Here is a 57,671-nt window from a genome sequence, read left to right on the forward strand (position 1 = left end):
GGTGTCGCCGAACTGGCCGGCGCGGGCCAGTTCGGCGATCAGGTCAGGAAGGCGACGAGCCAAGCGGCCGTAACGGGACTGCAACCGGTCGTCGCTGGCGCGGATGATGTCGCCCTGCAGGTTGGCCGGAGTTCTGGTAGGTCCGTCGTCGGGTAGATCCAATCGATCCAGAGCACGGCGAAGACGTGGGATGGCGGCGTGAATGACGTCAACCTCAGCCGCTGGTGGGTGTTCGCGGGCGTTCGCCGAAATGGATGCGGACGGGACGAGTTCAACGTTGGCCAGTGCTCGGGCTGCAGACACGGAAGGGCCGACGGCCGTGTCGGGGTGTCGGACGGTACGGCGCAGCAAGTCGTCCAGTTCCTCGAGGGAAATCTGCAAGACGTTGGCGAGACCGCGCCGCTGCCAGGGCTGTGGCGACTGAACGCCACGCTCCCACCGACCGATGGTGGTGCGCTCGACCTTCAACGCCACGGCCAGGGATTCCTGGGTGTAACCGGCGACCTCGCGAGCAGCGGCCAGAGGGGTCAGCACTCGTACCCCCATCGCGCATCCCTCCTCCTGATCGCCACCGCGCACAGTACCCGCCCGTTTCCGCAGCGTATGCCCCTGCGCCGGCCCCAACACTGCCCCATGGCCGCTCAATGCCCGCACGGTCAATGCGCAGGCCGGTCGAAGGTGTCTCCGCAGGACACCCCTTCGGACTACTTCACCTGCCCGTCGTGTCGATCACGCAACAGCGTTTGCCCGTCAGGCTCCGGCAGCGCCAGCTCAATCAACGGCAGGACTTCGAACCCCAGGTCGCCTCTACGGCCACGTCGCAGCGTCATCGCGCTCCTCACCGGTTGGTGCACCTGGTTCGTTATACCGCTGCCTGGATCAGGCGAGCCCGATTTCCTTCAGGAACCGGCTCACTCCTGCGTTTTTCTTGCGGTTGTACTTGGTCACGACGAAGCCCGAGTAGAAGATTCGGAGTTCCTTGCGAGCGCGGGTGATTGAGACGTAGAACCGGCGTCGATCTTCAGCAAGGTCTTCAGGTGTCTTCGACTGGTAGCTCGGCATCAGTTCCTCGTCCGCGCCGACGATGAACACGGCATCGAACTCGAGGCCCTTGCTTGACGTCGTGGTGGTCACCTCCACTCGGTCACGCGGCAGGGCGCGGGTTGCCAGCTCGCCCAGGGACAACAGTCGCATCACCACCGCCATCCGTTTTGCCTCGGGTGCGTCCGCAGCCAACGCGACCTGGCGCAACGCCTCGCCAAGGCCGACCGTGTCGAGTTCGTCGAGGAAGGTGATAGCCGGTTCATCACGTCGGTCAGCCCACCCGATCAGCATCGCGACCAGGTCGTGGTCGCGCTGATATGTCCACAATGGCCCCAGCAGGTACCGCCATCGCTTCAGTAGATCCCCGAGCCGATAGCCGCTCTGCTCACGTCCTGCCGCAGCCCACGCCGCCGCGGCCTCAGCGAACAGCGTCACCGAGGTCACGCGGTACTCGTTCACGTCGCGGAAATACACCGGGATCCCGGCTGCCCGCAGCGCCGTGGTCACCTCCACACAGATCTGCCGGGTCGGGCACAGGACCGCGATCTCGTGCAAATCCACCCCGGATGCGTGAGCCTTCCGCGCTGCGGCGATTACCTGTGCGTACTGATTGCGAGGGCCACCCGAGCAGTAGACGGCCGACACCTCACCGCCTGGACGGTCACCGACAATCGGCGGACGATCGCCCCTCATCCGGTTCGCGACCTTGATGATCTCCGCAGCGCACCGGTAGTTGCGGGTGAGCTCGACGGTCCTGACGTCGTGCCGCGCGGCGAGTTCGTTTAGCAGTTCGGGCCGCGTGCCGGTGAACGCGAACAGTGCCTGGTCCGGGTCCCCAACCGCGAACAGTTCCGAATTTGTGTAGTGGTCGAAGCACAACGCCTTCACCACCCGGTCCAGGCCGGGTGCGAGGTCTTGGTATTCGTCGACGTAGAGGTGCGGGAACTGGGCGGTCAGGGTCTGTCGCACGACATGGTGATTCTCGACAAGGTCCACTGCGGTGGCGACCAGGCCACTGAAGTCATGCAACCCGCGCTCGGCCAGTTTCACCTCGTACAGCCGCGCCGCCCTAATCACGCCATTGCCGGACTTCGCCCAGTCCTCGTCGGAGGCCATGCGCTGCCGGAGCCTGCCGATCGTGGATGGCACCAACCGGCTGTCGCCGTGCAGGAGGGCTTCCATGACCGCCTCCCGCAGCAATTTGTCGCTCTCCTCCTTGCTCGCGATCGTGATCGAGGCAAGCTCCGGGCGGCCGACCACGTGCGCAAATGGTTCCACGACCTTGCGCAACAAGAAGCTGTGCACCGTGCCGATGGCCAGGTTCGGCCGGTCCTCGACACCGAGTTCGTCGACCCGCCGCCGCAGCTCGTCGGCGGCGGCGTTGGTCAGGGTGATACACGCGGCACCCTGCGGTCTCCTGATCTTGTTCGCGAGATCGTAGGCCATCCGTGTGGTGAGCAGCTTCGTCTTCCCGCTGCCGGGCGGGGCGAGCACGACGCAGTGGCCCTCGGTCGTGAACGCCTCCCACTGGCGATCATTGTTCTTGAGGTCGTCGATCGATGCCGAAAGCTTGCTCAACGAGACACCAGGTACTGGAGGGCGTCCTCGACGTGACGCGCCGGAACGACATCGTTCAGGGAGAGTCGCTGGGCATATCGGCCCTTGCCACCCGCGTTCTTCACCATCTTCATGAACTCGTCGTGGCCGGGATCTGCACCACCCCACGACTCGATCTTGGCCACCGACTGGTCCGTGCACAGTTCCGTCAACGCGGCAAAAGACGGTTCCAGATTCTCTGGCTTGGTGGAGATGAGGTCGTACTCGAAGGTGGTGTCACCGACGAAGATGCCATGTTCACTCGGCGTGCCTGACAGGCTCAGAACAGCCAGGAGATCGGCGGCTCGTGCGACGCCGGCCGAGGTGCCCTTGGCGTCGATGTCACCATCGGTGATCACCGCCCACGGCAGTCCCAGCGCGGCACAAAAGCGCGCGTATGACGAGAAGTGAGTGCCATGGACCGCACACACCGTGATCCCCTCCTTGTCCAGATCGATTCCCAGTGCACGCGCGAGCTTGGGCATCAGCACTTGCTCCGCGAAGCCTTCGACGAGCAACACCTTCCGCGCGAATACCAGCTCGGCGCGCGTCGCGTCGAGGTAGCGCGCGATGTCATCCCACTCGACCGTGGTCAGGTCCGCTTCGCGGGCCCGCGAAGCCACCGTCTCACCGTCCACGTTGCGCAGCACCACCAAGCAGCGCGGGTCGGTGACGCTGGCGATGTGCGGAGACTGAGTCGTCACCAAGGTGGTGTGCGTACCGTCACGATCCGACAGCAACCGCCGGAACACCAGCCGCTGCAGATGCGGGTGCAAGTGCGCCTCCGGCTCCTCGATGGCCATCACCACGTGCGCGATGTCCGGATCGTTGACCATCCGGGCATCCAGGCCCAGCTCCTGCAATGCGAGGTAAAGCACGTTGAGTGTGCCGAGGCTGGCACTGCTCAGTGGCCGATTGGCGTCACCGTCCACGAACAGCTTCATCGCACGGATCAGCTTCGCCGGCTCATCAGGTGCCGCCGCGAGCCTTGTCTCAACGCCCTGAGCATCCCCGACCATCTCGACCAGGCGACTGCCGATACTGCCGCCGAGTTCCTTGATTGCATCCAGGTCGTTGAGCTTGTCGTTCACTATCTTCACCGCGGCCTTCACGTCGCGCAGGCCATCGCCGTCGGCCGCAGCGGCAGCCGCGGCGATGAGCAGTTCCCGCAGCGGCGAGCGCCGCCAGTTGCGAATGTCGGCCTCGACGTCACGTAGCGCGTGCAGGAAGACCAGGTGCAGGCTGGCCAGCGTGTCGACCCTGATTGGTTGCTCGACATTCTCTCCACCGAACACAGCACCCTTGTAGCGCGACTTGCCCCCCGTGTTCCCGCTGTCGACGGGCGCGAATCGGTAAGTGAGCCGGGCCCGGTCCTCCGAGATGAGCGCGTTGGCGTGGGCGAGAGCGGCGATGAGCCCGTGGTCGTCGAAGAAGTCCACCACCTCGATCGACGTCTCGATCACATGCTCCTTGGACATAGGGTCCCAGTCGGGCTCGCCGGTGGACAGCCCATCCCAGAAGTCCTCAGAACCCAGCTGACGGTCCGCGTAGGACAGGCGGCCGTCGAGGATCAGACGCAACGCGTGAACCAGGTTACTTTTGCCCGCCCGGTTCTCTCCCACGATCACCGTGCCTGGGAACAACTCCAACTCGATATCCGCCAGATTTCGAAAATTCTTGACCACAAAGCGGGCGATACGCATGACCTTTAGACGCTCCAACGGCTTGAAAGTTGAACGCGAAAGATACTCGATCGAGTGGCGGTGACGTCAAATCGACATGGGAGATGTCAGCAGAGTTGCGTTCTGTCACCCTCGGAGGCTTCGATGTGATCTCTACCTGCAGCGATGTCGTTAATCTCGGCATCACGCATGAATCTGCCATGTTCACCCGCACACCAAAGTGGACGCTGGACCGAGCAACTCAGAACATTATTGTCAATCTTCTGTCCACTTTCGAGCTCCGTGACAGCATGCCCTGTCGACCGTCAGCGGTTGCGCCTCGGCTCCTTACGTACTCCAGCGGATGGAGCCCGGATATTGCCAGATCGGTCGACTTCCGATATGCCTGGCCCACCAACTGGTCGAGGTGGGCCAAATCCGCCTTCCGGGACAGGTCCGGTCACGGTCACCTCCCCAATGGCGATCGGACCGCCTGGATGCAGGCCGAGCAGCCGGACGGGCCTGGTTCACTTTTCGAGGAGCGCTTTGGAAGCGCGGCCGACAAACGATCTTCATCGACCACGAAGCTCAGTCTCAACCCGCTGGAGGACGGGGCGAAAGATAGGTCATCAGGCGTTTCGCCGGATCGGCTAGCGGTTGCTCACCAAAGCCTCTGTGGCGTCGAGGCAGAGGGCCACCGGCAGACTTCCACAGGCATTCGGTCGGCCAGCAGAATGGTGTCCGTCCTAGACTTGGTCAAGGGGGTGTCATGTCCGGTATCGAGACGGCGGCCATCGCGCTCGGCACGGCGTTGACGAAACTCGCTTGCGACATGTGGCTTGGCAAGGACACCGTCGCCGGAACGGTCGGCTCGAACGTCATCGACGTGGTCACGGAGCGGTTCACCAACACACGCCATCGACGCCAGTTCCGCCGTGTGTGGGAACAGATGGCGGAGCTTGTCGCCGACCGCGTGGAGCCGCTGGCGAGCAGCGAGTTCCGCAATCTGCCAGAGTATGAGCGGCTCGCCGCGATCGACGCGGTGAGGGACACGCTCGACGTGGTCGCACTCACCGACGCGGACATCTACGCCCTGGATCTGGATGCCGGTTTCCTTAACCGGTACGTGCGTGGACAGGACCGGGACCGCGGCAGGCGGGCCGGGTTGTCGGCCGACGCCACCGCCCTCTACGACCTGGTGCTACGCGAGTCGTGCGCTTACCTGATCGAGCTCGTGCGCGCACTCCCGCGGTCCAACGTGACCGGTATGGCCGAACTGCTGCGTCGCGAGCGGCAGGTGATCGAGGACGTGCGCACGGTGCTGGAGCGGCTGCCGCAGCGACGGAGCGGGGAGGACTTCGACCACGACTACCGGCAACTGGTCGCCAACCGCCTGGACTCGATCGGGGTGTTCGGCGCGACGCTGTCCGAGCGCAGCCGCCGCTACCCGCTGTCGATCGCCTACCTGAACCTCACGGTTTCCGGTGACTTCTCCCTGCGCCGCCCGGACGGATCTTTCGAACCCGGCCCTGGTTCGAGGCGGACGAACGCGCGAGTCAACTCGGTGCTGGCGTCCACCCGGCGCCTGCTCGTCCGGGGGCAGGCAGGGCTCGGCAAGACGACCCTCCTGCAGTGGATCGCTGTCCACAGCGCACGCCGCAGTTTTTCCGATACGCTCCGCGACTGGAACGACACTATCCCCTTCTTTGTCTCCCTGCGTCGCCATTCAGACGGCCGGCTGCCCGCGCCGGAACATTTCCTCTCCGAGGCGGGACGCCATATCGCGGCGGAGATGCCACCCGGGTGGGTACACCGGCAGCTTCGAGATGGTCGGGCAGTCGTGTTGGTGGATGGGGTCGACGAGCTCCCGGAATCGCGCCGCGACGACGTTCGACAATGGCTGTCCGACCTGACAGCGACCTTTCCCGCTGCACGGTTCGTCGTCACCTCGCGTCCTGCGGCCGCTCCGACCGACTGGCTCGACCAGGACGACTTCGTCGTCGCGGAGTTGGAACCGATGTCGTTCGGCGAGGTCGACCTGTTCATCACGCGATGGCACGACGCGATGCGGGAGCTATGTCTGAGCACCGACGAGCACGCGGTCCTCAACCAACATCAGCGCAGCCTCCTAAGCGCGCTGCGAGCCAGCAGCCATCTCCGGGCACTGGCAGGCTATCCGCTCCTATGCGCGTTGCTGTGCGCGTTGCAGCACGACAGACGGGGCGAGTTGCCCGACAGCCGGCTGGAGCTGTACGAGGTTGCGTTGCACATGTTGCTCGAGCGGCGCGACAGCGAACGCGGCATACCGACGCGAACCCGGCTGAGCCGCACGAGCAGCATGTTGATCCTGCAGGAGATCGCCTACTGGCTGATGCGCAACGACTGGACCACCGCGCCGACGAACCGGGTCCGAGAGCGGATCCGCGCGAAGCTTTTTGCCATGCCCCAGATCACGACGACCGCCGAGAAGGTATACCAGGATCTGCTGGAGCGCAGCGGCCTCATCCGAGAGCCCGTTACTGGGCAGACCGACTTCGTCCACCGCTCTTTCCAGGAATATCTGGCCGCTGCGGAAGCTGTCGCTTCCGACGACATCGGCGTACTGATCGCCAATGCACATCGCGACCTGTGGACCGACGTCGTGGTGATGGCGGCGGGCCAGGCACCGACCGCCCGGCGTGTCGAACTGCTCACCGGCATTCTGGCCCGCAGCCAGGATGCCATCGAACCCGACCAGAACGCACACTTGCTGCGGTTGCTCGCGCTGGCCGGTCTGGAGATCTCGCCGGAGGTGCCGCCCGAGCTCGCCGAACAGATCAAACGTGCCGCGACGACCGTGCTGCCGCCACGAACGATGGCAGCCGCACGTTCGCTCGTTCGGGCGGGGCACCTCGCCCTCGACCTCCTCAGGGAGGTTACCCCGGTCACAGTCAAGGAGACCGCCGCGACGATCAGGGCGCTCACCGACATCGGCGACCCCGCCGGTCTGCCGCTGATCGCGAAGTTCGGCCATACCCCGAGGCGGCAGGTCTTCCGCGAACTCATGCGAGGTTGGCCGCGCTTCGATCCGCACGACTACGCGCAACATGTGCTGAGCGATATCCAGTTGCCGGGTGGCAAGCTGGACATCGACAACCCGGAGCTGACCACCGCGCTCGGACACCTTCGCACGCTGCGGTACCTCTATTGCGGCTACGAGACCAGCGACCACGGACTCGAGTTCCTCACGACGACACCGCAACTGACGGACCTGCACACACAGGACCGCTCCATCACAGACCTCCATCCCGTAGCCGATGCCAACCTCCACACACTCGCCTTCTACAGCACGGGTCTCAACGACCAGCCGCTGTCACTCGCTCCACTCCAGTCGGCGCACTCTCTCCGGACGATACGCATCTGGGCACGTCCCGTCTCAGCTGTCGGTGCGTTGGTCCGGCTCCCGCGTCTCGAACGCGTCCGGCTCGACTACCTCATGAGCATGGACGCACTCACCGAGCTGTCCATGCTCACCGACCTCTCTGAGCTCGGTATCGGTCACCTCACCGACCTCACCAACCTCGACCATCTGCACTTCCTCCGCGCGCCGAGCTCGATCGGCATCAACGCCTGCCCGATCAATGATGACCTGGCCGGACTCAGCAGATGGTCGGCGAGTCTGGCCTCACTAAGCCTTCGAGACCTACACAATCTCAACCTGCGACCGCTCACGACGCTTTCCAACCTGACCTACCTGGACGTCCAGGGATCCAGTGTCCGCAATCTGCATGCCCTCGGTGCACTCGAATGCCTGACCAGCATCGACCTGAGCTACAACCAGGCGGACCTTTTCGAACTGCACGCGATCCCGTCGCTCCGGCACATCACCATCACCGGAGCTGACGACTCCGGAATCGACCTGACGCCGCTCGCCGGAATCACAGACGTCACGATCTCAACTCTGCCGGGGGTCGCCATCCACGGCGACACGCTGCTCGGGCCGGGGAGCAAAGTCCGCCGATGACCCGACCGCTGAGGAACTACGCGGTGGCGCCACTGCCCAGCACGCACCCCACCAGGAGACTGTTTCAAGATCGGCTCTGGGGGGTCTATCTCCGCCTCCTGGGGCAGCGCCTGAGGAACCGTGATCAGGCCCATCAGATTGGGAGTTGGTACACGGCGCGGTGTTTGCCGGGTCCCTTGAAGTCGGTGACTATCGGGACTCCGTTGACGAGGTGGTCGCCGCCGACGTTGGCGAAGCCCATCGATTCCCACGCGGCTTGTGCGGCGGTGTTCTCAGGTTCGGAGGTCAGGTAGAGCCGGGCACACTTCCACGCCGCGGCCTGATCTCGGAGGTGACCAATCAGCACCAGGGCGATACCGCGTCGACGATGGTCAGGGGTGGGTCATCACGTCCTGGATGTAGATGTCGTTCGGGTCATCCTGGCTGCGGAACGCGATGACCGCCCCTGCGAGTTCGCCGTTATTGAGGACGACGGGGCAGGTCGAGGAGAAGAGGGTGGCGTAGAGCCAGTAGTCGGACGCTGTGCGGACTGTGACGTAGGGCTTGCCGAGGCCCATGAAGGTCAGGATCTGCGGGATGAGACCCACGCCCAGTGGGGTGATCTTCATGGGGCTCCTGGCGTTGTGTCGAACACGAGGTTGGACGAGGTGACCGGCGACGTCGACGGGATCGGTTGCTCGGAGACGTTGGGCCCGACGATGAGGATGTCCCAGGTTGGGTCGGCGACTCCGCGCCCCGACTGTGCCGGCATATGCGACGTCGATGGCGTCTTCGAGGTCGCGCCGAGTCGAGCGCTGCCTGAACAGTTCGCTGGCTTCCGGAGTCCTTCTTGTCTCCTGAAGGTCCGATCACGGTGTGTTGTGGGCGGCGTTGTTGGCGGTGAGCCAGCCGGTGGTGTTGCCGCAGTCGTGGTAGTCGCCGGTGATGGGGTGGATGGCGACGGGGTGGTCGCGGGCGTAGGCGTTGATGGCGTCGGTGGCTTGGTATTCGCCGTTGGGTGCGGGTCGGAGTTTGTCGAAGTAGATGACGCTGTCGGCGGGGAGCAGGGTTCGGCTGATGTTGATGTAGGCGGTGGGGTGCGGGTGGTGGTGGGGTTTTTCGATGATTTCGGCGAGTAGTGGGTGGGTGTCGGTGGTGGTTCGGGGGGTGAGTACGCCGTAGTGGTGGGCGTCGGTGCCGGGCACGGTGGCGGCGGCGATGGCCGCGGGGGTGCCGGTGTGGTCTCGGGTGGTGACCAGGTCGGCGAGGTCGGAGCCGCCGTCGTGGCGGAGGAGGAGGTCGTCGCCGGCCAGGAGGAGGAAGTCGTCGGTGCCGATGAAGTCCGCAGCGAGGATGGCGGGTAGGGCGGTGCCGTAGCGGTCGTCGCGTGGTTGTTCGATGAAGGTGAAGTCGGCCTGGGTGTGCAGGTGTGCGAGGGGCTCGTACTTGTCGTGCCAGCCGCGTGCGGTGAACTGGTCGCGCAGGTCGGGGTCTTCGGTGAAGTAGTGCCGGACCTGGCGTCCGGTCTCTCCTGGCGATGTGACGATGGCGATCTGGCTGACGCCGGCGGCGAGGCAGTCCGCGACCGCGTAGTCGATGACGGGTTGGTTGAGCACGGGCAGCATGCATTTGTTGATGGTCTTGGTGATCGGGAAGAACCTGCTTCCCGCTCCCGCGACCGCGATTACGGCCTTGCTCACGCCCACCGCGCCGGCTCCTTCCGTCCACATTGTCACCGGCCCGCGAGTCTACGGCGGATCTGGACGCGGGCCCCGGTTGCGCTCGCGTCGCGCATAGTGGTTACGAGCGCGGTGAGGATCGCGGCGGGGTGTTCTCGTGTGGGCTGAGATGGCGAGCGGCGTGGCGTTCGACCGCATGGAGCATGCGGGTGTAGTCCCGTGGTGTGCCCATGTGGCCGGCCGTGTAGTGGTGCAGGGTGGCGACTCCGACCTCGGTGATGGTGTGGCCGGCGTGGTGGAGCAGAGCGAGGATCTCGGTGTCGAAGGACAGGTGGGTATCGGCCACGCTCGGCAGGACCGCACGAAGGGGTGAGGCGGCGAAGACCTTGTATCCGGCCTGGGTGTCGCTGTAAGGGGATCAGTGAGCGACCGGTGCGAAGATCAAGAGCGTCGCTACAGACCGTAACATCTGCGGCGACAGAACGATGTTGGCTATGACTCTTACTCGGCCGTCAGGACCGACGGGCCACAGAATAGGAGAAATTTCTTGCGACAATTTTGTCACTTACCAATTTTCTCGAGCACATGCCCGAGACCTTCACCATAGCGTGACCAACCACAGGTTTTATAGTGACGTCGTCGAACGGTGTAGAACCTTTGCTATCCCCTTAGAGTTCATTGTCACCCGCTGCGAGCGCGATGTCTATTCACCGCCTTTATTTTTTATAGCACATTGGAGCAAACGCTGGTCGACAAGCATGTCTTCTCCGGAAGCCGTGTTCGTCGGCACTGACCGGCGGAGGCGTCAACTTTTGTGCAGTTGTAGTCCGGTGTCACTATTGATGATGGCCGGGGCCGGGGCTCGCTCCACATGGCAGGTATGCCGTGATGGACTGAACGCCGGGAAACATAAGAGTCGAACGAGGTACTGATGGATGTCGATGCTGGACGAGCTGCTGACACGGAGACTCTGATATTCGTCAACTATCGAGGTAGGGACGCGGGGACCGCGGCCGCGTTTGTGCATACTGAGTTGTCTCGGCGGTTCGGTGCTGCTGTGGTGTTCTTGGACTATGAGTCAATTCCTCTCGGTCGCGACTTCCAGCCCGTGTTGTTATCCAGAGTGCGGAGCAGCGCGGTTCTACTAGCGATCATCGGAGACCGGTGGCTGGAGGGAGTTGTAGGACAGCGGTCGATCGATGATCCGGACGACTGGGTCCGCAACGAGATATTGGAGGCCCTGAGGCACAAGGTTCCGGTGGTACCGGTGCTGTTCGACGGTGCGACCTTGTCAGTAGACCGACTGCCGCCTGAGCTGGCCGAGCTGATCAACCTTCAGTACTTCCAGATCCGGACCAGACGCCAACGGCACGACATTTCCGGACTTGCAGACCACCTTGCGCGAGAGATCCCTCGTTTGCGTGACCTTCCGGTCCACGAATTAAGTCCGTGGGAGGCGCTCGTCGCCGTCTTACAGGACGGGATGCAGTCAGATACTGGATCCGGAGTCACGATCTCTATCGAGGTGAACGAGGCGGGCGATTTCGACCAGGTCAGCCTTCGTCGCCCTGTCGCGATGGTGGTCGACCGGCAGATTGGGCACGATCCACAGCTGTTCCATGACATGGTGCGGGCGGCTGGCCTCCGCGACAATGGTGAGGCTGATCGGACTGTGCGGAACTGGATGCGCGGGCAGCTTGCCCAAGGCCACACCGTCATTGATCGTGCTGCCATCGAGGACGCGGTGGCCAAGCTAGATCTGATGGACAGTCAACCTCGCGCAGTGCTGTCCATCGCGACGCTCAAACCCGACCTCATGGCAGAGCGGGCCGATTATGCGTTGGACTGGGTAGACCGGTTCGAAGGTGACTCGGCATATCTCAAGCGGCGCCCACGCGCTCCGTCTACGTGGGTAGAGTTCCAAGTAGACATCGAAGCGATACCAGCCAATCTACCCACGGGCCGGTCCGAGGTGCTGGTGACGGGCAGTCTTCGACAGGCGACAGCGTTCGCGGTTGGTGGCGCCCTTCGAATGGTCACCGGTCGGGACATCGCGGTCAACCAGCGGGGTGAGTTATGGTCATCGAACGCGCACTTTGATGTCCTGATGACACCGAGTCTCGCTGAGCATTGCATCGAAAAAGGGGATGAGTTGGCGGTGGCCATCTCGGTCGCCGCAGATCCGGTCTTGGACGTGCTCGCCTTCATCGGAGATGCCGGGCTGCCCGTCGACCGGCTAGTCTCCGTGTCACCTGTCACCGGAATCCGTGACAACGCAATTCCCGATGCCGGGACTGCAGCGGCGTTCGCACAAGGTTGCCGTGATGCCGTACGGATGGCGTGTCGTCGAAACACGCGGATTCACCTGTTCTTGGCTGGCCCGATGGGGCTGGCTCTGCTACTCGGGCACCGTTGGAACCGACTGCGCCCGACCGTGGTGTACGAGGACGTGCAAGGCCGCGCCGTGTACGAGAAGGCCTTCACGATCGACGCTTGAGGAGATGCATGATCACCGCGTTCGCTGAGTTGCAGCGGCTCGGGCATTTGGGTCCGGAGTGTTTGCGGCTTGTGCAGGGACTGATGTCCGAGGAGATGCGCCGGTTTCCCGCGCTCGAGCCGGCTGCCGGATGGCAGCCGGCCGACGTCGAGGACCTTGTTCAGGATTTTCTGGAGCAGCGATTCGCTGCGTTGACAACGACGTTGCTCACGACCGCGCGGAACGACGAGTCGATGGGCCGCCTTCTGCGTCGGTCGATCCGCAACTGGTTAATCGATTGTGCCCGGCAGACGGGAACGGGCCGCGTCAGGCAACTGCTGGAGCGAGTGCTCGGCGAGAGCGCCGAGTTCGAACAGGTGCCACCAGGTCAGGCGGGTGCGAGGCAATGGCGGGTCGCGAAGACGTCGTCCCAGCCGTGGTCGGGAGATCCTCGGGATCTGATCCGAGCCGCTCACGCGGTATGGGGTGTGCGAATCGGACGCTGGTCGAGCACGACGCGACGTGCGCCGATTGCTGCGCGAGATTCGCTGATCGCGGTAGCACGAGCCGTGCTCTCCGCCGCTGGTGGTTCTGTGGAAATCGCCCAGCTCACACATGTGTTCCTGGCTCGGTTCCCGGTGGCGCTGGACTGGGCGGTCGTGCCGTTGGATGCCGAAGAGAGTGCGCTCCACGCCGACATTCGGACACCGGAAGAAGAGTTGATCGCGGAGTGTGACGAGATCGACTCTGCAGGTAGCGCGGTCGAGGTATCTAGCATGCTCTCACCTCGGGAAAGAGCTCTCGTGCCGCATCTGGATGACGTGGCGGCTGCACAGAGAGTGCTCGGTTGTCGGCCGAGCAGCGCCTACCAGCAGATGAGGCGTCTCAGAGAGAAGCTGACTCAGCTGGCCGGTACCGGCGACGACAGGCACGCGGTGATTCTGGAGGTGATCCACCTGTGTACCCCTCCGAGCGAATGAAGGCGGACGATTCGTTCGATGTGTCGTCAGGTGTGAATGGCCACCAGCCCGATCTGATCGGAGGGCACCATGAGTGACCCGGACGTGCCGAAGTGGTTCCGCGACCTCACTGCCCGGAACCCAGTGACGAGATCACTCACTGAGTCCACGCTACGTGAACGTTTCGGCGATCCGAGCGAGATCGACCTTGAACGCGGGCAACTGTGGCGAGCGGGCTGGGGCGACGTCGCGGTGTTGCTCCTTCTGGTGGATCTGGGCGACGGGGAGGTGCGTGCGGCGCCTGTGACGATCGACCCACCCGCTGAGGACGAGAACAGCTTCGTACTCGAATCAGACTGCACTGGACTCCCGACATCGGTAACCGTGTGGACTGGCTTTACGCGGTTCTTTCCCCAACGGGTCCTCGACACCGTTATCGTGGCTTGGTCCGCGGACGTCACGACGTGCTTGACGAACCCTGCGTCGCTGGAACCCGGAGCGAGGCTTCCGGTTGGTATGCGCCGAGGTCGGCCGATCGATTCGGAATTCGACGACCGCAGCATGATTCGGGCCGACCTCGAAGATGACGTCGATCAACTTGGTCAGATGCCCGGCCTGCCGGCGGAGCCACCCGGGTCACCGCCGACGACTCTCGCTGCGGTGCTCGGCGATGTCGACCTGGCCAGACTGTGTGCGGCTCTGGAGCTTTCCCAACCAGCGGTGATGAAACTCCTCCGCGGTACCACCGCGCTCACCCCGGCCCAAGCTGCCGTTGTCGCCCAGGTGTCGGGGATCCCGCAAGAGCGGATTCTCGGTGCTGCCCTCAACATGCCGCGAGGTTTGGTGCAGACAGCCGAACACCCGCGATGGCGGCAAGTGTGGATCGCGCGAGCCCAACATCTCGGTACCGATGAAATCCAGGCACGGCTTGACGGGTGTCAGCAGGCTTTTGCGCTCGCGGCACGCCAGACCGGAGGCAGCCAGCCGGACTGGGACGCACGGCTCCAACGCGCCCTGTACGGCGAGACGGGTGAACCGCGATGACAGTCAGAGGACGTCACTACCAGACCAAACGCGAGCAAGCAGCCGCGATGATCCAGGTACTTGAACGCAAGGACCCCGGCACGGTCGAAAGGCTGCGCAACGACCCGCTGAGTGTGCTTCGCACGTGGCCCGGTATTCAGCTCATCCTGGCCGCCGAATCCTCGGCCGGTTCTGGATGTTCCATTGCTGGGCGGTACGACGACGAGACCGACCCACCCACCCTGGTCGTCGGGGCCGCGAGGTCGTATCGCAGACGTGGGTTCACCGCCTTGCACGAATTTGGCCACCACCTGCAACGCACGAATGTCGAACTCGGGCAAACGCTCTTCACCGGTCCGGATTCCGAAGGCTTGGAGGAGACGGCGTGCGACGAGTTCGCGTCCCACGTGCTCCTGCCGGATGACCTAGTAGCCGAGGCGATCGGCACGGCAGGACCCACCGCAAACGACGTCGTGGATCTGTACGTCACGTCCCGAGCATCACGAGAGGCGTGTTGTGTCCGAGCAGCGAACATGCTGAACGGTGCTGGTGCTGTGCTACTGCTCGACAGCGCCGGTACGGTCCTGTTCGCCGCGCCGCGTGGTCTGGTTCCCCCGGCCCGTGGCTCCGACCAGTCGAAAACGCCGCTGATCGAGGCCGCGCTGCGCCAACGAACCAGCGCTCAACGTGACGAAACGTTTGTTACCTACCGGAACGGTGACGCCAGCGAACACCTGTACGGCCAAGCAGCATGGTGCGACGACCATGACTACCTGATTGCTGTGGTGGCGTCCGACAACGTCCCGTGGATGCCTCTAGCACTTCCGAGGCCTGGCACAAGGCGCGGCCGATACGGCACCTGGTGGACCTGCGAGGCCCCGGGCTGCGGCGAATCGTTCAAGATCACGGAATCCCCGTGTGAACGCTGTGATCAGCCGCGGTGTGGACACGGCCACTGTGGATGCACCGCCCTACGCGCACAGCGGGACCAGGAATGCGCTGAATGCCACCTGACACTGCCACCACGGTGCTTCGACGGAACCAGCCCGATCTGCCGGGACTGCGCCTGACCTGGAACAACAGTACCTCTGTGGACGATCTCCGAGATGTGCCGTCAGGAGGTGGTGACAGAGGCAGCCGCCCCAACACCGCACATCATCGAAAGGCACCCACGTGGCAACGCTTCCCACATACTTCGACGACGCCCGGAAGAACATCGAGCCGGGTAACGACGTAACCAACGCGAAGGACGCGCACGCCGAGGTCTCCAAGATCCTCAAAGCGGACTCCTGGTTCAAGAACCTCGGGGTCGCCCCATACCTCATCGGCTCCTACGCCCGGAAGGTGAGCATCCGCAGGGTCAAGGACGTCGACGTCTTTGCCAGACTGCGGGATGCCAAACCGGCCCTACGCCCTGGGGAAGTCCTGGACAGGATGTACGCCGTTCTCACCGATGCCTTCGGTAGCGACCGCGTCGAACGGCAATTCCGATCGATCATGGTCAACTTCCCGACCTACGGGCTGTCCGTGGACGCCGTACCTGCCCGTCCGTGTGGCGACCACTGGGAGATCCCTAACCGCCCCGAGCACGCCAAGCGTGCGCAGTGGGTGGAGACCAACCCCATCCGCCTGGGTGAACTTACCATCGAAGCGAACAAGGATTTCCTCCTCAACGACGACGGCATCTACGTGCCGACGGTCAAGCTGATACGCCAGATCCGCAGGGTGTGGGTGGACGACCAGCCCGGGGGCCTGTACTTCGAAATCCTCACCTACTGGGCGTTCCAGCAGACCAAGCCCTCCGAGAACACCGTCGCGGAGTACCTCACCACCATCCTCGCGACCATCGCCGACCAGGTGCTCCCGAAGGCGGCGGAACACGGTCTCGACGACCCCACCATGCCGGACAAGAAGATCACCACCAAGGCCACCGATGAGCAACTCCTCGCCGCACTCGACCGGACGCGCGAGGCTGCCGCGCTCGCCCAGCAGGCACTCGACGAAGACGACGACTGCCGTGCCGCACTCGCCTGGCAGCAACTGTTCGGCACGACAACCGAGCACGAAATCGTCTTCCCCATGCCGTCCTACTGCAACGCCAACGGCAGTTGGAAGTCGGCCGGCTCCATCACCAAGGGCTCCCCGACTGTAGCCGCTGGAACCGGTCGGTACGCATGAGCCACGAGCACGAAGCAGAAGATGCCTTGCTGGAGGCCGAGGTCGCGCGATGGCGCGCTGCCCTCGGCGCCCGGCACTTCAGCGACGACGGCCGCACCCTACGCGGCAGCATCGAGTGGAACGGGCCCGCTGGCCCGGCCACCGCACTGGTTGAGGTCGAACCGGGCGAATCCTTCCCGTTCGCGCCACCGGCCGTCCGAGTGCTCGATCCCGGCACGGATGCCGAACTGACCTTCCACCTGGACGCTCCGGCAGGGGGCCGCGAGCACGGCAACCTCTGCCTCTGGGACGACGAGTACACACTCGACATAGCACCCTGGCGCGACGCCGACGCACTGATCACGCGTGTGCGCACCTGGCTGGAAGAAACTGCCATAGGGTGGCCCGACGACGACACATGCGACCTGGAACGGTATCTGTCCAAAGACGCCCGCATGATCCTCTACGACGGCGAGACCCTCAAGGCCCTCCGCGCAACCTGCGTGCGAGTCACCGGCAAAGCCACACCGATCGTGACGATCACGACAGAACAAGGCCTTCAGAGGCGTCGCCGCGGTCGCCGGGTACCGGCCCGCAAGGACCGCAAGCTGTGCTGGATCGGCGATCTCGGCCAAGTGGACCGCCCGTTCCGGAACTGGGCGGATCTCCGCACCGCACTCGGCGAGCACGGCCGTGACGTCGAACGCAAGATCCGGCTCGGCATCGTCCAGTTCCTGCTGCTCGAATACCGGCGCGGTGGAAACTCAGCCGTCCTCGCCCTCGTTGTCCGCCTCGTGCCCGGCACTACCGGGCTGAACGTCGCCGCAGCGGAGGCAGCAGACATCAGCAGAACAAGCAGGATGCTGCGCGGAGGACCAGCCGGCCTCGCCCTGGCAGAACGCTCGGTTGCGATCGTCGGCGTCGGCGCAGTGGGCTCCTACGTCGCCGACCTCCTGTTCCGGTCCGGTATCCGCAAGCTCACTGTGATCGACTTCGAACGCATGCGTCCTGGCAACATCGTCCGACACCTGACCGACGACCTGACCGTCGGCATGCACAAGGTGCACGCCGTCCGATCGCGCCTCGCCCTCCGAGGTCTGGACGCCTCCCAGATCAGCCCTGTCATAAGACGAATCAGCACACCAGATCAGGCATACCAGATCTTCCAAAAACATGATGTGGTCGTCGATGCGACCGGGTCCGACCGAACCACCAGCCTCCTCACATGGATGTCGACGGCAACCGATACGCCACTTGTCTCGGTGTGCTTACAACGCCAAGGCGCGCTGGCGCGCGTCGACCGCTACCCACTCCGATCAGGAGAGACCCACCTGCCTGCAGTCCACGACACGGACAGCGGCCGCTCCATGCTTCGCGAGCCAGGATGCGGACAACCGGTCTCACCAACACCACCGTCAGCCGTCGTCTGCGCAGCTGAACTGGCAACCAGGGTTGTCCTCGACGAACTGGAGGACGTCCCGTCACTTCCGAGCACACTCGTTGACGTCCGTATCCCGCAAGATGAACCCCCGTACGATCGCCTCGGTCTGGCCACATCTCGCTCGCAGGACGCGGCATGAACGACGAACTGATCGTCGTCTTCGCCGCCAACGTCGCCACAACAGTCAAGGCCATCACAACGGCCGCTTTACCCCTTGAAACCGGTGGCCTCCTAGTTGGCTGGTGGGACGCAGGAACAGTGTTCATCAAAGATGCCGTCGAGATCGTGGATCCCAACGCAACCAGCGTCGCGTGGAGCCGCCATCAGGAAACCGCCCAACAGATCCTTGACCAGACTCTCGCAAAGATTGCCCACCCCTGGCTCGGTTACGTCGGCGACTGGCACAGCCACCCGAAGCCATGCCCGCCGAGCGGCACGGATCTGCATACGTTAACCCAAACATCCCTACAATTCACCGACCCTCTAATCCTGCTTGTCCACGCGCCGCCAGACAATTTTGAAGTACGCGCAGCGCACACGGGACAGCCACGTAAACCACACGTTCAGGTATCGCACCTTACAAATCACAGTCGGCCGAACAAAGACTCTTCGAACCGAGGCCTGACTTCACGCCCAGTAAGACACTAGCCGACGATCTTCGCCAAGGGCCGAGGGACCAGTCGCAAAGTCGCGCGCCGAGATCTGGTCGATAAGGTCAATCGCGACCAGATACCCATCAGAGATCTAGCCAAAGAATGCGGGATCGCAATTTTTCTGTTGCGCCGAATCCTGACGGCGGATATTGAAATTATTCGCGACCAGGAAGAGGAGCGCCCTTCGTATTTGCTGCCCAATACGACCACAGTGCAGTCGTGTTGTTTGTGCTCGTGGCGTCGACAAGTACTCCCTCGATGGAGTCCCGCCCCGAACCAACTCCACTGGCCCGACGAAGCGTCGGTGTCTTTCTGTGTCAGCGCCACTCCATGCAAACCTCCAACTATTTCTTCGTCGAGTTCGGATACCTGTTCACGCAAGTGTTGACTTACTCTGGTGCCTCACGGAGGCGTCGTTTAAGAGTTTGACGAGATGGCGGCCTTTGGTTGCCTCAATTCCAGACTGTCACCGATCTTCAACTCGATCCCGTCGTACCAAACTTCCACCTGGCGCTGCCGTAGCGCTTCAGCCAAGCGGTCGGAGTACGCAGGAGCAGCCCATGGGAGCAAACTGGGAGCCAAATAGGCCATTGAACGACAATGAACCGCACTGAACCGCTCTGGACCGACGTTGCTGACCTGTAGGAGTCATGTTTCTGCAGGTCAAAACACTTGTTGATCTACGTTGACACAGTAGAACTCTTCCAACCGTGCTCCAACTGCACTCAACCGCGAGTAACCGCAGCTCAGAGCAGCGAACTACACCAGCAAAACCACCCTTGACTGGCCGACCACTACTGATGACCTCCGGGTAGGGATCACCCAAGGACGACGGCAGCTTTAGAACACGGCGACGCGACGGCGACGAGTTGCCACAACTACGTGCTCTCGTAGCCGACGAGCGAGTTTCGGCTCGATGCTCCTGCCGTCAGCTGACCCGCGCACTGGGCTCGGCCATTCATATCTCGCCGCGAGCGGCAGCGCCGACATTCGCGTGTGCTGCGGTGGAGAGACTGTCGACCGTGGCTGAAACGGTGGGGCGGTCCGCCGCGACGTGCTCTTTGAGCATCACATCACTGACGGAGCTTTCGGGGGAACAAATGGACCGTAGCACCCGGAGAACGGCGATCACGGTCGCTGTGATCGGCGCTATCGCGTCCGTGTCCGCGGCGATCATTGCCGCTCCCTGGTGGTCGTCTGACACCCCGGAGGCTGCTCCCACAACTGGTGGCCCGCCTGCCGCCAGCGCAAGTTCGTCGCCACCACCGGGCGGCTCGCCTCGGTCCGGAATCACCGCGCCGGTCACAGCATCGGACCAGCCTGAGTACGGCGATCCGAGGACCTACCCGCTCCGGCTGTCCGCAGGGGTCTACGTCGATCTCGACACTGGAACCGCAACCCTCGACGGAGGCTCGGACGCCGAGTTCTTCTACAAGGGCGACATCAACAAGGAGATCTTCTTCGGTAAGGACGCGAACCTCTACGGCCGTTCGAAGGTCGCACTGATCAGCCACCAGGACATGAGCACAGAGGCATGCGAGCAGAGCACCCGCCCACAGAGCCAGCGAGTGTCCGGCTACTTCATGGAGGACGACGACGTGATCTGCCTCAGCACAAGCGAGGACGCCTGGGCAGTGCTGGAGGTGCTGGAATGGGGCGGTACGGGCGGTCGGAGCGCCGCGTTCGACGTCACGCTTTGGCCTGTTCAGGGCCACAGGGGCTGACATCCAATGACACGGTTCCGGAATCTGGGCGTTGGCGGCGACTGAGGAGCTTCCGTGGTGGGGTGCGGTCGGTGGACGGTGGTCGACGGGTTGGTGGAACGGGTGATCCGACCCCTGGTCAGCGGATGCGTAGGCGTTTCATGCCGTGGTACCAGGCGACGGTGCGCTCGACCACCCACCTATGCTTTCCCAGACAGGAGCCATGAGGTTGGCCTCGTTGTGCGATGCGCGGTCGGATGCCTTTGGCCCGCGCCTTCTTCCGGTACTTGGCGTGGTCGTAGGCGCGGTCGCCGTAGAGCTCGTTGGGCCGCTGCCGTGGTCGACCACGGCGGCCTCGAACCGGCGGTATCGCCTCGATCAACGCTTCGAGTTCGGCCACATCGTTGCGGTTGCCACCGGTCAGCGACATCGACAGCGGCTGGCCTGGCAACCGAGTCGCCGTAGGTGACGCTAGGCATGTCGCCCCCACCGTGCGCCTGCGAACAGCGCCGTAGTGCGAGAGTGTAGGGGTGACGAAGCTCCTCGCCGTTCACCTCCCAAAGCGGGCTGTCTTGGACGTGGTGTTCATTCACGGGCTGGATGGGGACGCGCGTAAGACCTGGTCGGGGAAAGGAACAGCGTCTTTTTGGCCGGAATGGCTGGCTGAGGATGTCGAGGGGGTCGCGGTCTGGTCGGTGGGGTATGACGCCTGGTCGAGCGGCTGGTGTGGGCGGTCGATGCCGATGCAGGACCGTGCGGTCAACCTCATGGCGCAGTTGCAGAACCACGGCATCGGCGAGCGGCCGCTGTGTTTCGTTACCCACAGCATGGGCGGGTTGCTCGCCAAGGAGATCCTCCTGCATGCGGCCGACGGTCACACCGAATTCGCCTCGTTCGCGGGCGCCGCCAGGGGTGTCGTCTTCCTCGCCACACCACACACCGGCTCCGGGTTGGCTAAAGCCGTCACGGCGCTTGGCGCTCTCCTCCGGGGAACTCCCGCGATCGACGACCTGGAACGGAACAAGCCGTATCTTCGACACCTGTCCGACCGTTACCGGAACTGGGTCGACGAAGCCAAGATCAGCAACCTTGTCTTCTACGAGACCCACCCGACCAACGGCCTGCGTGTCGTCGACGAGACCTCGGCCAACCCGGGCCTGGCCGGAGTCACGCCCATCGCCGTTGACGCCAACCACATCGACATCTGCAAACCGGCAGACCGCAGCTCACTCGTCTACGGCCAGGTCAAGCGCTTCGTCAGCAAGATGATCGCCGCCCTCGACCGCCCCGGGACCTGGCGTGAACTGCCCGACCTCCCGCCAGACGTACGGTCGCTGATGCATGCCCAGGTGCGGGCCGCCCAGGAACTCCCGTATCGGCTGCCTGGCGCGCGCAGACCCTCGCTGGCGACCGTCTATGTGCGCCAGGATCTGGGCAGCGGACCCGAAGAACCGCAGGCCGAGCAACCAGCGCCGACCCCCATTCTTGACAACCACGGCCGGATCGTCGATGTGTCCAGCGTGCCAACCGTCCGCACTGCCGTGCGACCACCCGCGCGCACGGTCCGGGAGGCGTTGGACGGGGACCGTCACCTAATGATCACAGGTGGCCCCGGCCAGGGTAAATCGACACTGTCGCTGCGCCTGGCCGCGGACATCGCCAACCGGTGGATCACTCGCGACGACGCGGACGTACCAATCACCGACACCGTCGTGCCGTTACGGTTGACCGCCCGCATGCTGGCGACCCGACTGGACCTACCCTTCGCGCAGGCACTGACGGAGAGCGCGCGCTCGGAATACGGCGCACTGCTCCGAGTCCCACTCGACGGGGTCACCCTGAGCGACTCCGTGACCGGCTACCCGTGGCTGTTGCTGGTGGACGGCCTCGACGAGGTCGCCGACAGCACCGAGCGAGACCGCCTGGTGTCGGTGTTGTCCGCATGGGCGTCGAACGCACCGGACTCGCCCTACCGCGTCGTGCTCACCACCCGACCGATCGAGGGCGCAGCGCTCGCTCCCCTGCAACGCATCGGCGCGGCTCGCTACGAACTCCAGCCGTTCGACGACGAGGCACTGCGTCGCTTCGCCGAGAACTGGTTCGCCGAGGTCGGCCCCGGCGAGGCGGACCGCTTCCTCAGCCAGATCCGCGAGGCACACCTCGACGAACTGGTCAAAGTCCCGCTCCTGGCGACAATCGCCGCGATTGTTTTCGAACAGCACGGAAGCCGCCCACTCCCAGACAACCAGTACGAGCTCTACGACGCCTACCTGTCCTTCCTCGGCTCGACCCGGACCAGCGCACCGGGCCCGTTCGGCGAGCGGCGAACGGACCTGCTCGAGCACCTTGGCCGCGCCCGGCTGGAGACCGACAGCCCACTGGTCGCCACCGCCCGCGACTGGACCACGCGCAACGTGCCGGCCGCTGAGCTCACGAACGGCTGGCAGGACCAGCTGGTAGCCTTCCTCGCCTCAACCGGCCCGCTGGTGATCCGCGGCGATGACCTGTCGTTCCTGCACCACAGCTTTGCCGAACACCTCGCCGCCACGGCGGTCGCCCGCACCCTGCCCGACCGGTTCGACCCAGACGACGACGCCTTCACGATGCTGCTGCACAGCGCGCGACCGAAGGAAACCGGCCGGCACGCCAGAGCCGTCTTGCTGCACTACGCCCACCTGCGGGCGGCAGAGGCAGACCCGATGCTCCGCTGGATGCACGCCGGCAGCGCCGACCAGCACCTGCTCGCCGCACGGCTGCTCGCACGTCATCTGCCCGCCGGTGCGGCGGGGGTGGATGCGTTCCTGAAGACGGTGCACGCCTGGGCCATGACCACCCAGCACACCGGCGGTGAGATCCTGCGTCAAGCCTGTCGAGCCTCCCACCATCCCGGTCTCGTCACCTGGCTGCTCGGCCTGATGCGGGACCGCCGCGCCCCCTGGCAGACCAGGGTCGACACCGCTGCGGCCCTCACGACCCGGCTGCGCGGCAAACACACCGCAGAGGCGATCACACTGCTGACGGCGATCATCGACGATGCCTCTGTGCCCGTCGATTACCGGGTCGACGCGGCCGAAGCTCTCGCGAACAGCGGCGCTGGCGAACGGGAGACGGCCGACCGGGGGCTTCGATCGATCCTGCGGGATCCGCTCGCCACGGGTACGCACTGCAGGACCGCGGCCGTCGTGCTGTCCGCGTTCGGCCCCAGCGCACGAACCTACGCGGTGGACGCGTTGTCCCTGCTGATCACCGACTTCGACACCCCAACCGATGATCTCGTCGAAGCGTCCACAGGGCTGGTCGAGATCGGCGTCGAGTTCCACGAACGCTGTGCCGAGGTCTTCCTCGCTGTCCTGCATGATCCGGTGGACAGCATGGTTGGGCGGCGGGACGCGGCGTTGGGGCTGGCCTCGCTGGGGCCACAACATCTCCTGGACGCCGTTACCGAGTTGACGACACTGATCTCCAATCACCGCTTCAGCGTTATCGATCGGGCATCCGCCGCCGAGGTGCTCGGTGAGCTCGGTCCACAACATCGGCTCACCGCTGGTGAACTACTGATCTCGATGTTCGCCGAACCCGGCATCAGAACTTTCGAGCGAGCCGAGGTAGCGTCCCGGCTCGGTCAACTCGGACCAGAGTTCACCAACCTGGCCATAACAGAGCTGCGCTCCGTGATCTCGGATCCGCATGCGGACGGAAACGACATCGTGTCCGCCGCCCGGAACCTCGCCGACCTGGGCCCCGAGTTCCGGGGCGAGGCTGCCGAAAATATGTGGAAAGTCTACGACGACCCCCTAACCAGCAACTGGCGCCGCACCCTCCTGCTCCGCCACATCCTCCTCCTGGGCAGCGAACCCGACAGACAACGTGCTTTGCAAGAATTGCGTGACATGGCGGCCTCTTATGGCGCAGATCCGACGGAACGTTGCCGTGCGGCAGAATATCTTTTGGCGGCCGGCCCCGAGTTCCATGTTGAGGCCAGCGAACGCCTGCGAAGCCTGACCGACGGACGATTCGACCCCAAGGTCGCCGCGAAGGCGTGGAGTGAGTTGCTCCACTTTGGAACGACATTCCAACACGATGCTCACGATGCTCTGCTCAACCTGATCACATCGGAGGGCCTGTACGCCGACATACCATCCAACGCATCGTTCGCACTGTCATCGTCACATGCCGAACACATCAAGTCGGCCGCCAACGCCTTGAACGTCCTTTTGGGCGACAAGAATCGTTCCTTCCGGTCCCGGGTCTCGGCGATCGAGGGACTCGTTCGACTGGGCCGCAAGTATCACCGGCACGCGGTGACGAAATTGTGTGAACTGCTCCAATCCGCGACCGCCGTCGATCCGGACTTTCACTTCGCGGTTAGCAACTTCACCCACTTGGGACGTGGTATTCGGGCAGAAATCGCGGAGACGATGCACCGCGTCGCACGAGACTCGCGTTCACCATCCAGTAGACGATGGCGAGCGATCAAAGTCCTGGACAGGCTTGGTATCACGCCCGACCCAGAAGTGATTGGCGCGTTGTCCACCATAATGAGGGATGAGTCAGCCGAAATGAGCACGCGCCAAGAGGCCGCATGCGTACTGGCGGAGGCCGCCCCGGATCACCTCACCGAGGCCATCGAACTGGTTTTCGACATTCGCGAAATGTGGCGACCTTATGATTGGCGAAGGAGCGTGTTCAAACTCGCACACCTTGGAGCAGACCTCGCACCAAACGTCCGCCAATTAATCGAAAGCGATACGCCGGTTTATTGCCGCAGCTCCGCTACCACGCTGCTCAGCTTCCTCGAATCCAACTCGAGAACGTTCGCTAGAGCGACTTCAGAACACCTGGCAGACGACCAACTACTGGAAGCCGATCTGCGTTTGGAATGCTGGCAGTTCCTCGTCGATCTTGATCCAACCATCAGAACCCTCGCAGCCACTCGCCTCCGGCAGGTGTTCAAGGACGAGAATGAGCGAATCGAAACCCGCTCGAGAGCAGCAAGGGAATTGGTCCGCATTGAACCGCGCGACCGACAGCAAGTAGCCGGATTCCTTCGCCACAACACCGAGGACCCGAACTTGTCCGCAGACGAACGACATACCAGCCTGCTGCATCTGCAAGGTCTGAGCAGCCGGCTAATTGACTCGTTCGACCCCTTCTCCCTGGCCCTCGCTCACGACCCCCGAACCAGTCCGCAGAGCCAACGTCAACTACTCACCTGGCTCCCTCGAAAGTTGCGCACCGAGATCGAACATCGCCTGCTGAGCGACCGATCCGTTCCTATCGCGGACAGGCTTCCCGCGCGCGACTTCTGGGACGACCTACCGCTCGAGGCCGAGGCTGAAGTCGAGGTCCGGGACGCGCTCGCAGCGTTCGAGTCGCGACCACGGGAGCGAGTCGACGCAGCGGCGGCACTCGCAAAATTGTCCTGGCAGTTGATCCCCGAGGCCACCCGCCTGCTGGGTGAACTCGTCCAGCAACGGTGCGCCCCAAACTATGCGCGGCGGAAGCTGGCAGAACTGAGCCACCAAGCCCGACAGGATGTTCTGACCTGGGCGGCGACGCAAGTAATGAATGACGCCCAGCCACGCCGCGTTCGTTACCGCGCCGCAAGCCTCGTTACGGACCTGACCGCGCATCCACCACCCGCTGTCACAGATTTCATTCACCAGGTCGCGCAGGCCGAGCGAACCTCCGATCGCGACAGGGTCGACGCGCTGTTCGCCTTACAGCATTTCGACCGACTCCGAGCCGTACGTGACGACGAACGGCAAAGCCCCGCAACCCGCTGGCGCGCCGCAACCAAGTTGCTCGACAGGAAGACCGAAGACCGAACAGCAGGCCTCGCGCTGCTCGGTTCGATCGCCACGAATCGCAGTATCCGACCAGCCCTGCGCTGGCGCGTCGCCGCATCCCTTGCCCGGTTGGGTATACCTGGCCGCGACCTGGCAGTGAACACCCTGTACTCCATGGTTAGCGATCCGACGCTACCCACCACGGCCAGAGCCAAGGCAGCCAGCGCGCTCAACAACGTCACCCCCAGCCGCCGACGTCAGATACTGACCATGCTGAGCGGCATGTCTACCGACAACCCCGCGCATCGCTTACACGTCCTCGCCGCGATCGCTGACATCGACCCCACAGCGGCGGTGCCGGAGCTCAGAGCCACGAGCAGAGACCAGAGCATCGGCGCGCTGACCCGGCTCCGCTATGCCGAGACACTGGTCACCCTCCAACGAAACCAACTAGAGACAGCGGCCGTCGTAGCCCGGACCATCGCGCATGAACAGTCCGTGGCCCCCCACCTCCGGATCCACGCCGCCAGAAACCTGGCCAACTGGAGTGAACTGTGCCGCGCGGAGGCCCGCGAACTGATCCACCGCCTCACCGTCTGACAAGCGTCCTCAAGCGCACCTCTGCGATCAGCAGCTCGACCGGGACGGCGACCGCGAGGGGGATCAGGAAGCCAACACCGCCCTGCGCACCGAGCCCAGAGGAACCCGACGATCTCCCCGCTGCTCCGATCGGTGATCAGTGCCAACACGGCGGCCGGCTCGGGCAGCTGGTACCCAGACCAGAACGCCGCCGCCATAGGGCCTGCCAGGCGCCGACCACCAACAGCGGCGGCAGCACACCCCGGGCAAGGCTCGACAGCCAGTTGCCCCCGCGCCGGCGGCCGGCTCTCCGGCGTCGCGACGTCATCTCGGTGCGGCATGCCTGATCAGCTCCCGGAGCCTGCTGGTCGTCTCCGCCACGATGTCCTCGGCACTCGGCTGACCCTGCAGTGTGCTCGTTTCAAACCCGTCCATTGTGCCTTCGAACGCACCAGGGACACGAACGCACACCGCTGCGGCCTCGCGCCGAACAACACCTGCTCGTGTCGCCGTGCTGTCGCGATCCGGACCACGTAGCCGCGTAGCCGCTCCTGGGAGCGGTTGGGAGCGGGCTGTGGGAGCAAACTGGGAACCGAATAGGCCATCGAACGACAGCGAACCGCACTCAACCGCTTTGAACCGACGTTGGCGACCTGCAGGAGTCATGTTTCTGCAGGTCAGAGCACTTGTTGATCTACGTTGACACGGTAGGGGTCACTGGTTCAATCCCAGTATCGCCCACCAGCATGTTTTCGCTGGTCAGAAGCCTCATTCCTCCTCGTGAGGAGTGGGGCTTCAGTCTTGTGTCGGGGCCAGATGGGGCATGGCGGCTTTCTTACCGTCCTGGCTCTCGATCATGAGTCTCGTGATGACCGGTCCTAGATGCGGGAACCAGCCGGTCAAGCGAGCACGTTCGGTAGCCGTGAGCGCGAGCAGGCTGGCTTCCCATCGCGTCTCCAAGGCGTCCAGGATCTGCTTGCGCATGACGTCGGTCACATGGTCGTAGACCCGGGCGATGCCCTTCATCTTCTGTCCCAGCCGTGCCCGACGGGCCACCTCGGGCACGCCGTCCTCGGTGAGCCAGGTGGCGTGGGTGTGGCGACCTTCGTTGAAGGTGAACCAGGGCAGGATCGCTGACATGTGATCAGCAGCACAGGGATCGTCGACGTGGACGCCGTCCCAGGCCGTCCGCCAGAACCGCTGCCGGAAGTTCGACCGTCGCCACGGATGGCCCTCTGGAGTGGCGAACGTGGCAGTCGAGCAGCAGTTCGTAGAACACCGCGAGGCTCGGCGGCAACTCCACCCATCGGGTGCCCGCCGGGCCGCACAGGCAGTTCAGCCACATCACGCCTCTGACCCTGCTACGAGAAAGCCCGACCTCCCAACTGAAGGATTCATGCCTTTGAGCCAAGCCATCGCGCAGCTGCCATGTGGACCCACAAGGCATGGCTGGGCGGTTCCTGCCGCAGTCACTGCCGGCCAAGCAGCGCCTTGGCGCCTACGCCGGCTGGTGCAACACGGTCGAGGGCAACACCACCTTCCCGCCCGGGACACCGTCGCCACCTGGGCACAGCAGACCGACCCCGGCTTCCGGTTCGCGGTCAAGCTGCCCAAGGTCGTCACGCACGAGCGCCGGCTGGCCGGTGTCGAGACCGAGATGCGGACATTCCTGGACGCGATCGAACCGCTCGGCGAACGGGCGATCCTGTGGACCAAGTTGCCCGGCTCGTTCGGCCCAGCGGAGGTCGACGCCCTCGGCCGCTTCCTGCGCCGGCACCGGTCCAACCCGCGGGCCTGTTCTGAACTGACCGAGAGGCCATGGCGGTCTTCAGGCAGTTCGGACGGTGAGCACCGCGGAGAGCAGCTTTCGGGTGTAGTCGTGCGCGGGATCCGTGCGCACGACGCGCCATTCGCCCGTCTCCACGGCGACGCCCTTGTGCAGCACGACGACGTGTTCGGCAAGTGCGGACACGGTCGCCATGTCGTGGGTGATCAGCAGGTATGACAGCGCCAGTCGCGCCTGCAGCTCCCGCAGCGTGTCCAGGATGCGGCCACGCACGGACAGATCCAGGGACGCGGTCGGTTCGTCGAGCACCACGAACTCGGGTTCGGTGACCACCGCGCGTGCGACGCCGGCTCGTTGTTGCTGGCCGCCGGACAGTTCTCGCGGATAACGCTCCCACAGCCCGGGGTCGAGGTGAGCCAGTTCGAGGGCGTGCTCGGCTCGTGCCCGCCGCTCGGTGTCTGGCAGGTGCGGGAAGTGGATGTCCAGGGGCTCGGTGACCGACTCGCCAAGCGTGCGCCTCGGGTTCAGCGCCAGCTCCGGTTCCTGCAGGACGATCGATGACTTCCGGCGGAACTCGGCGATCCGCTCGCGGGAGAAGCCGGCGAAGTCCGCGCCGTCGACCAGCAGCCGTCCGCTGTCGAAGTTCTCCGCGCCGAGGCAGATCCGCCCCAGGGTGGACTTGCCGGAGCCGCTCTCGCCGATGAGACCGAGTGTCGTGCCGGGCGACACGGTCAGCGACACACCTTTCACCGCTTCGACGGTGTTGCGGCCTCGGCCGTAAGTCTTGTGCACGTCCGCCAGCACCAGCTCGGTCACCGGGCCTCCTCCTCGCCGGCCGCGGCGGCCACCAGCAACCGGGTGTAGTCGTTGGCGGGCGCGGCGAACACCGCGCGCACGGGTCCGTCCTCCAGAACGCGACCAGAGCGCATCACCGACACCCGGTCGCAGTAGTTCGACACGACGCCGAGGTCGTGGGTGACGATCAGCACGCTCTTGCCGTCCTCATGGCAGATGCGGCTCAGCAGGTCCAGGATCTCCCGCTGCACGGTCACGTCAAGCGCGGTGGTCGGCTCGTCGGCGACGACCAGTTCCGGCGCCAGCATCAGCGACATCGCGATCACGACCCGCTGTGCCATCCCACCCGACAACTCCCCCGCGTAGCCCGACAGCACCCGTCGCGGCCGCCGGATCTCCACGCGCTCCAGCATTTCCCTCGCCGCGTGGTCGGCCCACTTCCCTGACTTGCCGTGTGCCCTACCGACCTGGCGGAACTGCCGGTCCAGGCGTTGGACCGGATTCAGGGCGCTCCACGGTTGTTGTGGGACGAAGCCGATCCGCGCACCCCGCAGGCGCCGCAGTTCCCGCCCCGACAGCGACTGGAGATCGATACCGCCGAACTCGGCGGCGCCGGCCACCAGTCGTCCGTTGCGTGGCAGCATCCGCAGCGCCGCCCGCAGTGACACCGACTTGCCGGAGCCGGTCTCACCGATGATGCCGACGAACTCACCGGCGTCGATGCGGAAGGACACGTCGTCGACGACCCTGGTCGTCCGGCCGTGTCGGGTGAACTCGACGGCCAGGCCGTGCGCGGCGAGCAACGGCATGCCAGCTCGATTGTCCACTGTGGATGCCAGTACTTCGGAACTCGTCACTGGATCTCCCTGGCGAAGTGCGTGTCGAGGCTGTCGGCGATGAGGTTGAACGCGACGATGGCCCACACCAGCGCGAGGCTGGGGAACAGGACCGGCCACCACTGTCCGTTGGTGATCCCGGTGACGCCGGACTGCACCATCGCACCCCAACTCGGTGTGGGTGGCGCGATGCCGAGGCCGAGGAACGACATCGCGCCGATCGCGCCGAGTGCGAGTGCGCCCCCGACACTCGCCTGGCTGAACACCGCGCCGCTCACGTTGGGCAGAATGTGCCGGCGCAGCACGTGGATCTTGCTCGCGCCGATGACGTCGGCGAAGAACACGTACTTGGACTCACGAATATGTAGGGCTTCTGACCGGGTGAGCCGGATGAACCGAGGCATGTTGAGGACCGCGATGGTGACGATCAGCACGATCGTGCCGCCGCCGCTGACCTGCACGATCGCCAGGATCAGGATCAGCAGCGGAAATGCCTGGAACCCGTCGACCAGGCGCATGATCGGTTCGGCGAACCGGCTGCGGGTACCCGCGAGCAGTCCGAGGAAGGTGCCCGCGACGAGTGCGATCACCGTGCCGCCGAGCGCGATCGGCAGATCGGCCGCGCCCGAGGCGAGTGTGCGCACGAGCACGTCTCGACCAGCCGAGTCGGTGCCGAACCAGTGTTGCGCGGACGGTGCCCGCAGCACCTCGTCGACATCGATCGCGTCCGTGTCGCCCGCCAGTTTCGCGACAACCGCGCCACCGATGAGCACCACGAGCATCCCGAGACCGATCCACGCCCCGCGCGGTCCGCGTCGACGCGCACCGCGCCGTGCGGAACTCGCCACGGCGGGCACCCCGGTGGGGTCCGTCAAGGTCATCGTGGACTCGCCTCCTACGCCTTTGCCCGGACCCGGGGGTCCAGCAGCAGGATCAGGATGTCGATAAGCAGGAACAGCACCACCGTGATGCCGCCGAAGACGAGCACGATGCCCTGTACGACCGGCAGGTCGAGTTTGAGGATCGCGTCGACGCCGAACGCCGCGGCGCCATCGAGACTGAAGATCTTCTGCATGATCGCGTTGCCACCGATCAGCGCACCGGAGACGATCGCGACCGTGGTCAGGATCGAGGTCCTGGACACGATCAGCGCGGACACGAAGACCCGCCACGGGGACAGCCCGAGCGCACGGGCGTACTCGGTCTGCGGTGCGGCCAGGGTCGACACCAGACTCGACCGGGTCACCTTGGCGAACACCGCGGACAGCGCCAGGCCGAAGCTCAGCACCGGCAACACCAGTTGCGCGGCCGCCGCGCCGAACGCGTCCCAGTCGCCGGCCACTACCGCGTCCACGACCACGACGCCGGTAACGTGCGGCGGCACGGTCTGACTCAGTGCCAACTGGCCGACCGGCGCGGGCAGCCAGCCCAGTTCGAAGAAGAACACGAAGATCAACACAAGTGCGAACACGAACTCCGGCACCGACTGCAGGACCGTCACCACCCCCCGGCTGGCCCGGTCCGGCCACGCCGCCCGGAAGTAGGCGCCGACGGCCCCCAGCCCGATACCCGCCACCACCGCGACGACCAGCGCCAGCACGCCGAGCACGGCATCCAGCGGCAGTCGGGTGAACAGTTCGTCGGCGACCGGCTGCCGGGTGAAGTAGGACCGGCCGAGATCGGCCCGGAACAGGCCGCCGAGGAAGCTCGTGTACTGGTCCCACAGGCTCCGGTCGAGACCGAGGCTCCGTTCGGTCTGGGCGATGGCCTCCGCCGAGGCGTACTCACCGGCCACCGACGAGGCCGCGCTCGCCCCGGAGATCCGGACCATCCAGAAGGCCAGCGAGGCGACCGCGAACAAGGACACCGGGATGGCCACCAGCCGCCCGACGATCATCTTGACGGGTATGCGTCGCATTCTGACTCGCTCCCTCGGCGGCGCCGACTACCGGCAGGATGCCTTGGCCATGGTGAAGTCGTTGCCGAAACCGGTGGTCGGCACGTCGGTCACGCAGGTGTTGCGCACGTTGATCGTCGAGCGGTCCACCAGGTACACGGCTGGCTGCTCGGTGGCGATCAGGTCGGCGAGCCGTCCGGTCTTCTCGGCGGTGACCGACTCGTCGTCCTGGCCGGCTCGCAGGTCGGCGGCGAGCTTGTCGATCTCCGGACTGCAGGTACCCGTGTAGTTCTGGATCCCGCCGCAGCCGAGGGACAGCCAGGCCGAGTAGCCGGGGTTGCCGGCGGCCGGCGTCTCGCCCATCAGGAAGGCCTGCATCTTTCCGGCCACACCATCGGCTTTGTACTGCACCGCGGACGGGACGTTCCTGATCCGTACGTCGATCCCGACGGGCTTGAGCTGTTGCTGGATCAACACGGCCAGGTTCTCCGCGTACGCGCCCGGCTGCGCGCTCGACACGCTCAACTCGAAGCTGACGTTCGCCACGTTCGCCTCGGCGAGCAACGCCTTGGCCCGGTCGAGGTCGTGCTGGTAGTTCTCGCCGCCGCCGAACTCGCCGTATGCCTGGGAAAGTCCGTGGGCGGCCGGCTTGGCGAACCCCCGGTAGACGGCGGTCTGGATGGCGTCGCGGTCCAGCGCGAGGGAGATCGCCTGGCGGACCTCGGGTTTGCCGAGCACCGGGTCGTTGACGTTGAAGCCGAGCCAGTCCCGGCCGGGGTTGTCACAGCTGACCAGGTTGACCGAGCCCGCGTCCTGCATGCTCTCCAGTTGGGTGTAGTCCAGTCCCGTGGTCTCGGCGGCCTGGCCGGTCTGCACCAGCTGGATGCGCGAGGACGCCTCGGGGACCGTACGCAGCACGATCTTCTCGAGGTTGCCCCGTTCGCCGGTGTAGTTGGGGTTCTTGCCGAAGGTCAGCTGTTGGGAGGTGAACTCGGTGAGCGTCCACGGACCGAAGTCCGCGGTGTGGTCGGTGAGGTACTTCGTGGCCCAGGGGTCGTCGGGAGTCACGTGCGCCTTGGCTTCCGTGCTGTCCAGGATCAGCGCGGCGTTGCCCGCCAGTGTGTAGGGGGCCAGCACGCTGGCCTGCGTGAGATTGAGCGTGAACTGGCTGGGGCTCGTGATCGTGATCGTGTTGTCCGGGTCGAATCCGCCGACGGTGAACCACAGCGTCTTCGCGGAGGCGTCCACGGCCTTGAGCCGGTCGATCGACCACGCGACGTCCTGCGCGGTGAGCACGTTGCCCGAGGCGGACTTCACATCCTCGCGCAGCGTGATGTCGATGCCCAGGCCGTCCTCGGTGACCGACCAGGACTTCACCAGCGGTGAATCCTTGGTGATCTTGGGCGGCACATCAGGGGTGCAGCTGCCCTCATCGCGGCCAGCGGTCGTGTCCAGTTCGAGCAACCGGCTGTGCATGACGTCGCCGACGGTCTTCGACGCCTCGCTGGAGTACGTTGCCCGGTCGACGCCCTGGAAGTCCTGTGCCAGGACGAAGATGTAGGTGCCGGAGCCCGCCGACGCGTCGGAGCCTCCCGAGCCGCACGCGGCCAGGAGGCCCGCCGTCGCGACGACCGCGGCGGCAGCGGTCAGCCTCCGCCGGAAATGTGTGGTGGACATGATGTGTGCAGCTCCTGTTCGGGATCAGGCGTTGGCACTGCGGCTGCCGGCGCGCAGTGCCTCGAGATAGGCGTACGCCTTGGGCACGTCGGTCACGACCGTGCCGTGGGCGGGGGCGATTGCGGCAGGGCTGGTCAGTTCGACGAGCCGGTGGAACTGCTGGATCGTCTCGTCGATGTCGAGCAGTTCGAGGCCACTCACGATCTCGGTCATCGGGGCGTACACGTCGGCGCCGGGGGTGAAGCCGAGTTCCTCGGTGGTGAAGCCACAGGCATCCTGACTGTGCCAGTGGAAGTAGGCGAACCCGTCGGCGGGGAAGAGCGTGCGCGAGCCATGATCGAAGCCCCACACGGAGTTCGGCAGGTCCTTGAACAGGGCGTGCACGATCTCGAACTCGCGCCCGCCGAGATCGAGCCGTTCACCGGGAGCCATCGGCCGGTAGGCCTGATCGGGCACCTCGGGGTGGTACAGGAAGTAGTCGCGGGTGTCTCCGACGACGGTCAGTCCCGGCCAGCGCCGGTGCAGCAGGGTCAGCGCGCCACCGTGCGGGATCTCCGGATGGGTCGGCAGAACATAGTCCAGTGGCCTGCCCGCCAGCGACTTGTCCAGCGCGGCCTCGAAACCGGGCCACAACGCCGGATGCCCGGTGTCCACCAGCAGGGTCTTTTCCCGGCCCAGCACCAGGTAGGCGTTGAGCGCGGAATGGCTGACGTCCGGTTTGGACCGGTCGAGAAAGATCGCCGAGCAGCCGCCGAGCCAGCACACGCCGTCGGCGATCCGCCGCGGGAAGCGGTCGTGCACGAGATACCTGCCGTACACGTCGAGCAGGTCGTCGAGGTCCGGTTCCATCACGCGGCTCCCAGCGTCCGGCGCGCGTAGGCGAGGTGTCTGCGCACGTTCTCGGCTCCTTCGATCACACAGCCGTGGTACGGGCAGAGCCGCTCGATCTCCCGACCGGCGAAGACGGCGTCCAGGTTGTCGAGCAGTGGTTGCTTCTCGGCGTCACGCATCCAGTAGAAGCGGGTGAAGATGTGGTTCTTGACCTGCTCGAAGTCGACCTGCCCCCGGATCTCCTCGGTCCTCATCGGCACCTCGGCGAAGAAGTCGCTGGAGAACAACGTTCTCGTGGTCCGGTCGTAGAGCCAGGCGAACCCCAGCGTGGTCAGGTTCGTGTGCAGCAGCTCAAGTCTGCCGGCACCGAAGTCCACTTCGGACGGACGGTCGGACTCGAGGTCGATGGCACGGCTGTTGCCAGCTGGCAACAGGAACACCAGTTCGGTGTCCGGCACCTTGCCGTCGAAGCCATCGTGTTCGAACCAGCGCAGCAGATGCCCCGCACCGGCGAAGAAGATCCGGCGGACGCCGAAGGCCGACACGACGGCCGGGAGGTTACCGATCTCGTCCGCCTCGTTGCGATCGGCGTAGATCTCCAGTTCCCGCCCGCCGAGCAGACCGCGGATCTGCTCGAGCACCTGTTCCTGGTGCAGCCGGACACCGGTGCCGATCAGCAGCGCACGGCCGTCGCCGAGCAGCAGGTAGCAGCCGATGGGTTCGAACCCGGTCACGCCGGGCGCACGCCAGCTGAGACGCCCGTCGATCGGCACGATGCCGCCGAGGCGGTACAGCCCGGGGGCCAGCTCGATCGCGGTCATGACAGCGGCTCCAAGGTGCTCGGTCCGGAGATGCTTTCCTGGTTCTCCTCGACGACCTCCAGCGCCCGTTCGGTCACCTCGGTCAGGTGGCGTCCGCTCAGCGGTGCGCCGTGCGCCGAACACACCGTGTCGACCGGCCGGCGGCTGATCAGCGCGCGATAACGCGCGACACCGGCTCCCGTGCGGTGATAGCGCATACCGACGAACGGCAGCGCGAACCTCCGCACACCGGCCGGCGGCGCCGCGTCGGGTACCTCGTCGGGGAACAGACCACACACCTCGGGTGCGTGGTCGTGTACGTAGCCGAGGCCGTCGGCGCTGAACAGGACACGGCCCGCGGTCTCGTAGCCCCAGAGGCTGCCGGACAGGTCGTACCAGATCGGATCGAGGAAGGCGAAAGACGTGTCGCCGAGGTCGAGTTCGTCGCCATGCCGCGTGCGTCGCAACCGGTTGGCGATCTCGGGGAAGTACAGGTGGTATTCGCGGGTGTCGCCGACGGCCACCGCCTCGGGGTAGCGCGTCAGGAGCCTACCGAGATTGCCCGCGTGCGGGATCTCCTGGTGGGTCGGGAAAACGTAGTCCACCGTGCGACCGGCCAGGCACTCGTCGAGCTGACGCTGGATGCCGTCCCACTGTGCGTAGTGCCCGGTGTCCACCAGCAGCGTCTTCTCGCTGCCGACAACAAGGTAGGCGGACAGGTGTTCGTGCGTCGTGGCACCCTTGCGGGTCGGCCAGGCACCGGAGTCCGAGCAACCGCCCAGCCAGTACCGGCCGGGGGCGAACTGCCGGGGAAGCCGGTCGGTGACCGGGTACGCCGTCGTGGTCATGCGTGCCTCATTTCGGTGAGGTCGGCCAGGGCGGAACGGGTGTCGGCGAAGGCACGCGCCACCGTGGCCGCGCCGCTCAGCACCCGACCGTGCACCGGAGCGATCCGCTCGACCTCGTACGCGTCGGCGACCCGGTCGTACGCCTCGATCACCTCGGGGGCGCTCGCGCCGGGTAGCCAGTTCACGCGTCGCGGCAGTTCGTCGAGCACCGCCGTCCGGCCGGGAAGGTCCTCGGGATCTTTCGCGACGACCGGGGCGTGCGCACTGTCCAGATGGGACCATCCGAAGAAGTCGCTGCTGAACAGCGTACGGGTGGATTCCTCGTACACCCACTGGGTCAGGAACATCTCCTTGACCGGCGCGTCGAGCCAGTGGAACCGGACGCCGTCGTCGAACTCGGTGGTCGTGCCGTTGCGTGCGAGCACGATCTCCCGGCGACCGAGGAAGGTTCTCGACTCCGCTTCGTCGGCGGCCGGGTCGTTGACCCACTCGAGGATTCCGCCGCCGCCACCGAACAACAGTCGGGCGTCGTCACGCAGTCCGAGCAGGTAGCCGAGGTTGCCGATGCAGTCGAACTCGTTGCGGGTGGGAAAGATCCACACCGCGCGGTCCCCAACCAGCTCCGCGACCGCCTTCTCCAGTTCCTGGCGCATGATCGCGGGCCCGGCGTCGAGGAAGATCGCGGCCGTCGGCGTCCTCAGCAGGTAGCAGTTGAGGGGTTCCCACCGTCCCGGCAGGTCAGGTGCCCAGGTCAGATCCTGGACGGGCACCGTCGTGCCGATACGGAAGAGCCTGTCCGGCACGAGTTCGGTGACCGCGCTCATCGGCCCACCGCCGCCGGCGCGAGCATCGAGGCTTTGAGCAGGTGCTCGCGCGCCCTGGCCGGATCAGCCGCCACATCGCGCAGGTGGGCTTGCTGACGGGTGCGTTCCCGCTCGTCCTGTTGTTGCAACGTTTCGTAGTTGCGGTGGGTGACGACGCGGACGTAGTCGCGGGCCACGGCCCGGCGGGTGAGCTCGTAGCTCTCCAGCGGCTCGTGATCACCCTTCGTCGCGGCCACGATGGCCGACGCGGCGGCCGCCGCGTCGGCGATGCCACTGTTCATGCCCATACCGCCGAGTGGGTTGTTGATGTGCGCGGCGTCCCCGGCCAGCAGCACGGACTTGTGCCGGAAGCTGTCCGCGACACGCTGGTGTACGTGGTAGATCCGGGCGTGGGCGACCTCGTAGCCGCGATGTAGCGGCGCGATGGCCTGCAGGCGTCGCTGTATCTCGGCGGGTTCGAGTGCTTTCTTCCCGGCCTGTTCGCCGGCCGGGATCGGGAACAGCACCCGCCAGTGCACCGGGGTTCGCAACAGGACGAGCCATTCGACCGGATCGGAGATGTAGTTGACCGTCGCGATGTCCGGCATCAGTTCGGCGAAGTCCTCCGGGGTGGAGACCACCAGGAACTGCTCCGGATAGGTCATACCGACGAACTCGATACCGAGGCCGCGCCGGATCGCGCTACGCGAACCGTCCGCCGCGATCACCCAGCGTGCGCGGATCCGCGCACCGTCCTCGACGGTCAGTTCCGCACCGGTGTCGCCGGCGCGGACGTCGGTGACCTTCGCGCCCATCGTGATCGTGACGTTGGGCATGGTCGCCAGGTCGTCCGCGATGATCCGCACCAGGTTGCGTTGTTCGCTCTGGAGCCGGTACGGGAATCGGGTGTCCCCGACCAGCGCCGCGAGATCGAAGTGGGCGACGATCCCGTTGACGCGATCCCGGTACTGGTAGGTGTCGGAGACCAGCCCCACCTCGTGCAACGCGTCCGCGACCCCGAGGTCGTCGAGGATCTCGAGCGTGGGCGGGTGGAAGGTGGACGCTCGCGACTCGGTCGGGTCGTCGGAGAGTTCGTTCGCCATCTCGAGAACGGTGACCCGCAGGCCGGTGCGTGCCAGCATGAGCGCCGCCGTCGCACCGACCGGTCCGAGGCCCACGACGGCGACGTCGCACACGTCTGTCCCATCGTCACTTCGGGAACCGCTTGGGCCGAGGTTCACGGATCCTCCTGAAACTCACAGCTCTCACACTGCGGGAACCGCTAGCTCGGTATGTGGAAGCGGACACTAAGCGCGGGATCGCCTCGGGTCAAGAGGAGTTGCGGAAAAACCTGTGGTCAGGGGTCTACCCGAGGGCGTCGCCGATCTCCTTCGCGCCGGTGACGACCAGATCGATGATCTTCGCGCGGTCGGCCTGCTGCAGGCGATAGAGCGGGCCGGCGACCCCGATCGCCGCGAGCGGCTCACCCTGCCTGCGGATCAACGCGGCGGCGCCCCATATCCCCTCGTCGACCTCACCGAAGCTCTCCACCCAGCCGGTTCGTCGCACGATCTCCACATCGGACTCGATCTGGTCGCGTTCGGACGAGCCGAGGTCGCCGACCGTCTCGAGGTAGCGATGTCGATCCTCCGACGGCATCGAGGCCAGGAGCACCCGCGCCGCCGAACCACGGTGCAGCGACATCGGCTGCCCAGGGTCGAACTGCAGTCGCACGGGATGGCTGGACTCGACGCGATCGATGCACATCGCGCTCCACCCGACCCGCTTGATGAGCAGGGTCGTCTCCCGCCCCGAGCCCGCCACCGAACGCAGCACCGGCCGGGCGACGCTCTCCAGGGTGTCCCCCGCCGCCCGCGCGGCTCTGGCCAGACCGACGAACAACCAGCTCAACCGGTACACGCCGGCACCGACGTCCTCGACGAGGCCGGTCTCCCGCAGGACCGACAGGTACCGGTAGACCGAGCTGATCGGCATCCCCAACGCCGAGGCGAGGTCGGTGGCCGAGCGGGTGTGGTCACGTTCGTTGAACACCAACAACAGGTGGAGCATCTTGCGGGAGCTCTCCGCGCCGCTGCGCCTCGTCTTGTCCGAAGCGGGCTCCGTATCGGGCACCGCACCTCCTCCGAAGGTAGGAAAGTCTTGACCAGAAGCGAGCAGGACCTTAGCGTGTCTCGCATAGCGCAAATCAAGCTCTCACACTGCGGGAACGCAAGCAAGACTCCCCATTTCGAAGGATGATCCCGCACATGCTTCGCCACATTGTCGTCCTCCGGTGGATCCCAGCGGCCACGGAGGAGCAGAAATCCACGGCAGCACGTGGTTTCCACACTCTGCCCGGCGCGATCCCCCAGATCCGCGCACTGCGGTGCGGCGCCGATCTGGGGCTCGCCGCGGGCAACCACGACTTCGCCGCCGTCCTCGACTTCGACACCGTCGAGGACTGGCGTGCTTACCAGGACAGCCCGGCACACCGCGAGTTCATCGCCAGGGACATCAAACCCATCCTCGCGGATCGCACCGCGATCCAGTTCCATGTGGACTGATCTCGAGACCGACTACCGGGACGCCGGGTTCGGCGCCGCGCTGAGTCCCGGGACCAGGCCCGCCCTGCTCGTCGTGGACCTCGTCCGCGCCTATGTCGACCCGGCATGCCCGCTGTACGCCGGTGTGGAATCCGTGGTGGAGTGCGCGGCGCGGCTCGCGGCCGACGCGCGGGAACTGGGCCACCCGGTCATCTTCACCTACGTGTCCTATCGCGACGGTGCGGACGGCGGCCTGTTCTACCAGAAGGTCCCGTCGCTGCGGTTCTTCCTCGAGGGTTCGCCGTTCGCCGCTCCCCCACCGCAACTGACGCCAGAGCCGGACGACCTGGTCGTCACCAAGCAGTACCCCAGCGCGTTCTTCGGCACCTCCCTCGCCTCCACGCTCACCGCCATCGGCGTCGACACCGTGGTCGTGACCGGGGTGAGCACGAGCGGCTGTGTGCGCGCGACCGCCCTCGACGCGCTGTGCCACGGATTCCGGCCGGTGGTCGTGACCGACGGGGTCGGTGACCGCGACGCGCGTCCACATGAGGCCGCGTTGTTCGATCTGGCGGCGAAGTACGCGGATCTGCTCGACAGCGACGGCGTCCGGGCGATGTGGCGGGCCGCGGCATGAGCGTGCACAGCTTCGCCGCGGACCGGCTGCGAGCACGGATGTCGACCGGACCACCCCTGCTCGCCGCCGGATGTCACGACGCGCTGACCGCACGGCTGGCGACCGAGGCGGGTTTCGAGGCGGTGCACCTGTCCGGCGCGGTGGTGAGCGCCACCAGCCTCGGCCTCCCCGATCTGGGTTTCGCCGGGGCGACCGATCTCATCGACGCGCTGCGCCGGGTGACCACCGGTACCGACCTGCCGGTGGTGGCCGACGCCGACAACGGTTACGGCGACGCGATCCAGGCCCAGGAGACGACCCGCCGCTACGAGGCAGCGGGCGCCGCCGCGTTGCACCTCGAAGACCAGGTCATGCCCAAGCGGTGCGGACACCTCGGTGGCAAACGCCTCCTGCCGATCAGGGAAGCCGCCGCCAGGATCACCGCGGCCGCACACGCCCGCCGGCGTCTGCTGGTGATAGCCCGCACCGACGCGCTCACGGTGACCGGCATGCCCGACGTCCTGGCCAGGGTCGCCGCGTACACCGATGCCGGAGCCGATGCCATCTTCGTCGAGGGCGCCGGAAACGCGGCCGACCTCGAGGAGATCCGGGACGCCGCGCGGGGACTTCCCCTGGTCGTCAGCTATTCCGAGGCAGGTCGCGTGCCGGACCGTCTGTCCACGCTGGCCGGTGCCGGTGTGCGGCTGGCGCTGTTCCCGGTCGCCCCGGTCCTCGCCGGTGCCCTGGCGACCCGCGCGGCCTACCGCAGCATCCTCGCCGACGGCGCTCCACCCGGAGACACCCTGTCCTGGCAGGACTTCACCACTCTGCTCAGGCAGGACTCGTTCGCCGAGGCCGAACGTCGTTACCAGCCCATCGCCGACACCGAGGAGCCAGCATGCCAACCGTCCTCGCCAAGCGCGCCGCGTTCGGCGTGATCGTCCCGTCCACCAACACGGTGGTCGAGGACGAGTACTACCGATTCCGCGTCCCCGGCGTCTCGTTCCACGCCGGGCGGATTCTCATCCGCGACGGACGGCTCGACTCCGACGACACGTTCACGGCGTTCCTGGCCGATCTCCGGGAGCAGATCGCCGTCGCCGTCGAGTCCGTGCTCACCTGCGAGCCGGACTATCTGGTCATGGGCATGAGCGCGGAGACGTTCTGGGGTGGCGTCGAAGGCAACACCGAGTTCGAACGGTGGATCCGGGAGCTGTCCGGACTTGAGGTGTCCACCGGCGCGTCGGCCTGCCACGCCGCGCTGACGAGACTCGGGGTACGGCGCATCGGCGTGATCACGCCGTACCAGCCGGTCGCCGACGAGCAGGTCCGCGCCTTCTTCACCGAGCTCGGCTACGACGTGGCGGCGGTACACGGTCTCAAGTGCGACTCGGCGACCTCGATCGCGGCCGTCCCGCCCGCGCGGATCCGAGCCGCGTTCGCCGAGGTGGACGGCCCCGACGTGGACGCGCTCGTGCAGGCCGGGACCAACCTGCCGGTCATCGGCGTTGCCGACGAGCTCGAACGCGAGCTGGGTAAGCCGGTGATCCCGATCAACGCCGCGACCCTGTGGCACGCCTACCGGACCAACGGCATCACCGATCCGGTAGAGGGTGCCGGCCGCCTGCTCGCGACCCTGTGACCGAACCAGGAAGGGACAACACCATGCCGACGGTCCGGGTAGCGGCCGCGCAGTTCTTCTCGGGAGCCGATGTTCCCGCCAACCTCGCGCTGTGCCGGGACTTCCTGTACCGGGCCGCCGCCGACGGCGCACAGCTGGTCGTCCTCCCGGAGAACGCCAACCGGGTCCGCGACTACCCGGACCGGCAGGAATGCTGGCAACACAGCGAAGAACTCAACGGCGCGTTCGTGACCGGACTGCGGCACACGGCAACCGAACTCGGCATCCACGTCGTGGCCGGGGTGGATCTACGGGCGGACACGGCGCCGGTCGTGCACATCGCGTCTGTCCTCATCGGACCGAATGGTGAGCTCGTCGGCGTTCATCGCAAGCACGTCCTGTGGGACTACGAGTACACCCTCTTCCAGCCAGGCCAGGACGAGTACCAGGTGTTCGACACCGCCCTCGGTCGCATCGGGCTCCTGATGTGCGCCGACGGCATCGTGCCGGAGACGCCGAGGGCGCTGGCTCTCCTCGGCGCGCAGATCCTCTGCAACTCGCTGAACTCGCGTGGTCCCGACGAACTGCGGGTACACGTGCCACTTCGGGCCATGGAGAACCGCGTCTTCCATGTCGCCGCGAACACCGTCGGCGGCCCCGAGTTGGAGTGGCCGTGGATGGGCGGCAGCCAGGTCGTCGCACCCGATGGCACGGTGCTCGCGGAGGCGGGGGAACTCGAACCAGGCCTGGCGATCGCCGACATCGACACGTCTCTTGCCGACGACAAGCGCATGCCCGGCATCGCGGACCTGTTCGGCTGGCGGCGTCCCGAGCTGTACGGCGTGCTCACCCGCCCACTCGACGAGGTGCCGGCGGCCACGATGTACGGCCAGGCGGGTGACCTGTCGTCCTGTGTTGTTCCGGTCGCGCTGATGCAGGTCAGCTACTTCCGCGGTACCGAGTGGACAGTGCTGCGCGGACTCGGCCAGATCACCTACGCCGGCCGCCGCGGCGCCCGGCTCGGCGTCCTGCCCGAGCTGTTCTGCTTCGCGCCCGGTGAGGTCGCCGCCGATCCGGACCGGGCCGCGGCGGTGTCCCGGGACGTGCTCCCGCGGATCGCGAACGCCTGCGCGCAGGAGAAGATCTTCGTGGCGGTCAGCCTCGTGGAGTCGGCGGGCGGCCACCGGTACTCGACGGTGTACCTGCTCGACGACACCGGCACGGTCGTGCACGCCTACCGTAAGACCCACCTCACCGACGAGGAGCGCGCCTGGGCGACGCCCGGGGACGAGATCACGGTCGCGCACACGGCGATCGGCCGCATCGGTGTCCTGATCGGCGACGAGGTGTGGGTACCGGAGATGGCGCGGGTGCTGGCGCTGGAAGGCGCTGAGCTGATCGTGCACCCGACCTCGTGGACCTCACCGTCGGCGATGCGGGTGGCCGCGACCGAGCGCACCGAGGAGAATCGGGTGCACCTGGTCTCGGTCACCCGCATGGACAACGCGGCGGGCCTTGGCAGTCAGGCCTTGCGTGCCGACGACTTCGCGCCCGGGCAGCCGATCGCCGTCATGCGCTACCCCACCGGCTACTGGACCCGCCCGGGGTTCGAGGAGCAACTCCTGCTGGACCTGGACCTGCGGGAGTCCAACGACAAGATGATGGGCCACCACCTGGACCCACTGGCCACTCGGGCCCCGTGGCTGTACTCGATGTTCGTCTCCTGACACTGCTCGCCACTGTTCACCCCGGCCAGACTCGCCGGTAGTACCCAGAAAGACGGAAAGCACAATGACACGGTTGGACGGACCCGATCTGGTGGTGGCCGGCGCGGGTGGTGGCCTCGCCGGGGCGCTTCGTGCCGCGGAGCTCGGGCTCGAGGTGCTCGTCGTCGAGGCCAGCGAACATTTCCGGCGCGGCAACAACACGTCGATGTCGACCGCCATGTTTCCGGCGGCGGGCACCCGCTGGCAGCGGGCGGCCGGCGTGACCGACAGCCCGGACCTGTTCGACGCCGACATCGCCACGAAGACCAAGGGAACGGCCGACGTCCGCCTCGCCGCCGCGCTCACCGGGGTCAGCGCGCGGCTCGTCGAATGGCTCGCCGACGGTGTCGGGTTGCCGCTGTCGCTGGTCACCGACTTCCACTATCCCGGGCATTCGGTGGACCGCTGCCACTCGGTGCCGGGCAGGCACGGTTCCACGGTCGTGGACCATCTGGCCCGACGAGTGACCGCCGACCCGAACATCGAACTGCTCACGCCCGCGCGCCTGGTCGACGTCGAGACCGACCGCGGCGCGGTCAACGCGGCCGTCCTCGCCCGACCTGACGGCCGCACCGAACGAATCCCGACCAGCGCGGTTCTCCTTGCCACCAACGGATTCGGCGCGGACAGGGCACTGGTCGCCGAGCACCTGCCGGAGATCGCGGACGCGCATTACCACGGCAGCGAGCACTCGCTCGGCGACGCCATCCGCATCGGCACCCGACTCGGCGCGGCCACCGCGTTCCTCGACGCGTACCAGGGGCACGCCGCGCTGTCGGCGAAGGCAGGCACACTGCTTGGCTGGGCCACGATCATCCTCGGCGGCGTGCTGGTGGGCACCGACGGCGTCCGCTTCGGCGACGAGACCCGCGGCTACTCCGAATACGCGGCGGAACTGGCCGCGCGGCCGGGTGCCGTCGGCTGGATCGTCTTCGACGACGCGATTTACCAGCACTGTCAGGCATTCCAGGACTTCCGCGACGTCATGGCGGCCGGCGCGGTTGTCCGTGCGGACGACGAGGCCGGGCTCGCGAACGCGACCGGCCTGCCGCCGCGAGCACTGACCGAAGAACTGGCACGCAGCGCCGCGGCGGCCAGGACAGAACGGCGGGACGACCACGGCCGCACGGTGTGGGCACGGGCGCTCACCGCGCCGTACCACGCCGTCCAGGTCGTGCCGTCCCTGTTCCACACCCAGGGCGGGCTCGTGGTCGACGGCAACGCGACCGTGCTCACCGACGACGGCCGGCCCACCCCCGGGTTGTACGCCGCGGGCGGCGCGGCCATGGGCATCTCGGGTCACGGCGCGGCGGGCTACCTACCCGGCAACGGGTTGCTGCCCGCGTTCGGCCTGTCGTTCCTGGCTGCGGAAGCCGTTGCCGCGCGGAAGAACTCGACGGCCTGACAGCGCGGGATCCACACTCGACGCCGGGGAATGTCAGGCGGCGCCTGGCCCGACCGGCGTCACCGTGTCCGCGTGGTGTTCGGCCAGCTGGTCGCGCCACCACGGCGTCTCCACGAAACCACGCTTGAGCGACAGCAGCTCCACCGACGCGTCGACATGCTCCGGCGAACACAGCGGCACCTCGGGCGGCAACGCGCCCCGGTCGTCAAGCAACTGCTTGTACCAGTCATGGGCAACCTTGTAGACATGCAGCAGCAGGTCGCTGTACCACCGCTGCACACCGTCGATCTGCTGCAACTCCAGCATCGTCTTCGGATACCTGGTCGGCCCCGAGTTGACCACCAGCTCGATGCCGATGTCGTACGAACCGGTGATCAGCGACGCCCACCGCACGTCCGGGCGGGCGTTGGAAGCGATCGCGCTGGCCGCGGGCGGGCGGTCTGGGGCCAGGTTGGCCGCTCGGTTGGCGATGGCCGTGTCCCGGATGACGCTGCTGCGTCTTGGACCCGCACTACAACGGGTGGGCTGCCCGGTCACCGCGGATCAGCCGCGCAATACACCGTATTCAGCTACCGTTGAATACGGTGTATTGCACCTCATTGATCGTCGGGTAGCGGCGCCATGACCCACAATTAGCGGGTATGGTTCAGGGTGATCTCAATCTGTATCGACCCATCGATGGGTCACATCCCATTGCGTCCAGGTGCAAAACGCGACCGACGTCTCGTCGGAGTAAACCCAGTCCCCGTAGAAGTGCCTGACAGTACCGCTGAAATAGTCAACGCATCGCATTCCGGCGCGATGAAAACCGGTTCCACCATCGCACGTTGAGTAGGTACGGTGGCCCGGGATCCCACCTGCCTCCCACGTGCAGCCCCACGGGTCGGCCTGGGCCGGCGCAGGAGCTGTCACCAATCCGAGGCTCAAGGCTGCCACTGCTCCTATCGCAGAAACTGAACGAACAATAGCCTTCTTCATTCCCATTTCATCCTTCCGATCGGGCGATTTCCGTAGCAATAAGTTCCCGCTTGCACTACGTGCCTAGAAGCCAGATGTCCGCCCTGGATCGATGGGAACAATCACCTTGGGGAGCGGGCTCCTTAGACACGTGCACAGGATTGCATTCGGTCCCGTGTCCGTTCAGCCTGTCCGTCGCGCTACGACGCTGACAAGAGGAAAGGCTGTTCAGGCTTGTTCGGAACAACGTTCGTCCGTGTTCGGAACAAGATCGAACAGCGGAACTCTGCGCCTGGTTTCGCCGTCGTCCGGTCGCCAGGCTGGGGTGATGACCTAACGAAGCAGCAGTTCGGCCCGGCCGCCTGCGGAAGCACCCAACCCGCAAGCGTCAGCACGCCTGCCGAGTTCACCGCGGCGCTGCGCACGTTACGAGAGTGGTCCGGACTGACCTACCGTCAACTGGAGGACAAGGCGACCGCGCTCGGGACTCCGCTTCCGGTCAGCACGATCGCGTCCACCTCCGGTCGCACCACCCTGCCTCGAGAACGGTTCATCGACAGCTTCACGCCGCGCGTGCGGCCTGGATGACGAGCATGTGCGCCAGTGGCTCGAGACCCACCACCGCATCACCACGAACGCGCCGGCACCCGCCTCCGACAACAGCACCGGGAACGACGACGAGGGCAGTAGTGACGAGGGCGGCGGCGATACCCAGGACTCGGCTTCGAGCCCGCCCCGTCGGCGCAGAGCATGCGCTGGCGCGGCGCGGCCGTCCTGCTCACCGCCGGTAGTATCGGGGCCGCCGGCGGACTGAGCATCGATGGCCTGCTCACCCCATCGCCACCGACCGCGTCATCGAACGGGGCGTCGACGGGACCATCGGCCGCGCCGTCCGCGATGCCGATGATGGGTTGCCATCCCGGCGGTGGGCAGCTGGATGCGCATTCACCCCGCGCGGAATCCCGAGCTGTGCATTACCGAGGGCCGGGACCACAGCGGCCGCTATCCTACTGCGGCGGCCCTGCCGAAGGTGTTCATCGAACCGCTACACACCGACGTCGTACAGATCCAGTGGCACCACCCGACCTACCGCATCGGCTGCCTCACGATCATGGTCGACGGGCCGGGCCCTGCTCGAACTCGCGACCACTGTGCACGCTTACACGGACTGGAAACGTGAGGCCCGCGCACACGGTGACAGTGGCACAGCAGACACTGTCGATCGCCCGTTCACCGGACCAGATGCTCATCGCGTGCACAGTCCCCTGCCGAGGAGGCCCTCGCGCTACTGCGGCAGCCACGGATGATGCGGCTCGCCAGAACCGACACCGCGCTCTCGTATGGACGGACACGAGGACCTCAGCCGGGAGGACGGTGGGATCCCTGTGTGCTCTTTTGTCGGTGGTGGCCGCTATCTTCTGCCAGGCCCCGCTGAGGAGGGCACGTGGTGCAGGGAGATGGTGCGTTGTCCGATTGGGAGAAGTTCAGCATGGCACGGGTGTTGGCGCCCGCTCGCCCACGCAAGCTGGCCAAGGTCCCGTTCGTCGAGCTGGCCGACGGGCGCCTGCAGGGAGTGGTGTCGAGCGGCTCGGACATCGGGCGGGTCTACGTCTCGTCGGTCGAGGCGGGCAGTTACCTGTTTGCCTGCAGTACCAACAACAACCGGCCATGCGGCGGCGCACGGGGGATGTTCTGCAACCACATCCTCGCCATGGTCGACGAGGCGGTGCTGCAGTACAGCGGGTCACGGGTCGCCCGTTACCTGCGGGTCGCGATCGACGACCAGAACGACGGGTGGCCGATCGCGTCGGCGATGGCGACCACCAAGCCCGCGCAGGGCGACAGCGGCGCCGCCGCGACGGTCTTCAGCCGGTTCCTGCGTCACCTCGCGTATCTGGAGTTCCCGCCGACCACCGCGCCGCTGCCGGAGATGCAGTGGTTCCCGCCGACCAGGGCGGTGGTGTGATCATGCGGGCCGACCTGTTCGACGACCCGATCGCCGGTCTCGACGACGCTCTGGTCGCGGTCGACGCCGCCGACCAGGCACTCACCGCTGGGCTGCTGCGCCCGCAACCCGCCCAGGTCGCGGCGCTGACCGAGTTGGCGGACGCGGTCGCTGGCTCCCCGCTGGCCGAGCGGGTCGCCGAGGCGGTGGCGAAGGTGGCGGCCGGCGCCGCGGGTGAGGACCACTTCGTGGCTGTCGCCGCCGCCAGGACCGCGCTGCTCGGCTCGGTCCACGACGCGCTGATGACGCGGGTCGACGAGGCCACCGGCCGGCCCCTCGGCGACGAGGTCACCCCGGTGCCCGGTGCGGAGCACGCGCCGAACCTCCTTGCCGCGGCCCGTTCCTGGCTGTCGGACCTGGCGCTGGCCGGATGGCGGGGCATCGACCACGACCTGGTGTCCGGCTCGGCGCAGGTGGTCTCCGCGATGTTGCCCGATCCCGCCGTGCGCCGGCTCGCCGCGCTGCTCGACGGGTTCGCCGCCGAGCTCGCGGCGTCCTGTCCCGGCAGCACGCTCGACCGGGTGCCCGCCCGTCGCTGGGGCGACCTGTGGTCGCGGGCGATGGTGTTGACGCTGCCCGGTGCGCTCGACGTGCCCCCGTCGGGAACAGCCACCGGCCGCGTCCTTCCGCTTGGCGTGGACCTGCACGAACACGCGACCGCCGCGCAGGCGCAGGTGCACGCGGTGTTCGAGCCGGCCGACGGCGGCCCGCCGCGGCTGGTGCGGGCCAGTGTGTCGGTGCCCAAGCCCGACACCATGGTCGGCGCGGGCCTCTGGCAGTTGCTGCGGCCCCACCTGTCGTTGCTCGCGGCCCTCGGCGACGGCCACTCGATGGACCTCGACGACATGCCGGTCACCGCGGCGGGCGACCTGATCTGGAACGATGAGCACGCTCGTCCCGGCGAGGCGGCCGACGCGTTCACCACGGCACGCGTGGCCCTGCCCACCGCCGCCACCCCGCCGGTCGCGCCGCTGGATCGGCACCCGGCACGCATCGCCGTACCGATCTTTCTCGAGGGCTACGGCACTGTCCCGGACGGTGACGCGCTGGGCTTCACCGTCGCCGGACACCGGCTGCCCGTCGACACCGACCGCATCCCGGCCGCCGGACCGCTGACGCCGGCGGCGGTCGCCGGATCGGGTGCGTGTATCGGCCTGCTCCGCTGGGACAACGGGACGTTCGTCGTCCAACCGCTCGCCGTCGAGACCGTGGTTCGGAAGAAGGTGGTCGCGGTCAACGCGGGCACGTGGGCCGGTGGCACCACCGACAAGAACGGGGTCAAGGCGGAGAAGGCCGCCACCGCCGCGGTGACGGTGCTGCGGGAGCGGGCGGGGAGGTTGCTGCGCACATGACCGCCAACGACAACCGCCGCCAGGTCCTGTACTGGCGGCTACTCGCCCGGCTGTTCGACCCCGAGGAGCAGCCGACGCTGGAGGCGGCGAGCGTCGCCGTCGTCGACGACATCGGCCTGCCAGCCGCGCTGCTGAGCACGAACGCGTCCATCGACGCGATCGTGCAGCGCCACCCCGAACTGGCCGCCGAGTTCGCGGGCCTCATGACCCCCGATCGCGACGCCGAACGGGACGGCACCGTCGAGGTGCGGCGCGCGGCACTGGCGTCGAAGGTGCTGCTCAACGTGTTCGCCGCCGGCGGCGGCAACGTCACCGCGGGGCAGCTGTCGCAGTGGCAGGCCGATGCCGGCTGGCTGGAGAAGGCACTGGGCTGTCAACCGGGCGAGCTGCGTGGCCGTTCTGGACGGGGCACCAGCGGCGGTGCGCCGACACCCGACCTCGACACGCTGCTGCCGGGCATCGGCCAGGAGCTGGCCGACATCGAGGCCGACCTCGTCAGCCGGATGCGGCTGCGCGAGGTGCTCGCCGACCCGACGTTGGCCGCGCAGCTGACCCCGAGCATGTCGCTGATCGAGCAACTGTTGCGGGACAAGAACAACCTCTCCGGGGTGGCGCTGGCCAACGCCAAGTCGCTGATCCGCCGGTTCGTCGACGAGGTCGCCGAGGTGCTGCGCGCGCAGGTGGAGAAGGCGTCGGTCGGCGCGGTGGACCGTTCGGTGCCGCCGAAGCGGGTGTTCCGAAATCTTGACATCGACCGCACCATCTGGAAAAACCTGGTCAACTGGAGCCCCGACGACGAACGGCTGTACGTCGACCGCCTCTACTACCGGCACACCGCGCGCAGGACGACACCGCAGCGGTTGATCGCGGTCGTCGACCAGTCCGGGTCCATGGTGGACTCGATGGTCAACTGCGCGATCCTCGCGTCGATCTTCGCCGGGCTGCCGAAGGTGGACGTGCACCTGATCGCCTACGACACGCAGGCGCTCGACCTGACGCCATGGGTGCACGACCCGTTCGAGACGTTGCTGCGCACCAACCTCGGCGGCGGCAACGACGGCATGGTCGCGATGGGACTGACCCAGCCGAAGATCGCCGAGCCGCGCAACACCGTCGTGGTGTGGATCTCCGACTTCTACGAGACCAGGGTCGAGCAGCTTTTCGACGCCATGGCGGCGATCCACCGCTCCGGCGCGAAGTTCATCCCCGTCGGCTCGGTCACCAGTGGTGGCCGGGGCGCGGTCAACCCGTGGTTCCGCGAACGCTTCAAGGATCTCGGCACGCCGGTGATCTCCGGCCACATCAGCAAGCTGGTCCACGAACTCAAGACTTTCCTCACCTCCTGACTCCAGAAAGGCCCTACCTGAATGTCCGACCTGCTGCGCGCCCCCGCCGAGATCAAGTACGCGGAGGAGCTGGACTGGCTGGAGTCCGTCGACGACAACCCCAAGCCGTTCTCCTGGCGGCTGTCGCCGAAGATGGTCCGGCTGTTCATCCTGGGTGCCGAGCGCGCCGACGGCCTCGACCGGGAGATCTCCCAGAAGTGGTTCGGCGACCGCAGCTTCGTCGAGCGCGCGGTCGTCACGCTCGCCTCCGACCGTGGGCTGCTGCTGATCGGCGACCCCGGCACCGGCAAGAGCTGGCTCGCCGAGTTGCTCTCCTCGGCCATCTCGCGGAACTCGACGCGCGTCGTGCAGGGCACGGCGGGCACCACCGAGGATCACATCAAGTACTCGTGGAACGTGTCCATGGTCATCGCGAAGGGCCAGTCACGCGAGTCGATGATCCCGTCGCCGATCATGACCGCGATGGCGGAGGGGTCCATCGGCCGGTTCGAGGAGCTGACCCGCTCCACGAGCGACGTGCAGGACGCGCTGATCTCGATCCTGTCGGAGAAGTACATCTCGGTGCCGGAGCTGGACAGCGACAACATCGTGTTCGCCAAACCGGGGTTCTCGATCATCGCCACCGCCAACAGCCGTGACCGCGGCGTCAACGACCTGTCCTCGGCGTTGAAGCGGCGCTTCAACTTCGTGCGGATCCCGATGGTGACGAACAAGAAGAGCGAGGCCGAGATCGTCCGCTTCCGTACCGAGGAACTGCTGCGCCGCCACCAGATCGAGCTGGACGTGCCGCCGACGCTGCTCGACGTGCTGCTGCGCAGCTTCGCCGACCTGCGGGCCTCGGCGGCCGCGGCGGGCAGCGACGACGAGAAGCTGGAGTCCGCGCTGTCCACCGCCGAGCAGATCGGTGTGCTCGAGGACGCGATCCTGCACAGCACCTTCTTCGGCCAGCAGGCGCTGACCGGCCGCACGCTCGCGTCCTCGCTCGTCGGGTCGCTCGCCCGCCGCGCGCCGGAGGACCTCGCGATCCTCAACAAGTACCTGCACGGTGTGGTCGAGCCGCGCAGCAAGGACGAGGGCGGCGACTGGCCGGACTTCCTGGAGGGTGGCCGCGACGCGATCGCCACCCTGTCATGAGCGCTTTCGACCTGCTGCGCACGCAGCTGCGGGAAGCGGCGGTCACGTTCGCCGACGGGCCGGACGCGCTGGCGGAGATCCTCCTCGGCATCGTCGACGACGTCGACCGTGCCGTGCGCGAACCCCTTGAGATCTTCCCGGTCTGCCACCACTCGCCCGCGTCGGCCATCGCGATGGCCGCACGGCTGCTGGACAAGCAGCCGAAGGTGGTCTACCTGGAGCTGTGCGAGGACATGACGCCGCTGCTGACCGAACTGCGCAACTGCCGGCTCCCCGTCGCGGTGCAGGCGTTCGCGACCGAGGTCGACGGGTTCCCCGCCGAGTGGGCCCCGCTGTCGGTGGTCGCACCGATCACCGAGGCATCGGCCGAGTACCAGGCGATCGCCTACGCGCTGGACACTCCCGGCGTCGAGTTGGTCCTCGTCGATCGCTCGTCGGACCACGTCTACCAGTGGGACAACCAGCAAGCCGAGGCCCAGCAGGCCGATCCGGACGCGCCGCGGGCCGAGGCGGAGGCGGCACTGCACGGCGAGGCGATCGGCGTGGAGATCGGCGACCTGCGGCCGAGGTTCGCCGAGCTGGAGGAGCACCTGCTGCGCCACGGCAAGGTGCGGCACTGGTCGGAGTGGTGGCACCAGTACGTCGAGCTGCCCCTTGGCGACAGCGACCACGACACCTACCGGCAGGTGATGCTGTTGATCGGCAGCCTGTTCCGGCGGCTCGCGCCAGGAGATCCCCGCCGGGTGGCGGTGGACGAGGATCGTGAGCGGTACATGTGGACGCGGATGCGCGCGCATCTGGCCGCGACCGGCACCGATCCGGCGGACTGCCTCTACGTGTGCGGCGCGTTCCACGCCTCGAGCCGGGTCGCGGAGTTCGGTGTCGACGGCACCGACACGTTCCGGATCAGCCCGCGCTCGGCGAGCAGGTGGCAGCACGGTCTGATCCCGTCGAGTCACGCGTCGATCGAGGCGCAGTTCGGCCTGGCCGCGGGCTCGGTGTCGATCGCCGCGACGGAATGGGCGAAGAACCTCAAACGCACCAGGGTGCGGCCCTTCCGGCTCGCCGGTCAGGCCGGTGGCGGCAAGAAGAAGACCGCCAACGCGCTGGTCGCGCCCGCGCCCGTGCGCGCGACCTCCGACCACCTCACCGGTTTCCTGCGGCGACCGCCGGTCCTCGACCGGCTGGACGAGGCGGAGCTGCTGGGGTGGTCGGTGGAGGTGGTGCGGGCCGCGCGCCGCAACGGCTACCTGTCATCGACCGCCGACGCCATCGCGGTGTTCGAGACGTCCATCCTGCTGGCTGGCATGCGGGACCGGGCCAAGCCCACCCCCTACGACTTCCAGGACGCGGCGATCACGTGCATCGAGAAGGACATCGTGCCCGGTCGCCGGGATGTGCGTCGCATCGTCGAGATCATGATGGGCGGCGACCGGATCGGGCAGGTCGGCTATGCCGCGCTGCCGCCGCTGGCCAGGGATGTGCACGACCGGCTCGCGCCGTTGCGGCTCGAGCTGACCAAGCGCGGGGTGCGGCGGGCACTGCTCGACATCGCGTCCAACCCGGAGCTGGAACCGTGTTCGGACCTGCTGTGGATGCTGCGGTATCTCCTGCCCCACGGCGCCGCTCGGCCGATCATGGGAGAGCGGCGCCTCGGTGAGCGCCCGATCCAGGAATCGTGGGATCTCGCGCTCGGCACCCACCAGCGGGCGCTGATCGAGCTGGGCTACGAAGGCGTCACCATCGAGCAGGTGCTTGAGCAACGCCTGCGGCGCGTCGGGTACGCCCCGCGAGTGACGGCGGCGACCGCGTTGCTGGCCGTCGAGGACGCGACGCTGTACCTGCGGAGCCATCGGCTCGCCAGCGAGCTGGGCACCCGTGCCCTGGAGGTGCTGTCCGCCGAGCGCGGTGCCGACGGCGCGCCGGAGGTGCTGCGGCGTGTTCGGCGGCTGCTCGCGTTCTACCGCACCACCGAACCGGTACTGCCCGCGTGGATCGAGTCGTTCGTCAAGGCAGGCTACGCGCACTACTGCACGCTGCTGCCGATGGTGTTCGCCGACGAGGACGCGCCGGTCGACCAGGTGGCCGCGATGCTGGGCTTCCTGTTCAGCATGGAGGGCCTCGCGCTGTCGCTCGGTTGTGACCGTACGCAGCTGGAACTGGCGGTCGCGCAGTCGCACCCGGTGGACCCGGCGAAGGTGGCGCTGCTGTGGGCGGCGCGGGTGCAGCTTGGCACCATGTCCAGGGCGGAGCTGCGGACGCGGTGTGACCAGTTGTTGGCCAGTCCGCTGGTGCTGCCCGCCTATCCGAAGTACCTCAGCGGGTTCGTGCACGCGCTCGAGCCCGCTCCTGGTCTGGTCGACTTCGTGGTGGAGGCGGTGTCCAACGCGTTCGCGCGGCTGCCGGACCCGGTGCTGCTGCCGTGGCTGCCGACGCTCATCACCACGTTGAAGGCCGGCGGCGCCGACCTGGCCCCGTTGTTGATCCGCGAAGCGGCGCGGATGTTCCCGAGCAGGCTCGCGGCGCTGGACGAGTGGCAGCCACCCTGGCTCGCCGGGGAGCCATCGCCGGTGACGCCACGCGCGGCACGCGGTCGTGCCGTCCCGCTGCTGGCGGCCAATCCGCAGACGTGTGCGGCGGTCGCGCGTCTGCTCGGTTGTGCCGGCGATTGGGAGACCGCCGACGCCGCGCGGCAGGGCGTGGCGCTGCTCGGCGAGTACCCGGACACGGCGGCGGCGCTGGCGGCGGTGGCAGGAAGCTCTGCGTAATGGCCGGCGGCGCGCTGCTCAGCGTTCCTGGTTGCCGAGTCCGTCGCCGGGGAATCGGGAACAGGCCGGCGCAGGGGCACTGGTGAGAGCGCGAAGCCGGTCGACGTCGACGTTGGCGCCGAAGGCAGGGGCGCCGGGCTCGAGCCGGGCGCCCATCGCGAGGCCACCGATGGCGAGTGGGTCGAACCCGAGTGTGTCGATCAGCGCTGACACGGCGGTGAGATCCCCGCCGGAGTCACCGGCGATCGCGATCGCCCTGCGCCCGAGGTGGCCGGGTGGGCGAGCCCCGTCGTCGAGGTCGTGATAGCCCATGTGGTTGAAGGCCTTCACGACCCGCGCGCCCGCCAGGAACTGCGCCACGACTTCGCTCGAGGTCGTGGCGGCGGGGACGATCGTGTCGCGCGGCCCATCGATTTCCCACCAGTGGTTCATCGCGTCGATGACCAGTTTCCCCGCCAGTTCCGGGATCGGGAGGTTGCGGTGTTTGCCGAGCGGCAGCGCGAGGATCACCACGTCGGCGGCCGCGGCCGCCTCAGCCGGCCACACGGCGGTCGCGCCGGGGGTGAGGACCTCGGTGGTCAGTGCGATCTTCGCGGGGTCGCCGGACCCGGCGACCAGGACTCGGTAGCCGGCGGTGACCGCCAGGCGCGCCAGGACGGTGCCGACCTTCCCGGCACCAAGGATCCCGATGGTGGTGCCGGTGGTGGTCACCGGGTCGCTCCCGCGGTGACGGCGGGCTGTTCGGCCAGCAGCTCGCGGACCCGGGGGATGACCTGGGTGCCGTAGAGTTCGACCGAGCGTAGCCGGGCGGTGGCTGAAACGGTGCCCGCGGCGGAGTAGATCATGTCGAACCGGCCCGCATCCAGCGCCCGGATCGCGTTGGCGATCTTGGTCGCGACCGTTTCGGCGGAACCGACGTACAGCGATCCGTGTGCCACCTCGGCGTCGAACTCCTCCTTGCGGATCGGCGGCCACCCGCGCAGTGCCCCGATTCGGTCGCGGGTCTCCTTGTATCCGGGGTAGAACAGTTCTTTCGCCTCCTCGTCGGTGGCGGCCACAAACCCGGGTGAGTGCATACCGACCGGCTGCGCGGTGGTGCCGAGCTCCTGGTTCGCGCGCCGGTAGAGATCCACGTAGGGAGCGAACCGGGCGGGGGCGCCGCCGATGATGGCGAGCATCAGCCGGAACCCGTAGTGGGCGGTGCGGAGCACGGACTGCGGTGACCCGCCGACTCCCACCCAGGTGCTGAGCCGTCCCGAATCGGTCTTCGGGTACACGTCCGCGTCGTTCAGGGCGGCCCGAGTGGTGCCCTCCCAGGTGACCGGCGTCTCGTCCAGGAGCCGGTGGAACAGGTCGATCTTCTCCTCGAACAGCACCTCGTAGTCCTTCAGGTCGTACCCGAACAGCGGGAACGACTCGGTGAACGAACCACGTCCGAGGATCACCTCCGCCCGGCCGCTGGACAGCGCGTCCACGGTCGCGAACCGTTGGAAGACCCGCACCGGGTCGTCAGAGGACAGCACCGTCACACCCGAGGCGAGCCGAAGGCGCTTCGTGGCGGTCGCGATGCCGGCCAGCACCGTCTCCGGGCTGGAGATCGCGAACTCCGGCCGGTGGTGCTCACCCAACGCGACCACGTCGATACCGACCTGGTCGGCCAGCACGGCCTCGGTCACGACGGCGCGGATCGCCCGCGCGTGCGAGACGACCTCGCCCCGATCGTCACGGGGCCGGTCCCCGAAGCTGTCGATACCGAACTCGATCTTCGAAACGTCCAACATGGCAACTTCCTCAACGCGGTGGCCATCCAGGTGACAGCACACGAACCGAGACCGGCTCCGGCCTGGTCCGACGGGCAGGTCGCAACGCCTCCCGTGGCCTGAACACGACAGTACGGCGGCCATCGCGCGGGCGTCCAAGACCTGTCCGGACGTCCAGCGGTAGGATTTGTCTATCGATGTCAGCCCTCGCGTCCTCCGCTACTTCCTGGCCGTGGCCGAGGAACTCCACTTCGGCCGCGCGGCCACGCGTCTCCTCATCGCTCAGCCATCCCTGAGTCATCAGATCCGCAAGCTCGAGGAGACCCTCGGAACCCCGCTGTTCGTGCGTTCGAGCCGTAGCGTGCAGCTCACCGCCGCGGGCAGGACACTGGCTCGCGAGGCGCCGAAGGCGCTGGCCGCGCTGGCGCAAGCCGTGCAGTTCACCCGGATGTCCGGGGCCGGGATCGCGACGACGATCCGGTTGGGCTACACACCGGTGACCAGCTTCGACACGCTCACGGCGCTCCTGGACGCGCTCCGGGACGAACACCCCGACTTCATGATCGACGCTCGAGAGTTCTTCAGCGCCGAGATTCCCGAACGGCTCCAGGCCGGTGACCTGGACGTCGGTCTCGCTCTCTCACCGCAGCCCCTCGACGGCGTACATGGCGAGCTTCTTCGAGAAGAGCCCGTCGCCGCGGTCCTCGGCGCGCGCCACCGCCTCGCTGACGCACCGAGGATCCCGGTGACTACCCTCCGCGACGAGACGCTGCTGCTGTTCGCCCGCCACCACGCCCCGGCGTACTACGACCGCATCGTCGCCGCGTGCCACGAGGCGGGCTTCTCACCCGACATCTGCTCGTTCGACGAACCACCGGTGAACGCCATGCTCGCGCGGCTCTCCAGCGGACGCGAGGTCAGCCTGTCCCCTACGTCGTTCGCCGAGCACGCCGCGAAGACCAGCACCGGCATTGTTGTTCGTGCGGTCGTCGACCCGCCGATCATGGCAGAGCTCTCCGTGCTGTGGCCCGCGAACGACCCGTCACCTGCCATCGCCAGCGTCGTCGACACCGCCCGACGATGCGCTGAACGCAACAAATGGCTGGGCTTGTGACGCGACCCATCCCACTGGCCGCGTGATCACTCCACGACAGCCGCGCCCGAGTAATAGTTCCCACATTCCGCGGTGATCTCGGCCGTCGCCCGCGCCGCGGTGAGGAAGTCGTCGGCCAGCGGCGAGGTGCGTGTTGCCGCCACCGCGAGGCACACCTGGTCGGTCGCGAGTTCCGGAACGGGTACGTAGCTGATGTCCGGACGCGAGTAGAACACGGTCTCCGAACGACCCACGAACGAGATGCCCCGGCCGGCCGCGACGTGCTCGAG

48 protein-coding genes and 2 pseudogenes (1 of these 50 running past the window's edge) are annotated in these 57,671 nt (G+C 66.6%); 25 read left to right on the top strand and 25 right to left on the bottom strand.

Translation table 11 applies throughout. From position 1 onward, the window contains the following. The 4 genes from ACYVIP_RS01445 to ACYVIP_RS01460 all read right to left on the bottom strand — a co-directional run. A partial coding sequence (locus ACYVIP_RS01445; RefSeq protein ID WP_460391094.1) for a helix-turn-helix transcriptional regulator occupies positions 1-546 on the bottom strand: 546 nt, incomplete at its 3' end. Positions 547-704: 158 nt separating this feature from the next. Next, positions 705-830 carry a hypothetical protein gene (locus ACYVIP_RS01450; RefSeq protein WP_460391096.1) on the bottom strand — a complete coding sequence of 42 codons (126 nt, stop codon included), beginning with the start codon at positions 828-830 and terminating at the stop codon, positions 705-707. Positions 831-879: 49 nt separating this feature from the next. Next, positions 880-2,622 carry an ATP-dependent helicase gene (locus tag ACYVIP_RS01455; RefSeq protein ID WP_460391098.1) on the bottom strand — a complete coding sequence of 581 codons (1,743 nt, stop codon included), beginning with the start codon at positions 2,620-2,622 and terminating at the stop codon, positions 880-882. After that, entirely contained in the window at positions 2,619-4,343 is a 1,725-nt protein-coding gene (locus ACYVIP_RS01460) for an ATP-dependent nuclease (protein ID WP_460391100.1), read from the bottom strand. Before ACYVIP_RS01460 ends, ACYVIP_RS01455 begins: the two co-directional genes overlap by 4 nt. 727 nt (positions 4,344-5,070) lie before the next feature. Between ACYVIP_RS01460 and ACYVIP_RS01465 the strand changes: the two genes are divergently transcribed. Next, the gene (locus ACYVIP_RS01465; RefSeq protein ID WP_460391102.1) at positions 5,071-8,304 is read left to right on the top strand and encodes an NACHT domain-containing protein; all 3,234 of its coding nucleotides are present in this window, start codon (positions 5,071-5,073) and stop codon (positions 8,302-8,304) included. A gap of 133 nt (positions 8,305-8,437) precedes the next feature. Here ACYVIP_RS01465 and ACYVIP_RS01470 read toward each other — a convergent pair whose 3' ends face one another. The 4 genes from ACYVIP_RS01470 to ACYVIP_RS01485 all read right to left on the bottom strand — a co-directional run bounded on the left by ACYVIP_RS01470 (position 8,438) and on the right by ACYVIP_RS01485 (position 10,308). Next, positions 8,438-8,650 carry a GNAT family N-acetyltransferase gene (locus ACYVIP_RS01470; RefSeq protein ID WP_460391104.1) on the bottom strand — a complete coding sequence of 71 codons (213 nt, stop codon included), beginning with the start codon at positions 8,648-8,650 and terminating at the stop codon, positions 8,438-8,440. A gap of 25 nt (positions 8,651-8,675) precedes the next feature. Then, complete coding sequence (locus ACYVIP_RS01475; RefSeq protein ID WP_460391106.1) at positions 8,676-8,912, bottom strand: hypothetical protein; 237 nt, start codon at positions 8,910-8,912, stop codon at positions 8,676-8,678. A gap of 240 nt (positions 8,913-9,152) precedes the next feature. Further along, positions 9,153-9,983, bottom strand: coding sequence for a sugar phosphate nucleotidyltransferase (locus tag ACYVIP_RS01480; protein ID WP_460391108.1), 831 nt, complete (start codon positions 9,981-9,983; stop codon positions 9,153-9,155). 100 nt (positions 9,984-10,083) lie between these two features. Next, complete coding sequence (locus tag ACYVIP_RS01485) at positions 10,084-10,308, bottom strand: hypothetical protein (RefSeq protein ID WP_460391110.1); 225 nt, start codon at positions 10,306-10,308, stop codon at positions 10,084-10,086. Positions 10,309-10,893: 585 nt separating this feature from the next. Between ACYVIP_RS01485 and ACYVIP_RS01490 the strand changes: the two genes are divergently transcribed. The 8 genes from ACYVIP_RS01490 to ACYVIP_RS01525 all read left to right on the top strand — a co-directional run bounded on the left by ACYVIP_RS01490 (position 10,894) and on the right by ACYVIP_RS01525 (position 20,395). After that, on the top strand, positions 10,894-12,459 hold the full coding sequence (locus ACYVIP_RS01490) for an SAVED domain-containing protein (RefSeq protein ID WP_460391112.1): 1,566 nt from the start codon (positions 10,894-10,896) through the stop codon (positions 12,457-12,459). A gap of 8 nt (positions 12,460-12,467) precedes the next feature. After that, positions 12,468-13,418 (top strand): hypothetical protein, encoded by a 951-nt coding sequence (locus ACYVIP_RS01495; protein WP_460391114.1) that lies wholly within the window; start codon positions 12,468-12,470, stop codon positions 13,416-13,418. 69 nt (positions 13,419-13,487) lie between these two features. Then, entirely contained in the window at positions 13,488-14,441 is a 954-nt protein-coding gene (locus tag ACYVIP_RS01500) for a hypothetical protein (protein WP_460391116.1), read from the top strand. Positions 14,442-14,488: 47 nt separating this feature from the next. Continuing rightward, complete coding sequence (locus tag ACYVIP_RS01505; protein WP_460391118.1) at positions 14,489-15,490, top strand: ImmA/IrrE family metallo-endopeptidase; 1,002 nt, start codon at positions 14,489-14,491, stop codon at positions 15,488-15,490. 103 nt (positions 15,491-15,593) lie between these two features. Further along, entirely contained in the window at positions 15,594-16,598 is a 1,005-nt protein-coding gene (locus ACYVIP_RS01510) for an SMODS domain-containing nucleotidyltransferase (RefSeq protein WP_460391120.1), read from the top strand. Next, on the top strand, positions 16,595-18,157 hold the full coding sequence (locus ACYVIP_RS01515) for a HesA/MoeB/ThiF family protein (RefSeq protein ID WP_460391122.1): 1,563 nt from the start codon (positions 16,595-16,597) through the stop codon (positions 18,155-18,157). The genes ACYVIP_RS01510 and ACYVIP_RS01515 overlap by 4 nt, the downstream gene beginning before the upstream one ends. Continuing rightward, positions 18,154-18,666, top strand: a complete 513-nt coding sequence (locus tag ACYVIP_RS01520; protein WP_460391124.1) for a Mov34/MPN/PAD-1 family protein — start codon at positions 18,154-18,156, stop codon at positions 18,664-18,666. The genes ACYVIP_RS01515 and ACYVIP_RS01520 overlap by 4 nt, the downstream gene beginning before the upstream one ends. A 1,027-nt stretch (positions 18,667-19,693) precedes the next feature. Further along, positions 19,694-20,395, top strand: coding sequence for a hypothetical protein (locus ACYVIP_RS01525; RefSeq protein WP_460391126.1), 702 nt, complete (start codon positions 19,694-19,696; stop codon positions 20,393-20,395). 121 nt (positions 20,396-20,516) lie between these two features. On the opposite strand, the pseudogene ACYVIP_RS01530 reads toward ACYVIP_RS01525, so the two are convergent. After that, positions 20,517-20,819: pseudogene (locus ACYVIP_RS01530) on the bottom strand (transposase); the annotation flags it as partial. Between the two features lie 85 nt (positions 20,820-20,904). On the opposite strand from ACYVIP_RS01530, the gene ACYVIP_RS01535 reads away from it, so the two are divergent. Beyond that, positions 20,905-26,763: an NACHT domain-containing protein gene (locus ACYVIP_RS01535; RefSeq protein ID WP_460391128.1), complete on the top strand. Its 5,859-nt coding sequence runs from the start codon at positions 20,905-20,907 to the stop codon at positions 26,761-26,763. 774 nt (positions 26,764-27,537) lie between these two features. Here ACYVIP_RS01535 and ACYVIP_RS01540 read toward each other — a convergent pair. After that, the gene (locus tag ACYVIP_RS01540) at positions 27,538-27,882 is read right to left on the bottom strand and encodes a hypothetical protein (RefSeq protein WP_460391130.1); all 345 of its coding nucleotides are present in this window, start codon (positions 27,880-27,882) and stop codon (positions 27,538-27,540) included. A 288-nt stretch (positions 27,883-28,170) separates the two neighbouring features. Between ACYVIP_RS01540 and ACYVIP_RS01545 the strand changes: the two are divergent. Then, positions 28,171-28,609 (top strand): annotated as a pseudogene (locus ACYVIP_RS01545) (DUF72 domain-containing protein); the annotation flags it as partial. Here the strand turns inward: ACYVIP_RS01545 and ACYVIP_RS01550 are convergent. The 11 genes from ACYVIP_RS01550 to ACYVIP_RS01600 form a co-directional block, all read right to left on the bottom strand. Further along, positions 28,571-29,344 (bottom strand): ABC transporter ATP-binding protein, encoded by a 774-nt coding sequence (locus ACYVIP_RS01550; RefSeq protein WP_460391132.1) that lies wholly within the window; start codon positions 29,342-29,344, stop codon positions 28,571-28,573. The pseudogene ACYVIP_RS01545 and the gene ACYVIP_RS01550 overlap by 39 nt on opposite strands. Beyond that, positions 29,341-30,180: an ABC transporter ATP-binding protein gene (locus ACYVIP_RS01555; protein ID WP_460391134.1), complete on the bottom strand. Its 840-nt coding sequence runs from the start codon at positions 30,178-30,180 to the stop codon at positions 29,341-29,343. Before ACYVIP_RS01555 ends, ACYVIP_RS01550 begins: the two co-directional genes overlap by 4 nt. Then, a complete protein-coding gene (locus tag ACYVIP_RS01560) occupies positions 30,177-31,040 on the bottom strand; it encodes an ABC transporter permease (RefSeq protein WP_460391136.1) in 864 nt (287 codons plus the stop codon). Before ACYVIP_RS01560 ends, ACYVIP_RS01555 begins: the two co-directional genes overlap by 4 nt. 14 nt (positions 31,041-31,054) lie before the next feature. Then, the gene (locus ACYVIP_RS01565; RefSeq protein ID WP_460391138.1) at positions 31,055-32,077 is read right to left on the bottom strand and encodes an ABC transporter permease; all 1,023 of its coding nucleotides are present in this window, start codon (positions 32,075-32,077) and stop codon (positions 31,055-31,057) included. A 27-nt stretch (positions 32,078-32,104) separates the two neighbouring features. Further along, entirely contained in the window at positions 32,105-33,733 is a 1,629-nt protein-coding gene (locus ACYVIP_RS01570; RefSeq protein WP_460391140.1) for an ABC transporter substrate-binding protein, read from the bottom strand. 24 nt (positions 33,734-33,757) lie between these two features. Continuing rightward, entirely contained in the window at positions 33,758-34,582 is an 825-nt protein-coding gene (locus ACYVIP_RS01575; protein ID WP_460391142.1) for an MBL fold metallo-hydrolase, read from the bottom strand. Beyond that, positions 34,582-35,385, bottom strand: coding sequence for an oxygen-binding di-iron domain-containing protein (locus tag ACYVIP_RS01580; protein WP_460391144.1), 804 nt, complete (start codon positions 35,383-35,385; stop codon positions 34,582-34,584). Before ACYVIP_RS01580 ends, ACYVIP_RS01575 begins: the two co-directional genes overlap by 1 nt. Next, positions 35,382-36,212: an MBL fold metallo-hydrolase gene (locus tag ACYVIP_RS01585; protein WP_460391146.1), complete on the bottom strand. Its 831-nt coding sequence runs from the start codon at positions 36,210-36,212 to the stop codon at positions 35,382-35,384. Before ACYVIP_RS01585 ends, ACYVIP_RS01580 begins: the two co-directional genes overlap by 4 nt. After that, positions 36,209-37,036, bottom strand: a complete 828-nt coding sequence (locus ACYVIP_RS01590; protein ID WP_460391148.1) for an MBL fold metallo-hydrolase — start codon at positions 37,034-37,036, stop codon at positions 36,209-36,211. The genes ACYVIP_RS01585 and ACYVIP_RS01590 overlap by 4 nt, the downstream gene beginning before the upstream one ends. Next, positions 37,033-38,256: an FAD-dependent oxidoreductase gene (locus tag ACYVIP_RS01595; protein ID WP_460391150.1), complete on the bottom strand. Its 1,224-nt coding sequence runs from the start codon at positions 38,254-38,256 to the stop codon at positions 37,033-37,035. The genes ACYVIP_RS01590 and ACYVIP_RS01595 overlap by 4 nt, the downstream gene beginning before the upstream one ends. A 124-nt stretch (positions 38,257-38,380) precedes the next feature. After that, the gene (locus ACYVIP_RS01600; RefSeq protein ID WP_460391152.1) at positions 38,381-39,148 is read right to left on the bottom strand and encodes an IclR family transcriptional regulator; all 768 of its coding nucleotides are present in this window, start codon (positions 39,146-39,148) and stop codon (positions 38,381-38,383) included. A gap of 134 nt (positions 39,149-39,282) precedes the next feature. Here ACYVIP_RS01600 and ACYVIP_RS01605 point away from each other — a divergent pair, with 134 nt between their 5' ends. The 6 genes from ACYVIP_RS01605 to ACYVIP_RS01630 all read left to right on the top strand — a co-directional run bounded on the left by ACYVIP_RS01605 (position 39,283) and on the right by ACYVIP_RS01630 (position 44,966). Next, positions 39,283-39,579, top strand: a complete 297-nt coding sequence (locus ACYVIP_RS01605) for a Dabb family protein (RefSeq protein ID WP_460391154.1) — start codon at positions 39,283-39,285, stop codon at positions 39,577-39,579. Next, positions 39,569-40,195 carry an isochorismatase family protein gene (locus ACYVIP_RS01610; protein WP_460391156.1) on the top strand — a complete coding sequence of 209 codons (627 nt, stop codon included), beginning with the start codon at positions 39,569-39,571 and terminating at the stop codon, positions 40,193-40,195. The genes ACYVIP_RS01605 and ACYVIP_RS01610 overlap by 11 nt, the downstream gene beginning before the upstream one ends. After that, on the top strand, positions 40,192-41,112 hold the full coding sequence (locus tag ACYVIP_RS01615) for an isocitrate lyase/PEP mutase family protein (RefSeq protein WP_460391158.1): 921 nt from the start codon (positions 40,192-40,194) through the stop codon (positions 41,110-41,112). The genes ACYVIP_RS01610 and ACYVIP_RS01615 overlap by 4 nt, the downstream gene beginning before the upstream one ends. After that, positions 41,073-41,816, top strand: coding sequence for a maleate cis-trans isomerase family protein (locus ACYVIP_RS01620; RefSeq protein ID WP_460391160.1), 744 nt, complete (start codon positions 41,073-41,075; stop codon positions 41,814-41,816). Before ACYVIP_RS01615 ends, ACYVIP_RS01620 begins: the two co-directional genes overlap by 40 nt. A gap of 23 nt (positions 41,817-41,839) precedes the next feature. Beyond that, a complete protein-coding gene (locus tag ACYVIP_RS01625; RefSeq protein WP_460391162.1) occupies positions 41,840-43,522 on the top strand; it encodes a nitrilase-related carbon-nitrogen hydrolase in 1,683 nt (560 codons plus the stop codon). 64 nt (positions 43,523-43,586) lie between these two features. Beyond that, positions 43,587-44,966, top strand: a complete 1,380-nt coding sequence (locus tag ACYVIP_RS01630) for an FAD-dependent oxidoreductase (protein ID WP_460391164.1) — start codon at positions 43,587-43,589, stop codon at positions 44,964-44,966. A gap of 33 nt (positions 44,967-44,999) precedes the next feature. Here the strand turns inward: ACYVIP_RS01630 and ACYVIP_RS01635 are convergent, their stop codons facing one another. After that, positions 45,000-45,503 carry a hypothetical protein gene (locus ACYVIP_RS01635; protein ID WP_460391166.1) on the bottom strand — a complete coding sequence of 168 codons (504 nt, stop codon included), beginning with the start codon at positions 45,501-45,503 and terminating at the stop codon, positions 45,000-45,002. 654 nt (positions 45,504-46,157) lie between these two features. Between ACYVIP_RS01635 and ACYVIP_RS01640 the strand changes: the two genes are divergently transcribed. From ACYVIP_RS01640 to ACYVIP_RS01670, 7 genes are all read left to right on the top strand, one after another. Beyond that, positions 46,158-46,511 (top strand): helix-turn-helix domain-containing protein, encoded by a 354-nt coding sequence (locus ACYVIP_RS01640; protein ID WP_460391168.1) that lies wholly within the window; start codon positions 46,158-46,160, stop codon positions 46,509-46,511. A gap of 337 nt (positions 46,512-46,848) precedes the next feature. Continuing rightward, entirely contained in the window at positions 46,849-47,103 is a 255-nt protein-coding gene (locus ACYVIP_RS01645; RefSeq protein WP_460391170.1) for a hypothetical protein, read from the top strand. Between the two features lie 264 nt (positions 47,104-47,367). Then, on the top strand, positions 47,368-47,889 hold the full coding sequence (locus ACYVIP_RS01650; protein ID WP_460391172.1) for a hypothetical protein: 522 nt from the start codon (positions 47,368-47,370) through the stop codon (positions 47,887-47,889). Positions 47,890-47,891: 2 nt separating this feature from the next. Further along, a complete protein-coding gene (locus tag ACYVIP_RS01655; RefSeq protein WP_460391174.1) occupies positions 47,892-49,280 on the top strand; it encodes a hypothetical protein in 1,389 nt (462 codons plus the stop codon). Continuing rightward, complete coding sequence (locus ACYVIP_RS01660; RefSeq protein ID WP_460391176.1) at positions 49,277-50,626, top strand: VWA domain-containing protein; 1,350 nt, start codon at positions 49,277-49,279, stop codon at positions 50,624-50,626. The genes ACYVIP_RS01655 and ACYVIP_RS01660 overlap by 4 nt, the downstream gene beginning before the upstream one ends. Positions 50,627-50,647: 21 nt before the next feature. After that, positions 50,648-51,760: an ATP-binding protein gene (locus ACYVIP_RS01665; protein ID WP_460391178.1), complete on the top strand. Its 1,113-nt coding sequence runs from the start codon at positions 50,648-50,650 to the stop codon at positions 51,758-51,760. Further along, on the top strand, positions 51,757-54,528 hold the full coding sequence (locus ACYVIP_RS01670) for a DUF5682 family protein (protein WP_460391180.1): 2,772 nt from the start codon (positions 51,757-51,759) through the stop codon (positions 54,526-54,528). The genes ACYVIP_RS01665 and ACYVIP_RS01670 overlap by 4 nt, the downstream gene beginning before the upstream one ends. An 18-nt stretch (positions 54,529-54,546) precedes the next feature. Here ACYVIP_RS01670 and ACYVIP_RS01675 read toward each other — a convergent pair whose 3' ends face one another. Beyond that, on the bottom strand, positions 54,547-55,239 hold the full coding sequence (locus tag ACYVIP_RS01675; RefSeq protein WP_460391182.1) for an NADPH-dependent F420 reductase: 693 nt from the start codon (positions 55,237-55,239) through the stop codon (positions 54,547-54,549). Continuing rightward, a complete protein-coding gene (locus ACYVIP_RS01680) occupies positions 55,236-56,309 on the bottom strand; it encodes an LLM class flavin-dependent oxidoreductase (protein WP_460391184.1) in 1,074 nt (357 codons plus the stop codon). Before ACYVIP_RS01680 ends, ACYVIP_RS01675 begins: the two co-directional genes overlap by 4 nt. Before the next feature lie 166 nt (positions 56,310-56,475). Here ACYVIP_RS01680 and ACYVIP_RS01685 point away from each other — a divergent pair, with 166 nt between their 5' ends. Beyond that, complete coding sequence (locus tag ACYVIP_RS01685; RefSeq protein WP_460391186.1) at positions 56,476-57,402, top strand: LysR substrate-binding domain-containing protein; 927 nt, start codon at positions 56,476-56,478, stop codon at positions 57,400-57,402. A 26-nt stretch (positions 57,403-57,428) separates the two neighbouring features. On the opposite strand, the gene ACYVIP_RS01690 is transcribed toward ACYVIP_RS01685, so the two are convergent. Beyond that, positions 57,429-57,671, bottom strand: the 3' portion of a protein-coding gene (locus ACYVIP_RS01690; protein ID WP_460391188.1) for a LysR family transcriptional regulator. 651 nt of this gene lie beyond the right edge of the window; only the last 243 of its 894 coding nucleotides appear in the window; its start codon lies beyond the right edge, outside the window; it ends in the stop codon at positions 57,429-57,431.

This window comes from Actinophytocola sediminis, from assembly GCF_054779715.1.

What these genes read in the sequence shown, in the direction of transcription:
- ACYVIP_RS01450 (WP_460391096.1), bottom strand. Translation starts at nt 830, where the DNA reads ATGACGCTGCGACGTGGCCGTAGAGGCGACCTGGGGTTCGAAGTCCTG.
- ACYVIP_RS01460 (WP_460391100.1), bottom strand. Translation starts at nt 4,343, where the DNA reads ATGCGTATCGCCCGCTTTGTGGTCAAGAATTTTCGAAATCTGGCGGAT.
- ACYVIP_RS01465 (WP_460391102.1), top strand. Translation starts at nt 5,071, where the DNA reads ATGTCCGGTATCGAGACGGCGGCCATCGCGCTCGGCACGGCGTTGACG.
- ACYVIP_RS01475 (WP_460391106.1), bottom strand. Translation starts at nt 8,912, where the DNA reads ATGAAGATCACCCCACTGGGCGTGGGTCTCATCCCGCAGATCCTGACC.
- ACYVIP_RS01490 (WP_460391112.1), top strand. Translation starts at nt 10,894, where the DNA reads ATGGATGTCGATGCTGGACGAGCTGCTGACACGGAGACTCTGATATTC.
- ACYVIP_RS01495 (WP_460391114.1), top strand. Translation starts at nt 12,468, where the DNA reads ATGATCACCGCGTTCGCTGAGTTGCAGCGGCTCGGGCATTTGGGTCCG.
- ACYVIP_RS01500 (WP_460391116.1), top strand. Translation starts at nt 13,488, where the DNA reads ATGAGTGACCCGGACGTGCCGAAGTGGTTCCGCGACCTCACTGCCCGG.
- ACYVIP_RS01505 (WP_460391118.1), top strand. Translation starts at nt 14,489, where the DNA reads ATGATCCAGGTACTTGAACGCAAGGACCCCGGCACGGTCGAAAGGCTG.
- ACYVIP_RS01515 (WP_460391122.1), top strand. Translation starts at nt 16,595, where the DNA reads ATGAGCCACGAGCACGAAGCAGAAGATGCCTTGCTGGAGGCCGAGGTC.
- ACYVIP_RS01520 (WP_460391124.1), top strand. Translation starts at nt 18,154, where the DNA reads ATGAACGACGAACTGATCGTCGTCTTCGCCGCCAACGTCGCCACAACA.
- ACYVIP_RS01540 (WP_460391130.1), bottom strand. Translation starts at nt 27,882, where the DNA reads ATGTCAGCGATCCTGCCCTGGTTCACCTTCAACGAAGGTCGCCACACC.
- ACYVIP_RS01560 (WP_460391136.1), bottom strand. Translation starts at nt 31,040, where the DNA reads ATGACCTTGACGGACCCCACCGGGGTGCCCGCCGTGGCGAGTTCCGCA.
- ACYVIP_RS01565 (WP_460391138.1), bottom strand. Translation starts at nt 32,077, where the DNA reads ATGCGACGCATACCCGTCAAGATGATCGTCGGGCGGCTGGTGGCCATC.
- ACYVIP_RS01570 (WP_460391140.1), bottom strand. Translation starts at nt 33,733, where the DNA reads ATGTCCACCACACATTTCCGGCGGAGGCTGACCGCTGCCGCCGCGGTC.
- ACYVIP_RS01575 (WP_460391142.1), bottom strand. Translation starts at nt 34,582, where the DNA reads ATGGAACCGGACCTCGACGACCTGCTCGACGTGTACGGCAGGTATCTC.
- ACYVIP_RS01580 (WP_460391144.1), bottom strand. Translation starts at nt 35,385, where the DNA reads ATGACCGCGATCGAGCTGGCCCCCGGGCTGTACCGCCTCGGCGGCATC.
- ACYVIP_RS01585 (WP_460391146.1), bottom strand. Translation starts at nt 36,212, where the DNA reads ATGACCACGACGGCGTACCCGGTCACCGACCGGCTTCCCCGGCAGTTC.
- ACYVIP_RS01590 (WP_460391148.1), bottom strand. Translation starts at nt 37,036, where the DNA reads ATGAGCGCGGTCACCGAACTCGTGCCGGACAGGCTCTTCCGTATCGGC.
- ACYVIP_RS01605 (WP_460391154.1), top strand. Translation starts at nt 39,283, where the DNA reads ATGCTTCGCCACATTGTCGTCCTCCGGTGGATCCCAGCGGCCACGGAG.
- ACYVIP_RS01610 (WP_460391156.1), top strand. Translation starts at nt 39,569, where the DNA reads ATGTGGACTGATCTCGAGACCGACTACCGGGACGCCGGGTTCGGCGCC.
- ACYVIP_RS01615 (WP_460391158.1), top strand. Translation starts at nt 40,192, where the DNA reads ATGAGCGTGCACAGCTTCGCCGCGGACCGGCTGCGAGCACGGATGTCG.
- ACYVIP_RS01620 (WP_460391160.1), top strand. Translation starts at nt 41,073, where the DNA reads ATGCCAACCGTCCTCGCCAAGCGCGCCGCGTTCGGCGTGATCGTCCCG.
- ACYVIP_RS01625 (WP_460391162.1), top strand. Translation starts at nt 41,840, where the DNA reads ATGCCGACGGTCCGGGTAGCGGCCGCGCAGTTCTTCTCGGGAGCCGAT.
- ACYVIP_RS01630 (WP_460391164.1), top strand. Translation starts at nt 43,587, where the DNA reads ATGACACGGTTGGACGGACCCGATCTGGTGGTGGCCGGCGCGGGTGGT.
- ACYVIP_RS01655 (WP_460391174.1), top strand. Translation starts at nt 47,892, where the DNA reads ATGCGGGCCGACCTGTTCGACGACCCGATCGCCGGTCTCGACGACGCT.
- ACYVIP_RS01660 (WP_460391176.1), top strand. Translation starts at nt 49,277, where the DNA reads ATGACCGCCAACGACAACCGCCGCCAGGTCCTGTACTGGCGGCTACTC.
- ACYVIP_RS01665 (WP_460391178.1), top strand. Translation starts at nt 50,648, where the DNA reads ATGTCCGACCTGCTGCGCGCCCCCGCCGAGATCAAGTACGCGGAGGAG.
- ACYVIP_RS01670 (WP_460391180.1), top strand. Translation starts at nt 51,757, where the DNA reads ATGAGCGCTTTCGACCTGCTGCGCACGCAGCTGCGGGAAGCGGCGGTC.
- ACYVIP_RS01680 (WP_460391184.1), bottom strand. Translation starts at nt 56,309, where the DNA reads ATGTTGGACGTTTCGAAGATCGAGTTCGGTATCGACAGCTTCGGGGAC.